Source organism: Pseudorhizobium endolithicum, assembly GCF_902153245.2.
Taxonomy (GTDB): domain Bacteria; phylum Pseudomonadota; class Alphaproteobacteria; order Rhizobiales; family Rhizobiaceae; genus Neorhizobium; species Neorhizobium endolithicum.
Genome location: NZ_CABFWF030000008.1, coordinates 1 through 57,124 on the forward strand (window position 1 = coordinate 1; position 57,124 = coordinate 57,124).

Annotated in this window: 53 protein-coding genes, 1 tRNA gene and 1 pseudogene (1 of these 55 cut by a window edge); 38 read left to right on the forward strand and 17 right to left on the reverse strand. The window is 64.3% G+C overall.

The window, feature by feature from the left end; all coding sequences use genetic code 11:
- Positions 1-354: pseudogene (locus RTCK_RS04650) on the forward strand (IS481 family transposase); the annotation flags it as partial.
- Positions 355-397: 43 nt separating this feature from the next.
- On the opposite strand, the gene RTCK_RS04655 reads toward RTCK_RS04650, so the two are convergent.
- Positions 398-487, reverse strand: a tRNA-Ser gene (locus RTCK_RS04655).
- Positions 488-701: 214 nt separating this feature from the next.
- Here RTCK_RS04655 and RTCK_RS04660 point away from each other — a divergent pair.
- The 10 genes from RTCK_RS04660 (at position 702) to deoA (ending at position 10,033) form a co-directional block, all read left to right on the forward strand.
- The gene (locus tag RTCK_RS04660; protein ID WP_142592111.1) at positions 702-1,019 is read left to right on the forward strand and encodes a hypothetical protein; all 318 of its coding nucleotides are present in this window, start codon (positions 702-704) and stop codon (positions 1,017-1,019) included.
- Between the two features lie 55 nt (positions 1,020-1,074).
- Positions 1,075-1,728: a peptide-methionine (S)-S-oxide reductase MsrA gene (msrA, locus tag RTCK_RS04665; protein WP_142591937.1), complete on the forward strand. Its 654-nt coding sequence runs from the start codon at positions 1,075-1,077 to the stop codon at positions 1,726-1,728.
- A gap of 243 nt (positions 1,729-1,971) precedes the next feature.
- Positions 1,972-2,964 (forward strand): BMP family lipoprotein, encoded by a 993-nt coding sequence (locus RTCK_RS04670; protein WP_142522117.1) that lies wholly within the window; start codon positions 1,972-1,974, stop codon positions 2,962-2,964.
- A 31-nt stretch (positions 2,965-2,995) separates the two neighbouring features.
- Entirely contained in the window at positions 2,996-4,558 is a 1,563-nt protein-coding gene (locus RTCK_RS04675; RefSeq protein ID WP_142591938.1) for an ABC transporter ATP-binding protein, read from the forward strand.
- 7 nt (positions 4,559-4,565) lie between these two features.
- Positions 4,566-5,669 (forward strand): ABC transporter permease, encoded by a 1,104-nt coding sequence (locus tag RTCK_RS04680; protein ID WP_142591939.1) that lies wholly within the window; start codon positions 4,566-4,568, stop codon positions 5,667-5,669.
- Positions 5,670-5,681: 12 nt separating this feature from the next.
- Positions 5,682-6,653, forward strand: a complete 972-nt coding sequence (locus tag RTCK_RS04685) for an ABC transporter permease (protein ID WP_142591940.1) — start codon at positions 5,682-5,684, stop codon at positions 6,651-6,653.
- A gap of 3 nt (positions 6,654-6,656) precedes the next feature.
- Complete coding sequence (locus RTCK_RS04690) at positions 6,657-7,049, forward strand: cytidine deaminase (protein ID WP_142522123.1); 393 nt, start codon at positions 6,657-6,659, stop codon at positions 7,047-7,049.
- Positions 7,046-7,843, forward strand: a complete 798-nt coding sequence (locus RTCK_RS04695; protein WP_142591941.1) for a purine-nucleoside phosphorylase — start codon at positions 7,046-7,048, stop codon at positions 7,841-7,843. Before RTCK_RS04690 ends, RTCK_RS04695 begins: the two co-directional genes overlap by 4 nt.
- A gap of 107 nt (positions 7,844-7,950) precedes the next feature.
- Complete coding sequence (deoC, locus tag RTCK_RS04700; protein ID WP_142591942.1) at positions 7,951-8,721, forward strand: deoxyribose-phosphate aldolase; 771 nt, start codon at positions 7,951-7,953, stop codon at positions 8,719-8,721.
- Positions 8,717-10,033, forward strand: coding sequence for a thymidine phosphorylase (gene deoA / locus RTCK_RS04705; RefSeq protein ID WP_142592112.1), 1,317 nt, complete (start codon positions 8,717-8,719; stop codon positions 10,031-10,033). Before deoC ends, deoA begins: the two co-directional genes overlap by 5 nt.
- Here deoA and RTCK_RS04710 read toward each other — a convergent pair whose 3' ends face one another.
- From RTCK_RS04710 to RTCK_RS04740, 7 genes are all read right to left on the reverse strand, one after another.
- Positions 10,034-10,540, reverse strand: coding sequence for a TIGR02281 family clan AA aspartic protease (locus tag RTCK_RS04710; RefSeq protein WP_142591943.1), 507 nt, complete (start codon positions 10,538-10,540; stop codon positions 10,034-10,036). It lies immediately after the preceding gene.
- Between the two features lie 120 nt (positions 10,541-10,660).
- Positions 10,661-11,290 (reverse strand): uracil phosphoribosyltransferase, encoded by a 630-nt coding sequence (gene upp / locus RTCK_RS04715; RefSeq protein WP_142522133.1) that lies wholly within the window; start codon positions 11,288-11,290, stop codon positions 10,661-10,663.
- Between the two features lie 81 nt (positions 11,291-11,371).
- On the reverse strand, positions 11,372-12,370 hold the full coding sequence (locus RTCK_RS04720) for an adenosine deaminase (protein WP_142591944.1): 999 nt from the start codon (positions 12,368-12,370) through the stop codon (positions 11,372-11,374).
- Complete coding sequence (locus tag RTCK_RS04725) at positions 12,367-13,587, reverse strand: phosphopentomutase (protein ID WP_142591945.1); 1,221 nt, start codon at positions 13,585-13,587, stop codon at positions 12,367-12,369. Before RTCK_RS04725 ends, RTCK_RS04720 begins: the two co-directional genes overlap by 4 nt.
- Positions 13,588-13,682: 95 nt before the next feature.
- Positions 13,683-14,267, reverse strand: coding sequence for a TadE/TadG family type IV pilus assembly protein (locus RTCK_RS04730; protein ID WP_142591946.1), 585 nt, complete (start codon positions 14,265-14,267; stop codon positions 13,683-13,685).
- Positions 14,268-14,270: 3 nt separating this feature from the next.
- Positions 14,271-14,861, reverse strand: coding sequence for a TadE/TadG family type IV pilus assembly protein (locus RTCK_RS04735; protein ID WP_142591947.1), 591 nt, complete (start codon positions 14,859-14,861; stop codon positions 14,271-14,273).
- A gap of 119 nt (positions 14,862-14,980) precedes the next feature.
- Entirely contained in the window at positions 14,981-15,385 is a 405-nt protein-coding gene (locus RTCK_RS04740) for a pilus assembly protein N-terminal domain-containing protein (protein WP_142591948.1), read from the reverse strand.
- Between the two features lie 332 nt (positions 15,386-15,717).
- On the opposite strand from RTCK_RS04740, the gene RTCK_RS04745 reads away from it, so the two are divergent.
- From RTCK_RS04745 to RTCK_RS04785, 9 genes are all read left to right on the forward strand, one after another.
- Positions 15,718-15,897: a Flp family type IVb pilin gene (locus RTCK_RS04745; RefSeq protein WP_142591949.1), complete on the forward strand. Its 180-nt coding sequence runs from the start codon at positions 15,718-15,720 to the stop codon at positions 15,895-15,897.
- Positions 15,898-15,958: 61 nt separating this feature from the next.
- Positions 15,959-16,480, forward strand: coding sequence for an A24 family peptidase (locus tag RTCK_RS04750; RefSeq protein ID WP_142591950.1), 522 nt, complete (start codon positions 15,959-15,961; stop codon positions 16,478-16,480).
- Positions 16,481-16,589: 109 nt separating this feature from the next.
- A complete protein-coding gene (cpaB, locus tag RTCK_RS04755) occupies positions 16,590-17,399 on the forward strand; it encodes a Flp pilus assembly protein CpaB (RefSeq protein WP_142591951.1) in 810 nt (269 codons plus the stop codon).
- Between the two features lie 70 nt (positions 17,400-17,469).
- Entirely contained in the window at positions 17,470-18,906 is a 1,437-nt protein-coding gene (locus tag RTCK_RS04760) for a type II and III secretion system protein family protein (protein WP_235988590.1), read from the forward strand.
- A 101-nt stretch (positions 18,907-19,007) separates the two neighbouring features.
- Positions 19,008-19,649 carry a CpaD family pilus assembly protein gene (locus RTCK_RS04765; RefSeq protein ID WP_235988582.1) on the forward strand — a complete coding sequence of 214 codons (642 nt, stop codon included), beginning with the start codon at positions 19,008-19,010 and terminating at the stop codon, positions 19,647-19,649.
- A 31-nt stretch (positions 19,650-19,680) separates the two neighbouring features.
- Positions 19,681-20,970 carry an AAA family ATPase gene (locus RTCK_RS04770; protein ID WP_142591954.1) on the forward strand — a complete coding sequence of 430 codons (1,290 nt, stop codon included), beginning with the start codon at positions 19,681-19,683 and terminating at the stop codon, positions 20,968-20,970.
- Positions 20,971-20,997: 27 nt separating this feature from the next.
- The gene (locus RTCK_RS04775) at positions 20,998-22,491 is read left to right on the forward strand and encodes a CpaF family protein (RefSeq protein ID WP_142522154.1); all 1,494 of its coding nucleotides are present in this window, start codon (positions 20,998-21,000) and stop codon (positions 22,489-22,491) included.
- Positions 22,492-22,499: 8 nt separating this feature from the next.
- A complete protein-coding gene (locus RTCK_RS04780) occupies positions 22,500-23,513 on the forward strand; it encodes a type II secretion system F family protein (protein ID WP_142591955.1) in 1,014 nt (337 codons plus the stop codon).
- 9 nt (positions 23,514-23,522) lie between these two features.
- Entirely contained in the window at positions 23,523-24,503 is a 981-nt protein-coding gene (locus RTCK_RS04785) for a type II secretion system F family protein (RefSeq protein WP_142591956.1), read from the forward strand.
- 78 nt (positions 24,504-24,581) lie between these two features.
- On the opposite strand, the gene RTCK_RS04790 is transcribed toward RTCK_RS04785, so the two are convergent.
- On the reverse strand, positions 24,582-25,406 hold the full coding sequence (locus tag RTCK_RS04790; protein WP_142591957.1) for a tetratricopeptide repeat protein: 825 nt from the start codon (positions 25,404-25,406) through the stop codon (positions 24,582-24,584).
- 137 nt (positions 25,407-25,543) lie between these two features.
- On the opposite strand from RTCK_RS04790, the gene RTCK_RS04795 reads away from it, so the two are divergent.
- The 10 genes from RTCK_RS04795 (at position 25,544) to RTCK_RS04840 (ending at position 36,581) form a co-directional block, all read left to right on the forward strand.
- Positions 25,544-26,926 (forward strand): leucyl aminopeptidase family protein, encoded by a 1,383-nt coding sequence (locus RTCK_RS04795; protein ID WP_142591958.1) that lies wholly within the window; start codon positions 25,544-25,546, stop codon positions 26,924-26,926.
- Positions 26,927-26,958: 32 nt separating this feature from the next.
- The gene (locus RTCK_RS04800) at positions 26,959-27,807 is read left to right on the forward strand and encodes a C40 family peptidase (RefSeq protein WP_142591959.1); all 849 of its coding nucleotides are present in this window, start codon (positions 26,959-26,961) and stop codon (positions 27,805-27,807) included.
- 80 nt (positions 27,808-27,887) lie between these two features.
- Complete coding sequence (locus RTCK_RS04805) at positions 27,888-28,244, forward strand: hypothetical protein (protein ID WP_142591960.1); 357 nt, start codon at positions 27,888-27,890, stop codon at positions 28,242-28,244.
- A gap of 142 nt (positions 28,245-28,386) precedes the next feature.
- Positions 28,387-29,535 carry an isovaleryl-CoA dehydrogenase gene (locus RTCK_RS04810; protein ID WP_185927925.1) on the forward strand — a complete coding sequence of 383 codons (1,149 nt, stop codon included), beginning with the start codon at positions 28,387-28,389 and terminating at the stop codon, positions 29,533-29,535.
- On the forward strand, positions 29,535-31,142 hold the full coding sequence (locus RTCK_RS04815; RefSeq protein ID WP_142591962.1) for a carboxyl transferase domain-containing protein: 1,608 nt from the start codon (positions 29,535-29,537) through the stop codon (positions 31,140-31,142). The genes RTCK_RS04810 and RTCK_RS04815 overlap by 1 nt, the downstream gene beginning before the upstream one ends.
- 10 nt (positions 31,143-31,152) lie before the next feature.
- Entirely contained in the window at positions 31,153-33,135 is a 1,983-nt protein-coding gene (locus RTCK_RS04820; protein WP_142591963.1) for an acetyl/propionyl/methylcrotonyl-CoA carboxylase subunit alpha, read from the forward strand.
- Positions 33,128-33,988, forward strand: a complete 861-nt coding sequence (locus RTCK_RS04825) for a hydroxymethylglutaryl-CoA lyase (protein WP_142591964.1) — start codon at positions 33,128-33,130, stop codon at positions 33,986-33,988. Before RTCK_RS04820 ends, RTCK_RS04825 begins: the two co-directional genes overlap by 8 nt.
- A complete protein-coding gene (locus tag RTCK_RS04830) occupies positions 33,985-34,776 on the forward strand; it encodes a crotonase/enoyl-CoA hydratase family protein (RefSeq protein ID WP_142591965.1) in 792 nt (263 codons plus the stop codon). The genes RTCK_RS04825 and RTCK_RS04830 overlap by 4 nt, the downstream gene beginning before the upstream one ends.
- Positions 34,777-34,872: 96 nt before the next feature.
- Complete coding sequence (locus tag RTCK_RS04835) at positions 34,873-35,649, forward strand: SDR family NAD(P)-dependent oxidoreductase (protein WP_142591966.1); 777 nt, start codon at positions 34,873-34,875, stop codon at positions 35,647-35,649.
- A gap of 35 nt (positions 35,650-35,684) precedes the next feature.
- Positions 35,685-36,581, forward strand: a complete 897-nt coding sequence (locus tag RTCK_RS04840) for an NAD-dependent epimerase/dehydratase family protein (protein ID WP_142591967.1) — start codon at positions 35,685-35,687, stop codon at positions 36,579-36,581.
- 36 nt (positions 36,582-36,617) lie between these two features.
- On the opposite strand, the gene RTCK_RS04845 is transcribed toward RTCK_RS04840, so the two are convergent.
- The gene (locus RTCK_RS04845) at positions 36,618-37,613 is read right to left on the reverse strand and encodes a LysR family transcriptional regulator (RefSeq protein ID WP_142591968.1); all 996 of its coding nucleotides are present in this window, start codon (positions 37,611-37,613) and stop codon (positions 36,618-36,620) included.
- A 150-nt stretch (positions 37,614-37,763) separates the two neighbouring features.
- Here RTCK_RS04845 and RTCK_RS04850 point away from each other — a divergent pair, with 150 nt between their 5' ends.
- From RTCK_RS04850 to RTCK_RS04860, 3 genes are all read left to right on the forward strand, one after another.
- On the forward strand, positions 37,764-38,561 hold the full coding sequence (locus tag RTCK_RS04850) for an alpha/beta hydrolase fold domain-containing protein (RefSeq protein WP_408004508.1): 798 nt from the start codon (positions 37,764-37,766) through the stop codon (positions 38,559-38,561).
- 55 nt (positions 38,562-38,616) lie between these two features.
- Positions 38,617-39,807, forward strand: coding sequence for an efflux RND transporter periplasmic adaptor subunit (locus RTCK_RS04855; RefSeq protein ID WP_142591969.1), 1,191 nt, complete (start codon positions 38,617-38,619; stop codon positions 39,805-39,807).
- Positions 39,808-39,922: 115 nt separating this feature from the next.
- Positions 39,923-43,105, forward strand: coding sequence for an efflux RND transporter permease subunit (locus RTCK_RS04860; RefSeq protein WP_142591970.1), 3,183 nt, complete (start codon positions 39,923-39,925; stop codon positions 43,103-43,105).
- Between the two features lie 67 nt (positions 43,106-43,172).
- On the opposite strand, the gene pncB is transcribed toward RTCK_RS04860, so the two are convergent.
- The 7 genes from pncB to RTCK_RS04895 form a co-directional block, all read right to left on the reverse strand.
- The gene (gene pncB, locus RTCK_RS04865) at positions 43,173-44,477 is read right to left on the reverse strand and encodes a nicotinate phosphoribosyltransferase (protein WP_142522185.1); all 1,305 of its coding nucleotides are present in this window, start codon (positions 44,475-44,477) and stop codon (positions 43,173-43,175) included.
- Positions 44,478-44,641: 164 nt separating this feature from the next.
- Entirely contained in the window at positions 44,642-44,968 is a 327-nt protein-coding gene (locus RTCK_RS04870) for a hypothetical protein (RefSeq protein ID WP_142591971.1), read from the reverse strand.
- 73 nt (positions 44,969-45,041) lie between these two features.
- A complete protein-coding gene (locus RTCK_RS04875) occupies positions 45,042-45,992 on the reverse strand; it encodes a 2-hydroxyacid dehydrogenase (protein WP_142591972.1) in 951 nt (316 codons plus the stop codon).
- Between the two features lie 15 nt (positions 45,993-46,007).
- Positions 46,008-47,636: an ABC transporter ATP-binding protein gene (locus tag RTCK_RS04880; RefSeq protein WP_142522188.1), complete on the reverse strand. Its 1,629-nt coding sequence runs from the start codon at positions 47,634-47,636 to the stop codon at positions 46,008-46,010.
- A 4-nt stretch (positions 47,637-47,640) separates the two neighbouring features.
- Complete coding sequence (locus tag RTCK_RS04885) at positions 47,641-48,792, reverse strand: ABC transporter permease (RefSeq protein WP_142522189.1); 1,152 nt, start codon at positions 48,790-48,792, stop codon at positions 47,641-47,643.
- Positions 48,793-49,884: a microcin C ABC transporter permease YejB gene (locus tag RTCK_RS04890; protein ID WP_142522190.1), complete on the reverse strand. Its 1,092-nt coding sequence runs from the start codon at positions 49,882-49,884 to the stop codon at positions 48,793-48,795.
- 136 nt (positions 49,885-50,020) lie between these two features.
- On the reverse strand, positions 50,021-51,850 hold the full coding sequence (locus RTCK_RS04895) for an extracellular solute-binding protein (RefSeq protein WP_142591973.1): 1,830 nt from the start codon (positions 51,848-51,850) through the stop codon (positions 50,021-50,023).
- A 180-nt stretch (positions 51,851-52,030) separates the two neighbouring features.
- On the opposite strand from RTCK_RS04895, the gene mepA reads away from it, so the two are divergent.
- The 5 genes from mepA to dapB all read left to right on the forward strand — a co-directional run.
- Positions 52,031-53,074 carry a penicillin-insensitive murein endopeptidase gene (gene mepA / locus RTCK_RS04900; RefSeq protein WP_142591974.1) on the forward strand — a complete coding sequence of 348 codons (1,044 nt, stop codon included), beginning with the start codon at positions 52,031-52,033 and terminating at the stop codon, positions 53,072-53,074.
- Between the two features lie 71 nt (positions 53,075-53,145).
- Positions 53,146-53,517 carry a methylglyoxal synthase gene (locus RTCK_RS04905; RefSeq protein ID WP_268963121.1) on the forward strand — a complete coding sequence of 124 codons (372 nt, stop codon included), beginning with the start codon at positions 53,146-53,148 and terminating at the stop codon, positions 53,515-53,517.
- Between the two features lie 14 nt (positions 53,518-53,531).
- Positions 53,532-54,554: a glucokinase gene (locus RTCK_RS04910; RefSeq protein ID WP_142591975.1), complete on the forward strand. Its 1,023-nt coding sequence runs from the start codon at positions 53,532-53,534 to the stop codon at positions 54,552-54,554.
- A gap of 113 nt (positions 54,555-54,667) precedes the next feature.
- Entirely contained in the window at positions 54,668-56,482 is a 1,815-nt protein-coding gene (locus tag RTCK_RS04915) for an ABC transporter ATP-binding protein (protein ID WP_142591976.1), read from the forward strand.
- Positions 56,475-57,124, forward strand: the 5' portion of a protein-coding gene (gene dapB, locus RTCK_RS04920; RefSeq protein WP_142522195.1) for a 4-hydroxy-tetrahydrodipicolinate reductase. It continues 196 nt past the right edge of the window; only the first 650 of its 846 coding nucleotides appear in the window; the start codon lies at positions 56,475-56,477; the stop codon falls past the right edge of the window. The genes RTCK_RS04915 and dapB overlap by 8 nt, the downstream gene beginning before the upstream one ends.

Below are 57,124 nucleotides of genomic sequence, written 5' to 3' on the forward strand. Positions count from 1 at the left end.
GACGCTTTCGTCAGCGAATTCAATGAAGAACGGCCGCATGAGGCGCTGTCTATGAAGGTACCGGCAGAGCTCTACACCACGTCGCCCAGACCCTATCAGGGCCTGCCGGACATCGACTATCCCTTCCACCATCGCGACGCCATCGTCACCAACTGCGGGCGGCTTTGCATCCATCGCAAGAAGATCAATATCTCGACGGTGCTGGCAGGACAGAGGCTCGGGCTCAAGGAAGTCGACGACGGTATTTGGCTCGTCAGCTTCATGCACTATGATCTCGGATATATCGACCTGGAGCAGAGAACATTGCAAACCATCGACAACCCGTTCGGCACGAGGTTGTCACCCATGTCTTAGGTACAGTCTGTTACCTATGTCTCCGGGTCGGACATCTAGAGGATGGCGGACAGAGAGGGATTCGAACCCTCGATACGGTTTCCCGTATACACGCGTTCCAGGCGTGCGCCTTCAACCACTCGGCCACCTGTCCTTGAAAGGGCTGCCTGCGCTTGAGGCAAAGCAGCGGTCGGGCGCGATATATACCGAGGATTCCGTTTGGATCAACCGGAATTTACAGGAAAATATCCCGAACCCGCAGGCCGTGGCCGCCTTGCGCCTGTTGCGCGAAGACGGCCGGAGCGCTAACGCTTGCGGCACGGCCTTTCACGCCGCCGCTTTCGTCAGCTCTCGAGGAATAGCCTTTGATCCGGAGCTTCTTCCGCCTTTCGAGCCTGCTGGCTCTGATTGCCGCGATCATGGCCGGCACGCTGGATTCCATCCAGTCGGTTTCTTCCTCTACGGTGGCGATCACCTCGCTCGGCAATCATTGGCAGAGTCTCGACGTGGTGAGCCTGGCTATGGCGGAGGCGGCCGTCGCTCACTATATTCATCCCGATGCGTGGCGATGGGTGATGGTACCCGTCCTGGCCCAGCCGGCCTTTGCCGTATTCCTGGCGCTGGCCCTTCTCTTCTGGATGATCGGCTACCGGCGCCCGAGATTTGCGGGGCGCTTCTCGGCCTAGGAAGGAAGCGGCCGCCCGATTCCCGGAACAGGCGCCGAGGCGCCAGGAGGCGAAAATGTTCGTGATCGACATGTTCAACAAGAAAACCGCGATGCCGACGGCGGAGAGCGCGTTGCCGGGCAGGAGCGAACCCATACCGACCGCGCAGACGCACTTCGTCAACGGGCGGTCGCTGCATGCGCCCTATCCGGAGGGGCTGGAGGTCGCCTATCTCGGAATGGGATGCTTCTGGGGTGCCGAGCGGCTGTTCTGGACCCTTCCGGGAGTCCATGTGACCGCCGTGGGCTATGCCGGCGGTTTCACGCCCAACCCGACCTATCATGAAACGACGACCGGCCTTACGGGCCACGCCGAGATCGTCAAGGTCGTGTTCGACCCGCAGGCCGTCTCCTATCGCCAGCTTCTGAAGACGTTCTTCGAAGAACACGACCCGACCCAGGGCATGCGCCAGGGCAACGACATCGGCACCACCTATCGCTCGGCCATCTACACCACGACGCCCCAGCAGGAGGCCGAGGCGAAGGAGGTTCTTTCCGCATTCCAGGCCTCTCTCGGCAAGGCCGGGCTGAAGACGCGCATCACGACCGAAATCGCGCCGATCGACGTCTTCTACTATGCCGAGGACTACCACCAGCAGTACCTCGCCAAGAACCCCGGGGGTTACTGCGGGCTGAAGGGCACCGGCGTCTCCTGCCCGGTCGGCAACTGACGATACCGGCCGCTTTACCTCCCGTTCTGCCGCGGATTTGACCGATCCGCGGCATTTTTTTGTGCAGGCTGCTTCGTCGGAGCCGGTTTTTTACCAACGGAAAAAAATCGGGTGAATTTTTCCCGGACCCATGCAAAGGTGCTTGCAGCCAGTCTACCGCGGGGAGGACTGGTGGCCGCAGACGCGCCTAAGGCCAGCATGCGGGAGGACCCAGCTTTCAACATTACAAAACAGGGCTGAACGATGAAGAAAACCCTTTTGACCCTCATGGCCGCGGCGGCAATGTCGGCGACCGCGCTGGCGGCCGAAATCAAGCCCGCACTGGTCTACGGCACCGGCGGCAAGTTCGACAAATCCTTCAACGAGGCGGCCTTCGGTGGCGCCGAACAGTTCAAGAAGGAGACGGGGGTCGAATACCGGGATTTCGAGCCCACCAGCGATACGCAGGGCGAGCAGGCCATCCGCAACTTCGCAAGCCGCGGCTTCAACCCGGTCGTCGCCGTCTCCTTCGCCTGGACCTCCGCGATGGAGAAGGTCGCCGCCGAGTTCCCGGATACCAAGTTCGTGATCGTCGATTCCGTCGTAGACCTGCCGAACGTCCGCTCGGTCGTCTATAAGGAGGAAGAGGGCTCCTACCTCGTCGGTCTTCTGGCGGGCATGGCGTCCCAGACCGGCAAGGTCGGCTTCGTCGGCGGCATGGATATCCCGCTGATCCGCAAGTTCGGCTGCGGCTATGTCCAGGGCGTCAAGGCGGCCAAGGCCGACGCGACGGTGTTCCAGAACATGGTCGGCACCACCGGTGCTGCCTGGAACGATCCGGTGCGCGCCGGCGAGCTTACCAAGAACCAGATCGACCAGGGCGCGGACGTCGTCTACGCGGCAGCCGGCGCCAGCGGCCTCGGCGTGCTGCAGACGGCGGCCGACAACGGCAAGCTTGGCATCGGCGTCGATTCCAACCAGAACCACCTGCATCCGGGCAAGGTGCTGACCTCCATGGTCAAGCGGGTCGACCTTGCGGTCTACAACGCCTTCAAGGACACGCAGGAGGACAAGTTCTCGGCGGGCGTCCTGTCGCTCGGCGTCAAGGAAGACGGCGTCACCTATGCCGTCGACGAGAACAACAAGGCCCTGATCACGCCGGAGATGTCCGAAGCCGTCGAGAAGGCCAAGGCCGATATCATCGCCGGCACCGTCAAGGTGCACGATTACATGTCGGACAATTCCTGCCCGAACTGACGAGCAGCAGGGCGCGTGGGCCCCGAGGCCCATGCGCCCTCTTCATATCCGGAATCTGAAAGGCGGACCCTTGAGCCTGGACCCATCAGCAGTACCGGCGATCGAACTCGTGGGCATAGACAAGAAGTTCGGGCCGGTTCACGCGAACAGGAACATCAATCTCACCGTTGCCCAGGGCACGATCCACGGAATCATCGGGGAGAACGGTGCCGGCAAGTCGACCCTGATGTCGATCCTCTACGGCTTCTACCAGGCCGACCAAGGCGAGATCCGGATCTCCGGCAAGCCGATCGTCATCCGTGACAGCCAAGCCGCGATCGCCGCCGGCATCGGCATGGTCCACCAACATTTCATGCTGGTCGAAAACTTCACCGTCCTCGAAAACGTCATGCTGGGTGTGGAGGGTGGTCCCTTCCTCGGGCGCTCGGCAGAGAAGGCGAGGGCCGAGCTGGAGCGGCTGGAGAAGGAATACGGGCTGGAGGTCGATCCCGACGCGATCATAGAAGAGCTCCCCGTCGGCGCGCAGCAGCGGGTCGAGATCCTGAAGGCGCTCTATCGCGGCGCCGATATCCTGATCCTCGACGAGCCCACCGGCGCGCTCACCCCCGCGGAGGCCGATCACCTGTTCAACGTGCTGCGCGTGCTGCGCGAACAGGGCAAGACAATCATCCTGATAACCCACAAGCTGCGCGAGATCATGGCGATCACGGATACCGTGTCGGTCATGCGGCGCGGCGAAATGGTAGCGACACGCAAGACGGCCGAGACGACGGTCGAGGAACTGGCCGAACTGATGGTGGGCCGGCACGTGCTGCTGCATGTCGAGAAGGATGAGGCAAAGCCGGGACCTGTCCTGCTTTCGGTGCGCAACCTGACGGTGAAGGACGCGCGCGGGGTGACGATGGTGGACAATGTCTCGTTCGACGTCCGCGCGGGCGAGATCGTCGGCATAGCCGGCGTCGCGGGCAACGGCCAGTCGGAACTGCTGGAAGCCGTAGCAGGCATCCGCAAGCCGGCCTCCGGCGAGATATTCATCGACGGCCAGCCCGCGCTGGGACTCGATGCCGCCCACCGCCGCGAGCTCGGCCTCGCGCACATTCCGGAAGACCGGCATCACATGGGCCTCGTGCTGAAGTTCGAGGAATACGAGAACTCCATCCTCGGCTACCACCGCGATCCCAGGTATGGGCGTGGCCCTTTCCTGGACCTCGACGCGATCCGCAAGGACGCCGAGGAAAAGATCGCCAAGTACGACATCCGCCCTCCGAACACCCGATTGAAGACGGCCAATTTTTCCGGCGGCAACCAGCAGAAGATCGTCGTGGCACGCGAGATCGAGCGCGACCCGAAGCTGCTGATCGTCGGCCAGCCGACCCGCGGGGTCGATGTCGGCGCGATCGAGTTCATCCACCGCCGCATCATCGAGACCCGCGACGCGGGCAAGGCCGTGCTGCTGGTCTCCGTGGAACTGGACGAGATCCGTTCGCTCTCCGACCGCATTCTCGTGATGTTCGCCGGCCGGATCGTGGGCGAGAAGACGGGCGATGCGGGTGAACAGACGCTCGGCCTGATGATGGCCGGCATCGCGGCGTGAGACCTCTATGACGACAGCATCCATGCCCCTACCCAACTGGATCAGCTATGGCCTCATCCCGCTGATCAACCTTCTGCTGGCCTTCTTCTTTTCCGGCCTTGTGATCTGGTGGATCGGCGAAAGCCCCTGGGCGGCCCTGAACTTCCTGATCCAGGGGTCGCTCGGCCGTGGTGACGCCATCGGCTTCACCCTCTTCTACACGACCAGCTTCATCTTCACCGGCCTTTCCGTCGCCGTCGCCTTCCATGCGGGCCTGTTCAACATCGGCTCGGAAGGCCAAGCCTATGTCGGAGGTCTCGGGGCGGCGCTCGCAGCGCTCGCGCTCGATCACTACGTGCCCTGGTACGTGACCATGCCCTTCGCCATCGCCGGCGCGGCGATCTTCGGCGCCGCCTGGGCCTTCATCCCGGCCTGGCTGCAGGCCAAGCGCGGCAGCCATATCGTCATCACCACCATCATGTTCAACTTCATCGGCGCCGCCCTGATGGTCTACCTGCTGGTCAACGTGCTGATCGTGCCGGGCAAGATGGCGCCTGAAACGCGGACCTTCCTGGAAGGCGGGCAGTTGCCGAAGCTCGACTGGCTGATGGCGCTGTTCGGCCTGAAGCTCGGGCCGGCGCCGTTCAACGTCTCCTTCCTGATCGCGCTGGCGATGTGCTACCTGGTCTGGCTGCTGATCTGGCGCACCAAGCTCGGCTACGAGATGCGCACGCTCGGCATCAGCCCCTCGGCGGCCATCTATGCCGGCGTGCCCTATGTGCGTACGGTCATCGTCGCTATGCTGATTTCCGGCGCGCTCGCCGGCATGATGGCGCTGAACGCCGTGAACGGCGCTGCCGCCCGCCTGCAGGTGGAGTTCGTCGCCGGCGCAGGCTTCGTCGGCATAGCGGTGTCGCTGATGGGGCGCAGCCATCCCGTCGGCATCATTCTGGCGGCATTGCTGTTCGGCATCCTCTATCAGGGAGGCGCCGACCTCTCGTTCGAGATGCCGACCATCACGCGCGACATGATCGTCGTCATCCAGGGTCTGGTGATCCTGTTCGCCGGTGCTCTCGAATACATGCTGCGCCCGGCGATCGTGCGCATCTACCAGCAATTCGCGAAAGCCTGAGGAGGCAACGGGATGGAGTTCTTCGATATCTTCGTCAGCATCCTCGGGTCGGCCGTCCGGCTGTCTATCCCGCTGCTCTTCACGGCGCTTGCAGGCCTGTTCTCCGAACGTGCCGGCGTCTTCGACATCGGCCTGGAAGGCAAGATGCTCGCAGCGGCCTTCGCCTCGGCCTGTGCCGCCTATGTCACCGGCTCGGCATGGCTAGGCCTCCTGGCGGGGATCGGCGTCTCGATCGTCTTCTCGCTGGTGCACGGCTTCGCCTCGATCACCAACCGCGGCAACCAGATCGTCTCGGGCGTGGCGCTGAACTTCGTCGCCATGGGGCTGACGGTCGTTCTCGGCCAGGCCTGGTTCGGCCAGGGCGGCCGCACGCCGCAGGTGCCCGGAGAGGGGCGCTTCGCCCCCATCATCCTGCCGGGCGCCGATGCCATGCGGGACGTGCCGGTGATCGGGCCTCTCTACGCCAACGTCATCTCCGGCAACAACATCCTGACCTATATCGGCTTCCTGATGGTTCCGGTGGCATGGTGGGTGCTGTTCCGCACCCGCTTCGGTCTCAGGCTGCGCGCGGTCGGAGAAAACCCGGGCGCCGTCGATACGGCCGGCATCTCCGTTTCCTGGATGCGCTACCGGGCGGTCATCGTCGCCGGCTTCCTGTGCGGTTTTTCCGGCACCTATCTCGCCATTGCCCAGTCGGCCGCCTTCATCAACAACATGTCCGCCGGCAAAGGGTATATCGCGCTCGCGGCGCTGATCTTCGCCAAGTGGAAGCCCGTGCCGGTGATGTTCGCCTGCCTGCTGTTCGGCTTCCTCGACGCGGTGGCGAACTTCATGCAGGGCAAGTCCGTGCCGGGCATAGGAGAAGTGCCGGTGCAGATATTCCAGGCGCTGCCCTACATCCTCACCTGCGTGCTGCTGGCTGGCTTCATCGGTGTGGCGCACGCGCCGAAGGCTGGCGGCGTTCCCTATGTGAAGGAGCGATAAGTCATGTCGCAGGATCTGTTCGAAGCCGCCCGGGACGCCATGGCCAAGGCCTATGCCCCCTATTCCAAGTTTCCGGTCGGGGCGGCCATCCGTGCCGATGACGGGAAGGTCTATGCCGGCGCCAACATCGAAAACCTCTCCTTCCCGCAAGGGTGGTGCGCCGAGCCGACCGCGATCGGCGCCATGATCATGGGCGGCGGCCGGCGGATCGAGGAGATCGCCGTCATCGCGGAGAAGCTGCCGCTCTGCACGCCCTGCGGCGGCTGCCGGCAGAAGATCTCGGAGTTCGCGTCCGCGCAAACCCGTATCTATCTCTGCGACGACCAAGGCGTCCAGAAGACCGTGACCATGGCGGAACTGCTGCCCTACGCGTTCGAAACGGACGTGATCGGATGAGGGACGTCGCCGATCTGATCATCGACCGGTTGAACGGGCTGATGCCGCGATGTGCGGTGGTCCTGGGTTCGGGCCTCGGGTCTCTCGTTGAAAACGTCACGGAACCCGTTCGGATATCCTATCGCGACCTTCCCGGCTTCCCGGTCAGCGGCGTCACGGGCCATGCAGGGGAACTGGTCGCGGGCCATCTGGGCCGCGAGCCGGTCATCATGCTCTCCGGGCGCGCCCATTACTACGAGAAGGGCGATGCGAAGGCGATGCGCTTCCCCCTGGAGGTCCTGAAAGGCCTCGGGGTCCAGTCGCTGATCCTCACCAACTCCGCCGGCTCAGTCCGGCCGGACATGCCGCCCGGATCGGTCATGCAGATCACCGATCACATCAACTATTCCGGCATGAACCCGCTGATCGGCGAGGAAGGCGATACTCGCTTCGTCGGCATGACCAGTGCCTATGATGCGGAACTGGCCACGGCCATGCGCAATGCGGCGATCCGCTGTGGCATTCCGCTGTTCACCGGCGTCTATATGTGGTTCTCGGGGCCTAGCTTCGAGACACCGGCCGAGATCCGCATGGCGCGGATGCTGGGGGCGGACGCGGTCGGCATGTCCACCGTGCCGGAGGTCATCATGGCGCGTTATTTCGGCCTGCGGGTGACCGCGGCATCCGTCATCACCAATTTCGGGGCAGGCATGACGGGCAGCGAACTGAGCCACGAGGAAACGAAGGACATGGCACCGATCGGCGGGCGGCGGCTTGCCGCCATCCTGCAGGACATGCTGTCGGAAAAGACCTGACGATCCTTTTCCCGCCGCGGCGGCTGGGCGCGACGGTTGCGAACATCTGCGGGTTGCATCCGGCCATTCGAGGAACGATGATAGACGCCAACGAGGAGGTATCATCCATGGAGATCAACACTCCGCGGGAGGCCGCAAGCTTCGCCCTGTCGCTGCTCGACCTCACCAACCTGCGCGATGATTGCGATGCGGCGGCGATCGAGACCTTGTGCCGGCGCGCGCAGACGCCCTATGGTTCCGCGGCGGCCATCTGTATCTGGCCGCGCTTCGTGGCACAGGCCCGCAGCTTTCTCGCCCCAGGGCATCCGGTCCGCATCGCCACCGTAGTCAACTTCCCCTCGGGCGATCTTTCCGTGCCGGCCGTGGTGGAGGAAACCGAAGGCGCAATCCGTGATGGCGCCGATGAGATCGATCTCGTCATACCCTACAGGCGCTTCCTTGCGGGCGACGAGCCTGCCGTGACGGAGATGGTTGCGGCCGTGCGGGCGGCGTGCCCGGGGGCCTGCCTGAAGGTGATCCTGGAAACCGGAGAACTGAAGGACAGCGCCCATATCCGCCGCGCCGCCGAATTGGCGATCGGGGCCGGGGCCGATTTCATCAAGACCTCGACGGGCAAGGTCGCCGTGAACGCCTCCCTGGAAGCCGCCGACGTCATGCTTCGCGCCATTCGCGATTCCAGGAAGCGGATAGGTTTCAAGCCGGCCGGGGGGATATCGACGGTCGCCGATGCAGACCTCTACCTGAGGCTCGCGGAGACGATCATGGGACCGAACTGGATCATGCCCTCCACCTTCCGCTTCGGTGCCTCCGGCCTCCTCGACGATATCCTGGGCGTCCTGGGCGGCGCGCCGCAACGAACCGCGGCCACAGGGTATTGACGTGATCCCCCAGGAGATCATCCGCCGCAAGCGTGACGGCGGCGAAATTTCGGCCGACGAGATCGCTGCCTTCATTGCCGGCCTCACTCGGGAGGAAATCACCGAGGGCCAGGCGGCCGCCTTCGCCATGGCCGTCTTCTTCCGCGGCATGACCCGCAACGAGACGGTTGCGCTGACGCTCGCCATGCGGGATTCCGGCGACGTCATGCGCTGGCCGGGCATCGATCGGCCGGTGGCCGACAAGCATTCGACGGGCGGCGTGGGAGACAATGTCTCCCTGATGCTCGCCCCAATCGTGGCCGCCTGCGGACTGGCAGTGCCGATGATCTCCGGCCGGGGGCTCGGCCATACGGGCGGCACGCTCGACAAGCTGCAGTCCATCCCCGGCTACAACGTCATGCCCGATCCCGACCTGCTTCGCCGGGTCGTTTCGGAGGTCGGTTGCGCGATCATCGGCCAGACAGGTGATCTTGCGCCCGCGGACCGCCGCCTCTACGCCATCCGCGACGTGACAGCGACAGTGGAATCCGTGCCGCTGATCACGGCCTCGATCCTCTCCAAGAAACTGGCCGCCGGACTGCAGACGCTGGTCCTGGACGTCAAGGTCGGCAACGGCGCCTTCATGGCTGGCTGCGAGGAAGCCCAAACCCTCGCCCGCTCGCTGGTAGAGGTGGCGAACGGCGCCGGCACGCGCACGACGGCCCTGCTGACGGACATGAACCAGCCGCTCGCGGATGCCGCGGGCAATGCCCTGGAGGTGCGCAATGCCGTTGACTTCCTGTCCGGCAGGAAGGGCGGCACCCGACTTCACGATGTGGTCGTCGCACTGGCGGTCGAGATGCTGTTGCAGGCCGGCCTCGCAGCGAACCAGGACGATGCGCGCGTCGCAGCGCTGGAGGCACTGGATAGCGGCAAGGCCCTGGAGGTCTTCGCCCGCATGGTTCACGCGCTGGGCGGCCCGACGGATTTCGTCGAGAAGTGCGACGCATATCTGCCGAAGGCAGCAGTTGTGGTTCCGGTCCCGGCAGCCGAAGGCGGCTGGCTGGCTGCTTCCGCCACGCGCGAACTCGGTCTCGCCGTGGTGGAATTAGGTGGTGGGCGAAAGCGCCCGCAGGACACCATCGACCATGCTGTCGGCCTCGCCGGCATCCAGCCGCTCGGCACGCGGGTGACAAAGGGGGAGCCGCTCGCCTTCGTCCATGCCGTGGATCAGGCGCAGGGCGAGAAGATTGCAGCGTCGGTCGCCCGCTGCTTCGTCATCGCCGCCGAACCGCCGGAAGACATGCCGGTCATCGTCGAGCGGATAAGCTGACTACTGCGTCAGCTTCATCACGCCGTCATCCACCCTGAAGGACGACAGCTTGCTGAGAAAACTCATGCCCACAAGCGTCGAGGCGAGCGCCGCGTCGCGCAGCACGAAGGCGTCCACCTGGCGTACCCTCACGCCCTGAAGCTCGATCCGATCCAGCACGACATGGGCGGCTTCGGTCCGGCCATTAGCGGTGCTGACCTGATGCTTGAACTCCAGTCGATTACCGGAATAGCCGAGCCGGCGCGCCGTGCTCTCGTTGAGCGCGACCAGCGAGGCGCCGGTATCGACCATGCCTTCGACCGGCTTGCCATTGATCCGGAAGACCGCGCTGTAGTGGCCGCCGCCGTTGACGGCAAGGGCGGCAGTCCTCGGCGAGGTCGTGGCTGCCGAGACCTGCTGTACCGGTTCATCGGAAGGAGCCGGTATTTCGGTCAGTCCCAGGAGCGCCGGCACCTGCGATGCCAGCACCGCCACGAGCGCGAACAGGAAAAGGCTGCGTCCGAACATGCCGGCTCCGCTTGATCGAGAAAACCTGCCCGCATCCTAGCGGTGACTCATGAAGAAGGCCCTGCGCCGGCGAGCACAGGGCCTGAAACTTCCGATGTCGTAAAGATGAGGTAAAGGCTTCTACTTCGTGCCGTACATGCGGTCGCCGGCATCGCCGAGGCCGGGCACGATATAGCCCTGCTCGTTCAGGTGGCTGTCGATCGATGCCGTATAGACGCGGACGTCCGGATGGTGCTCGCGGAAACTCTTGATGCCTTCGGGAGCGGCCAGCAGGCAGAGGAAACGGATGTTGTGAGCTCCGCGCTCCTTGAGCTTGTCGATCGCCGCAATCGCGGAATTGCCTGTCGCGAGCATCGGGTCCACGACGATGATAAGGCGTTCGGCTATGTCGTCGGGGGCCTTGAAGAAGTATTCCACCGCCTGCAGCGTATCGTGGTCGCGATAGACTCCGATATGCGAGACACGCGCCGAAGGCACCAGTTCGAGCATGCCTTCCAGCAATCCGTTGCCAGCCCGCAGGATGGAGGCAAAGACCAGTTTCTTGCCTTCCAGCACCGGGCTTTCCATCGGCTGCAGCGGCGTCTCTATGGTCTCCATCGTCATCTCGAGGTCGCGTGTCACCTCGTAGCAAAGCAAGGTGGAAATCTCGCGCAGCAGGCGCCGGAAGCCAGCCGTGGAGGTCTCCTTCTTGCGCATGATCGTCAGCTTATGCTGCACCAACGGATGATCGATGACCGTGACGCCGTCCATCAGAAACCTGCCTTCCCCTATTCTGTGTGCTTCTTCACTTGTTGGTTGGAATGGCGGGAAAAGGCAACCCTTCCGCCCGCCTTATCCCAAGCTCGCGGGCCGGAAGCCTTCGTCCAGCCTCGCCAGAAGTCGCCCGCGCGGTTCCTCGTCCACGAAGGCGGCCTCCAGCGCGGTCCGCGTCATACCGTCGATTTCCTGCTCGGAAAGGCCCATCGTCTCCAATGCGATTTGATATTCGCGGGCGAGAGACGTGTGGAAGAAGGGCGGATCGTCGGAATTCAGGCAGACCCTGACGCCGGCCTGCTTCAGCCGCCGCAGGGGGTGGCTGCCGAAATCGGGGTAGACGCCGAGGGCGATGTTGGAACCGGGGCAAACTTCGAGGACGGTGCCGAGATCGCGCAGCCGGGCGACGAGCTCCGGATCCTCTACCGCGCGGACACCGTGGCCGATACGCGCAGGCCGCACGAGATCGAGCGCATCGGCGACACTGAAAGGGCCGCAGACCTCGCCTGCGTGGATCGTCAGGCCCAGGCCCGCCTCGCGGGCGATATCGAAGGCAGGGGCATAATCCGACACGCGCCCCATGCGCTCCTCACCCGCCATGTTGAAGCCGGTCACCAGCGGGTTCTTGCCGCGGGCAGCATATTTTGCGGCTGCGATGACGCTTTCCGGGCCGAAGTGCCGTTCCCCGGTGACGATGATCCGCGCTTCGATGCCGGTCTTTTCGCGCGCCCGCCGAATGCCTTCGGAAATGCCGGCAATGTAGGCATCCGCGCCGAGCCCGATCCGGTCGCCGTGGTCCGGTGAAACGATGATCTCACTATAGATGGTGTTCTCGCCGGCAAGCTCGGTGAGGTAGCTTTCGGTCAGCAGCGCATAATCCTCATCGGTGCGGAAGAGCGATGCGACGCGATCGTAGCAGACGAGGAATTCCGAGAAATCGGACCAGACATAGGCTCCCTCGCGCAGGATGTCCGAGGTATCCACCCCGTACTTCTCCGCCTGCCGGGCCGCCAGCGCCGGCGGGGCCGCCCCTTCGATATGGCAGTGGATCTCGGCCTTCAGAAGATGCCGCGTCAAAGGAAACTCCATCCGTGCGATCCGGCGGGAATGCCCAGATGGGCCGCCAGCGACTCGCCTATGTCGGAATAGGTGGGCCTGATCCCGATGTCGCGGGAGCGGATGCCGGGACCGAAGGCCATAACCGGTATGCGCTCGCGCGTATGGTCGGTCCCGCGCCAGGTCGGATCGCAGCCGTGGTCGGCCGTCAGGATCACGAGGTCTCCCGGCCGCAGCCGTCGATGGATTTCCGGCAGGCCAAGGTCGAAGGCCTCCAGCGCCGCGGCATAACCCGGCACATCCCGCCGGTGCCCGTACAACTGGTCGAAATCGACGAAATTGGTGAAGACGAGGTCACCGTCACCGGCTGCGTCCATCGCCTCCAGCGTCGCCGCCATCAGCGCCGCATTGCCGTTCGCCTTCACCACCCGCGAAACGCCCTGGTGGGCGAAGATGTCGCCGATCTTGCCGATGGCGTGCACCGTGCGGCCTGCCTCGACCAGCCGATCCAGCAGCGTCGGCTCGGGCGGGGGGACGGAAAAGTCGCGGCGATTGCCCGTCCGCTCGAAGGTTTCAGAGGTCTCGCCGATGAAGGGACGCGCGATCACCCGACCAATGTTGAGCGGATCCACCAGGCGCCGGACGGTCTGGCTGAGTTCGATCAGCCGCTCGAGCCCGAAATGGATCTCGTGGGCGGCAATCTGCAGCACGGAATCGCTGGATGTGTAGCAGATGGGCTGGCCGGTACGGATGTGCTCCTCGCCCAGGCGGGCGATGATCTCGGTGCCGGAGGCATGGCAGTTGCCGAGGATGCCAGGCACATCGCCGTCCCGGCATATCGCCTCCACCAGATCCGGCGGAAAGGCGTCGCCCTTGGACGGGAAGTAGCCCCAGTCGAACATGACCGGCGTGCCGGCGATCTCCCAATGGCCGGAAGGCGTGTCCTTGCCGCGGGAGACTTCCTCGGCCGCCCCGTGCAGCCCGAAGATCCGTTCCGGCCGCGGCATGGCGGCAGGATAATCGCCGCTAGCGAGATGGGCGATTTCCAGAAGCCCGAGGGAGGCCATGTTGGGAAGCTTCAGCGGGCCGGAGCGCAAACCCGCCCGATCGGCCGCGCCCGCCGCGCAGAATTCTGCGATATGGCCGAGCGTGTTGGAGCCGAGGTCGCCATAGGCCTCAGCGTCACGGGCACCGCCGACGCCGAAGGAGTCCAGAACAAAGAGGAAGGCGCGCGCCATCTGTCACCCGGAAAGAGAAATCGCCCGGTCAAGGGCGAACGCAATCCGGTTACATATAGTTTAGCACCTGCTTTGGCAAAGGGCGTGATGACCGCTCAGCAGTCGCCGCACTTGATCGCCGAACCCGTCCGGGCCCGATAATAATAGTCGCGGCGAATGGTGATGTCCCGCACCTGGCTGGGAAGCAATCCGGGCATGAACATCAGCAACTGATGCGGCACCGAAAGCTCCGCATGCACCACGAAGGAGCCCGGAACCTTCATCTGGGCGGGGATATCGACCGTGTTGCCTGCGGTGTAGGGCTTGTTGCCCGCGTCGTCCCAGGACCAGGCCACCTTGGAATTGGCCGCATCGACCGCAATTCCCGTTATCTTGAGGTCGAAATCGGCCCCGCCATAGGGAACGAAGATGCTTTCCGCCACGTCGACCATGGTGCCGAGAAAGCTCTTGGTGACGCTCTCCTGCTGGGTCACCAGGTCGGCGATGGTGCCCGAGGCCCGCGCCACCCGTTTTGAGACGCTGAGGCCGATGGTCAGCTCGAAGACGGTGATGTAGATCATCAGGAGCAGCGGCGCGATCAGCGCGAATTCCACGGCACCGACACCCGCACGGTCGTGCCAGAGACCGCGAAGGCCCCGCCGTGATCCCCCCACCGCCGAATTCGGGCGCCGCCATCCCATCGCCTAGTAATCCTCGTTCTGGAATGAGGCCGTGGCGACGATCAGGAACTCGTTGGGGACGGACCCGTCCACCGGCCTGAGCCCGGAGATGTAGGGGCGCACCAGGTCCGTGACGACGCTCCACTTGTAATAGGCCCGCAGCATGTTCTTGCTGCGGGGACCGCCCGGAGTGAAGTTATTGGAGGCTTCCAGGGCAACCCCGTCGCGCGGGATGGTGTTCGGGATGTCCGCGAATGTCGCGAAGCTGCGGACGTCGAGGATCAGCTTGCCGTCGTCCTCCGCGCCGCATTGGATGAGGATCGACACCTCGTCGCAGAACATGCCGCGGAAATCGGCTTCCGTCGTGTTCGCTGTCGTGACCTGCCCAGTGCGGACCTTTCGCGCCAGCGTATCCACGGCATTGGCGACCAGTTGCTCGCCCGTGAAGGCGACGAAGGTCTCGATGATGGCGAAGACGATCAGGAAGTAGGGAATGGCAAGCAGGGCGAATTCGATCGCCGCCGCACCGTCGCGCGACCGCAGAAGCCGCGTCGCGGCGCCCTTGGCAGGCTTGCCGGTGGCGTCATCGGTGTCATTGTTTCCGGTTTTCCACATACTCGTCGACCTGCTAGCGCGCGGGCCGATGGTATTGGCGGAGTATTGACAATCCGTTGCCTCCTCCGAGGCATTTGGAGTCAAATGTCTTCGGAAGACTGCCGCAGGTTCGGGCTCGACTACGGGGCGGTCGTGTTGGAAAATTCGGCGTGCTGCTCGCAATTCGGGGTGCAGGAGAGGATCGAGCGTTCCGTCTGCCGGAAGACCCGTACTGTGTTTCCTTCGTCGATCGACACGAGCACCCGCTCGTCGGCGATGGCGTTGCCCTCGCTGTCCAGCAGCACGAGATTGGTGGTACCGAAGCTGCGTCCGGTGAGGACGATCGTCGTCGGATCCGCCACCGTCGCGTCGGCGACATTGGCATTGCCGACGATGACCTTGCTGACCGGCCGGTCGAGCCGCAGGACCCTGGCGTGGTTCATGAACACGCGAAGGAGATCTTCCTCCTGAGCGGATGCCGGCCATGGGCTGCCGGCGACGGCGCACAGGACGAGGCAGAAACGGAGGAGGACGCTTGCGGGCATTTCCGGGCCTTTGGATAGGTGTTGCCTCCGCGATAATGCGGCAGACTGGTGAATGAACACTTAAGACTTCACGGAACTGGAACGGGGCAGCAGCCCCCTTTCGCCGCCGTGCGACCGAGAATTCCCCCGAACATTACGGGGTTCATCCCTTTGTTTTTCGAAAGATAATTTAGCACTTTCGCATGCCTAACGGACGAGCCTGAAAACGTTAACGACCCGCTAAGGATGTTCTTTAAGTGGATTGCAATCGTCTCCCGCTACGGTGCCTGCATCCGAACAACGGAAACAGTTGTCGGGATTGCTGATTCACCAACGTGTCGTAGGAGAGTTCCATGTCGAAGTTTTTCGCTCGTTTTAGAAAAGATGAATCCGGTGCGACCGCCATCGAATACGGTCTGATCGCCGCCCTCATTTCCGTCGCCCTGATCGCCGGCGCGTCCACGCTCGGCAACTCGCTCGACAATACCTTCTCGAAAGTCGCGAACAAGATGGATACCCACGCAAACAAATAACCCCCGAAGTGAGGGTGCTTTGCGCCCTCACTTCGACGCGACGAGTATCGTAGAGGGTCCCATGTCCGCAATCGGCGCAGCAATCTTGATGATTCCCGCCATCTGCCTCTTCATGGCGGCGGTCATGGACCTCTTTACGATGACGATCCCCAATCGTCTGTCGCTTTTTCTTTTCGCCTCCTTTGCCGTCCTGGCGCCCGTTTCCGGTCTGCCTTGGGCGGAGATCAGCATGAGCCTGGCGGCAGGTGCGGTGGTTCTGGGGGCATGCTTCGGCTTCTTCGCGCTAAACATCATGGGTGGCGGGGACGTGAAGCTCCTGGCCGCATCCGCCGTCTGGTTCGGCTTCAGCGCCGCCCTCGGCGCCTTCATCGTACAGACGGCGCTCTGGGGCGGTCTCGTCACTCTGCTGGTCATGCTGATCCGCTCGCAGGCCGACCGCTTCGCGCTGATCGGCACCATCGTCCCCGCCCCTATCCTCGCGACGAAGAAGGTGCCCTATGGCGTCGCGATCGGCATCGCCGGCATCATGACCTTCTGGAATTCGCCTATCGCCCTGAGCGCGATGACCCTTCTCCAGAAGTGATCGGCGCCTCGCCTACCTCTCGTTAACCACACCCATAACGAGATCATTAACCATACTTACACCATTGGCAGCCATTCTGCGGACAGATTGAGTCCCGCGAGGAATGGTCATGAAACCCGCTCGTATCCTGATTTTGACGGTTGCCGTCGTTGCCGCCGGCCTGGCCGGCGTCCTGGCGATGCGGCTTTCCGGCACGAGCGCGCCGCAGATCGCGGAAACCATCATCGAGAAGCAGCCGACCATCAACGTGCTGGCTTCCGCCGGCAACCTCCCCGTTGGCAGCCGCCTCAACGAGGAAAACCTGCATTGGCTGGCCTGGCCGCAGGACGGCATGGTCGAAGGCCTCATCACGCAAGCAGCCCGCCCGGACGCCGTTACCGAGCTGAACGGCATGGTCGTACGCCTGCCCATGTTCGACGGCGAGCCGGTGCGTGCGGAAAAGATCGCGGACGCCTCCAACCGGATCATGTCGTCCCTTCTGCCTGCGGGTAAACGGGCGGTCGCAACGGAAATCTCGGTCGCGACCGGCGCGGGCGGCTTCGTTCTGCCGAATGACCGGGTCGACGTCATCATGGTCCGCCGCGGCGAGGAAGGACGCTTCCTGACAGAAGAAGTGCTGACCAATATCCGGGTTCTGGCCGTCGACCAGCAGATCCAGGAAAGTGCCGACGGACAGAAGACGGTTCTGGGCACGACAGCCACTCTCGAACTGACGCCCGAGCAGGCGAAGGTTATCGCGGTCGCCCAGCAGATGGCGGACCGCCTGACGCTGGCGCTTCGTTCGGTCGCCGATGCGCAGGAGCCGGACACGATCGCCGCCGACTACCTGCTGAGCGGCAGCGGACGCGCCGAGGTGCAGGTGATCAAGTCGGGCTCCATCGTCGGCAGCCAGAAGAGCAATGACACGCATACGCAATGAACGGAGCGCGGACGTGACGATAAGGGAACGCATTTTGCGAGGTTCCGCGGCGGCAGGCCTGGCACTCGCCATGGCCGTGTCGGGCATTCCCGCGCCCACGGGCAACGGCCTGTTGTCGGCCCCTCAGGCGCTTGCACAGGACGGCAGCATCGTCCGCATCAGCGAGGTCGGCGCCGGCGCGCGAAAGCGTCTGAAGCTTGGACTCAACAAGGCGCTGGTCGTCGATCTTCCGGCCGATGCCCATGACATCCTCGTCGCCGATCCCTCCATGGCCGATGCGGTGACCCGCACCTCGCGGCGGATCTACCTCTTCGGGAAGACGGTGGGCCAGACCAACATCTTCATCTTCGGCCGTGGCGGCGAGGAGATCGTGGCGATCGACCTGGAGATCGAGCGCGACATTTCCGGCCTTGAAGCCAATCTGCGCCGCTTCCTGCCGGATTCCAGCATCAAGGTCGAGATCATCTCCGACAACATCGTCCTGAGCGGCACGGTGCGGACGCCGCAGGACGCAACCCAGGCGACCAAGCTTGCCACCATCTTCCTGAAGGGCGGCGAAGCCACCACCCGCAACCAGGTGGCCACCAGCGAAAGCAGCGGCGACGGTGCCGTAGCGATCTATGCCGAGGGACGCCAGCAGTCGCAGGTCGTGAACCTGCTGACCATCGAGGGCGAGGACCAGGTCACCCTGAAGGTGACGGTGGCAGAGATCCGCCGCGAAGTCCTCAAGCAACTGGGCTTCGACAACAGCTTCGTCCGACAGCCCGCCGGCACCAGCCAGGGCCTCGACGTCTTCGCCATCGGTGCGGGAAGCGCCGGCCTGTCGGGCACGATCGCCGGAACCGCCGGCCGCATGGGCATCGAGACCGCGCTGAGCGCGCTGGAACAGGCGAAGGCCATCCGCACGCTCGCCGAACCGACTCTGACCGCGATCTCGGGACAGTCCGCAACCTTCAATTCCGGCGGCGAACGTCTCTACGCCACCACGAATTCCGACGGCGATACCGTTCTGAATCCCTATTCCTACGGCATATCGCTCGGGTTCACCCCCACCGTGCTGTCTTCCGGGCGCATCAGCCTGCGCATCCAGACCCGTGTCTCGGAGCCGGTGGCGACAAATACCGGCGGCGTCGAATTCCGCAAGCGCGACGCGGAAACCGTGCTGGAACTTCCTTCCGGCGGCTCCATCGCTCTTGCCGGGCTGATCCGGGACGATGTGCAGCAGGGCATGAGCGGCACGCCCGGCGTGTCCAAGCTTCCCCTGTTCGGCGCCTTGTTCCGGGAGAAGACCCTGGAGCGCACGGAAACCGAACTCGTCATCATCGCGACGCCCTATCTCGTGCGGCCTGTGGCTCGCAATGACCTGTCGCGTCCCGATGACAACTTCAACCCGGCAAGCGACGTCGCGAGCGTCTTCCTCGGCCATGTGAACCGCATCTACGGCCGAAAGGATGAACCGCCTCCCTCGCTTCCTTACGAAGGCAATGTGGGGTTCATCTACAAATGAGCGACGCGGGCTTTCCCTCACCCATCCGCCCCAGGCCGCACGAAAGGCGCCGGACGATGAATATACTCTCCCCCCATTCCGCTTTGTTGTCGGGAAGGCCGGTGGCCGCACTTTTCGGCGTCGCGCTGCTGGTGACCGGCTGCGCAAACCCGGACGGCGTCACCACCGGGTCGCTGCCTGACGACTACCGCACACGCCATCCCATCACGATCGGCGAGGCGGAGAAGGTGATCGACATTCCGATTGCCGCCGGTGATCATGGGCTGACCACGGGCCAGCGCGAAGTGATCGCAGGCTTCGCGCAGGAATATCTGCGCGCGTCCGAGGGCATCATCCGGATCCAGACCCCGCAGGGCGCCCTCAATTCCGGCGCCGCAGCCTATGCCGCGGGCGATATCCGTCGGCTTCTCGTGCGCATGGGCGTGCCGAAGAACAGGATCCTCCAGACAGGATTTGCCGCCGATGGTTACGGCGCCTCCGCTCCCGTCCGGCTGAGCTTCGTGGCGATCACCGCCCAGACGGCGCCTTGCGGCGAGTGGCCGGCCGACATGACGCTGAATACCGTCGAGAACAAGAACTACTACAATTTCGGCTGCGCCAGCCAGCGCAACCTGGCGGCCCAGATCGCAAATCCCAACGATCTGCTCGGCCCGCGCCGCATGACGCCGCCGGACGCCGAACAGCGTGGGCAGGCAATGCAGCGCTACCGCGAATCCTATACCGAGCTAAAGGACATGGAATGATCTCCTTCGCCTCGATCCCGCAGGTGGCCACATGAGCCCGGTCCAGTATTCCATCGCTGTCGAGTCGGATAGCCGCGACGCGCCCCATGACGCGGCCGCTCAAGCCGACCTTGCGACCCTCCGGCCGCTCCCGCGCATCTCCATCCATGCCTTCTGCGAAAGCGACGCCATGCAGAGGACGATGGAGCGGATGGCTCGTGACCGGCGGATGGCCAAGGTCAACATGCGGGTCAACAACGGCAGTATCGAAGCTGCCGCCAACATGTTCGCCTCGGCCCCCACGCCGAACCTCATCATCATCGAGACCGATGCCGAGCCGGGCCACCTGCTGGCGGAACTTGCTCCGCTGGCGGAGGTCTGCGACCCCTCCACCCGCGTCATCATCGTCGGACGCTACAACGACATCGCGCTCTACCGAGACCTGATCCGCAACGGCATTTCGGAATATCTCGTCGGCCCCGTTCAGATGCCCGACATGCTTGCCTCGGTCGCAACGATCTTCGTCGATCCGGATGCAGAGCCGCTCGGCAAGGCAATCGCCTTCATCGGCGCAAAGGGCGGCGCAGGCTCGTCGACCGTTGCGCATAACTGCGCCTTCGGCATTTCCAGCCTGTTCTCCACCGAGACCATCCTGGCCGACCTGGACCTGCCCTTCGGCACCGCGAACATCGACTTCGACCAGGATCCGGCACAGGGGATCGCGGAAGCGGTGTTCGCGCCCGAACGCCTCGACGAGGTGTTTCTGGACCGACTTCTGACCAAATGCTCGGAGCATCTCTCGCTGCTCGCCGCACCGTCCATTCTCGATCGGGCCTACGACTACGGCGGAACCGCGTTCCAGCCCGTCGTCGAAATCCTGCAGCGAAGCGCGCCGGTCGCGGTACTCGACCTGCCCCACGCATGGTCGGAATGGACACGCTCCGTCCTGGCGGAGGCCGACGAAGTGGTCATCACGGCGGTGCCGGATCTCGCCAATCTCCGCAATACCAAGAACATGCTCGACGCACTGCGCAAGCTGCGGCCGAACGATCGCCTGCCGCATCTGGTGTTGAACCAGGTCGGCATGCCGAAGCGGCCGGAGATCGCGCCTTCCGACTTCATGGAAGCGCTGGAGATCGAGCCGGCCGCCATTCTTCCGTTCGACGTGCAGCTCTTCGGCAATGCCGCCAACAGTGGCCGGATGATTGCCGAGGTCGACGCCAAGTCGCCGGCGGCAGAAACCTTCTCGCAGATCTGCCACATCGTCACGGGCCGTTCGGAGCTGAAGAAGGCAAGGAAGGGCGGACTCACAAAGATGCTGGGAATGCTCCGGCGCAAGTAACGGGCCAAGCCAGGACGGGATGGATTGATGTTCGGAAAACGTGGACAGGACGGCTTCGGAAAAGCAGGGGGCATGGTCGCCCCGCCTGCGGCCCCACCCGCGGCGTCCGCTCCGGCGGCAGCGCCTGCCCGCGGGCCGGAGGTCTTTGCCGAACCCGTGGCGGACCCGCTGCTGTCGCGGCAACAGGTGGCCCCGCCTCCCCTGGCCCCAGCCACGGCCCGCAAGAAGCCGGCGCGGACAGAGCTCTACTACGACACCAAGAGCCAGGTCTTCTCCGCGCTGATCGACACGATCGATCTGTCTCAACTGGCGAAGCTCGACGGCGAAAGCGCGCGGGAGGAAATCCGCGACATCGTCAACGACATCATCACCATCAAGAACTTCGCCATGTCGATCTCGGAGCAGGAGGAACTGCTCGAGGACATCTGCAACGACGTGCTCGGCTATGGTCCGCTCGAACCGCTTCTCGCGCGTGACGACATTGCCGACATCATGGTCAACGGCTCGGGGCAGACCTTCATCGAAGTCGGCGGCAAGACGATCGAATCCGATATCCGTTTCCGCGACAACGCGCAGCTTCTGTCGATCTGCCAGCGCATCGTCAGCCAGGTCGGCCGGCGCGTCGACGAATCGTCCCCCATCTGCGACGCCCGCCTGCCCGACGGCTCCCGCGTGAACGTCATCGCGCCGCCGCTGGCGATCGATGGCCCGGCACTGACCATCCGCAAGTTCAAGAAGGACAAGCTCACCCTCGATCAACTGGTCAGATACGGGTCGATCACGGCGGAGGGTGCCGTGCTGCTGCAGATCATTGGCCGGGTCCGCTGCAACGTGGTGATCTCCGGCGGTACGGGTTCGGGCAAGACCACCCTGCTCAACTGCCTGACCCGCCATATCGACGCGGACGAACGGGTCATCACCTGCGAGGACACCGCGGAACTGCAACTGCAGCAGCCTCACGTCGTGCGGCTGGAAACCCGTCCTCCGAACATCGAGGGCGAGGGCGAGATCACCATGCGCGACCTGGTGAAGAACTGCCTGCGCATGCGCCCCGAGCGGATCATCGTCGGCGAAGTGCGCGGCCCGGAGGTTTTCGACCTCCTGCAGGCGATGAACACGGGCCATGACGGGTCGATGGGCACCATTCACGCCAATTCACCTCGCGAATGCCTGAGCCGCATGGAATCGATGATCGCCATGGGCGGCTTCGGCCTGCCGGCCAAGACGGTGCGGGAAATCATTTCCGGCTCGGTGGATGTGATCGTCCAGGCCGCGCGCTTGCGCGACGGCTCCCGCCGGATCACGCACGTCACCGAAGTCATCGGCATGGAAGGCGACGTCATCGTCACCCAGGACCTGATGCGCTACGAGATCGAGGGTGAGGACGCCGGCGGCAGGCTGATCGGCCGGCATGTCTCCACCGGCATTTCCAAGCCGCATTTCTGGGATCGCGCCCGTTATTTCAACGAGGAGCGGCGCCTGGCGGCGGCACTGGACGCCATGGAACAGGTGGCGGGCTAGAGGGCTTCATGTTCGGTCTCGATCCCAACGTCCTGCTGATCACTACCCTCGCGGCAATTTCTGCCGGGGGTCTGTGCTACGCACTGCTGTTCTCGCGGATCGAAACCGAGAAAAAGGCAGACGCTCGAATCAATCGCGTGAAATCAGCCGAGACGGACCTCGGCAAGGTCAAGGCCGCCCGCGACCGGGTTCAGGAGATGTCGAAGCGCCGCAAGTCCGTGCAGGATTCGCTGAAGGAACTCGAGAAAAAGCAGGAAGAGAAATCCCGCAGGATCGGTGATGGCAGCATCAAGTCCCGCCTCGCGCAGACCGGCCTTCCCCTGCGTCCGCCGCATTTCTACATCATGAGCGGCGTTCTCGGCCTTGTCGTTCTGTTCATGGTGCTTCTCTCCGGTGCGCCTCTCCTCGCAGCCTTCGGTGCGGCCTTCGCCGCCGCCATCGGTATGCCGCGCTGGATCGTGGGGTTTCTCGTCAAGCGCCGGCAGAAGCAGTTTCTGAACGAGTTTCCGAATGCGCTCGACGTGATGGTACGGTCCATCAAGTCGGGACTCCCCCTCAATGATGCCCTGCGTCTGATCGCTTCGGACGGACAGGAGCCGGTCCGGACGGAATTCCGCCGCGTGATAGAATCACAGCAGGTGGGGCTGAGCATCCCGGAAGCCTGCGTGCGGATGATGCAGACCATGCCTCTGCCGGAGGTCAACTTCTTCTCGATCGTGATCACCATCCAAAGCCAGGCCGGCGGCAACCTGTCGGAAGCGCTCGGGAACCTTGCGCGGGTTCTGCGGGAGCGCAAGAAGATGAAGGCGAAGGTTCAGGCTCTCTCGATGGAGGCGAAGGCTTCCGCGGTCATCATCGGAGCCCTGCCCTTCATCGTGGCCCTGCTCGTCTACCTGACTTCCCCCGACTACATGACCATCCTGTTCACCGACTCGCGCGGCCACATCATCATGCTGTTCTCCGGGATATGGATGTCGATCGGCATCCTGGTGATGCGCAACATGATCAACTTCGACATATAGGGGGATCGGGTGACCAAGGATTTCGCCGCGACGCTCACCGATCCGGTCCTGCTCTTTGCGGCCCTGGTCGCGATCGCCGTCTTCGCCACGCTTTACTCCCTTGCAAGCCCGTTCCTCGAAAAGGGTGACCTCAACAAGCGCATGAAGGCGGTGTCCACCGAGCGGGAACAGATGCGGGCGCGGGAAAGGGCCCGCATGAATGCGGAAGCCTCCCGGGCGACACTGCGGACGCACAACAATCAATCGGCTTCCCAACTGGTCGAACGCTTCAACCTGCGCAAGGCGCTCGTCGACGAAAATACGGTCAACCGCCTGCGTGCCGCCGGACTGCGCTCGCAGAACGCGCTCAATATCTTCCTGGCGGCGCGCTTCCTCTTGCCCTTCGTCTTCCTGAGCCTGGCGCTCGTCTGGATCTTCGTGCTCGGCAACCTTCCGGACCGGCCTTTCGCGATCCGCATGCTCGTTGCAATCGTCTGCGCCTATATCGGCTTCTATCTCCCGAACATCTACGTCAGCAACCGGGTGACGAAGCGCCAGTTGTCCATCAAACGGGCGTGGCCGGATGCGCTCGACCTGATGCTGATCTGCGTGGAGTCCGGTATTTCCATCGAGGCGGCGATGCGGCGGGTTGCCGAGGAAATGGCCAATCAGTCGCCGGAACTGGCCGAGGAGATGGTGCTGACCACAGCGGAGCTTTCCTTCCTTCAGGACCGGCGCGTCGCGCTGGAGAACCTCGGCCTGCGCACGCAGCTCGATACCGTAAAGAACGTGACCCAGGCATTGATCCAGGCGGAACGCTACGGGACACCGATCGCACAGGCCCTGCGCGTTCTGGCGCAGGAAGGTCGTGATGAGCGGATGAACGAGGCGGAGAAGAAGGCGGCAGCCCTGCCGCCGAAGCTCACCGTGCCGATGATCCTGTTTTTCCTGCCCGTCCTGGTGGCGGTCATCCTCGGTCCCGCCGGCATCCAGGTCGCCGACCGATTCTAAGGCTCAGGCACAGGAAAAAGGCCCGGCGGAGCTCCAGCGGGCCTTTTTTGCGCAATCCCTCCGAAAGATCTGGCGCGATCAGTTCGTCGCCGTCGGCTTTGCGTCCTTGTCGGCGAGCTTTGCCCAGTTGTTCTGCTGGGACAGCATGGACCGCAGATAGGTGACGTTAGCATTTGCCTGCTGCTGCGAAAGCTCGCGTCTGGCGATCTCCTCGGCCTCCTTGAAGCGGCCCTGCAGGCCCACGACCAGCGCCAGGTTCTGCCGAACCCGGCTGTCGGCCGCCGGCTGCTGCGCGGCGGAGCGCATGTAGGTCTCGGCCGTATGCAGGTCGCCAGACAGCACGTAGGACATGCCGAGATTGGAGATCACGGTCGGCTCGTTCGGCTGGCTGTCCAGAGCCATTCTGTACTTTTGCCGGGCTTCGTCGGAGCGCCCGAGTTGGTCCAGCACGGCCCCTTCGGCGGAATAGAGGCGCCAGTCGGGCCGGTCCGGCGTCTGGGCCCGCCGGATGGTCGCCAGCGCCTGCTCCAACTGCCCGGCCGCTGCCTGCGCCTTGCCATAGGCGGCCAGGACATCACGGTCGGTGGGATGGGCGATCACGACCTGCTGCATCACCGCGAGCGCCTGCGTATGCTTGCCGGTCATGCCGAGGACCTGGGCGTAACGCAGCCCCGTCTCGCGATCCTTCGGATTGCGTTCATAGGCGGCGCCGATGGAGTTCTCCACCCGGTCCAGTTCCGCGGCACCCATGGTTTCGAGCGACGCGTGGGAAGACGGGATGGATCCGGTCGTGGTGACGTCCTTCTTCGTTGCGCATCCCGCGATCGCGATGGAAACAAGGAGGGCAGCCGTGGTCTGCGTAAGTCGGGTCCTGCGGCGTCTTCCGGCTGCTGTGATCGTCATGGCGTTCGCTTCTCGTCGGTCCTGCGCCGGCGCATCCTCAGAAATGCTGGCGGAGGCGGTGGCATATTCCTCGCTCCAGCAATAGACTGTTAACCCTAATAGACGGTTAAAAGCCTGATTCCGCAGCAGAAGGTCCCATGACGCCTTTCCAGTACATCGAGCGAAGCTCTCCCTATTCCGAACCATCCGGCGCATCCCGCCCCGTCCGCCTCGTCACGCCTGCAGATCTCGATGGAGGCACCCTCGAAGCTGCGGCGATGTCGTGGGCCAGGGGCGCAGGTTTCACGGCCGAGCCCGGCAGGCTGCTGCCCGTTCCCGGAACGGACGGCGACATCGCCTCCGCCCTGTTCGGCTGGAGCGGCGACGCCGACGGCTTCAGCGCGGGAAAGCTGGCAAGGCTTCTTCCACCGGGCGACTGGCATTTGGAGGGGCATAGGGCGGGTCGCCTGGGGCATCTCGGCTTCGGCCTCGGAAGCTACGGCTTTACCCGCTACAAGGCCGAGAAGCAGAGGCAGGCCCGCCTGGCCGTTTCCGAGGTGGAGCGGACTGAGCTCGAAAGACAGCTCGCCGGCATCTTCCTGGCCCGCGACCTGATCAATACCCCGACCAACGATATGGGACCGGATCATCTGGAAGCCGCCTTTCGTGCGCTGGGCGAGCACTATGGCGCAACCGTCTCCTCGATCGTCGGCGACGATCTCCTGGCGCAGAACTTCCCTCTCATCCACGCGGTCGGGCGCGCGAGCGCGCAGGTGCCCCGGCTTCTGGAAATGCGCTGGGGCCGCGCGGGGGCGCCGAAGGTGACGCTGGTCGGCAAGGGCGTCTGCTTCGACACCGGGGGCCTCGACATCAAGGGAGCGGCCAACATGCTCCTGATGAAGAAGGACATGGGCGGCGCGGCCAACGTGATGGGGCTGGCGCTGATGGTCATGGACGCCGGGCTCGACATCGAGCTTCGGGTTCTCGTGCCCTGCGTGGAGAACGCTATCGCCGGCAATGCCTTTCGCCCCGGCGACATCTACCGCAGCCGGAAGGGCCTGACGGTCCAGATCGACAACACGGACGCCGAAGGCCGGCTCATCCTCGCGGACGCGCTCGCCTATGCGGACCAAACACCTTGCGACCTGCTCGTCGACATGGCGACACTGACAGGTGCGGCGCGTGTCGCCCTCGGCCCGGATGTCGCTCCCTTCTTCACCGACGATGACGAACTGGCGGGCCGCCTGGCCGATATCTCGGCGGAGGAGAACGACCCGATGTGGCGCCTGCCGCTCTGGGCCGGCTACGAGAAGGACCTGAAGTCGCGCGTTGCGGATCTCACCAATGCCCCTTCGGGCGGCATGGCGGGCTCGATAACCGCAGCCCTCTTCCTGAAACGCTTCGTTGGCAGGAAGACATGCTGGGTGCACTTCGACATCTACGGCTGGACGCTTTCCGAGAAGCCGCACTCTTCGGTCGGCGGCGAAGCCTTCGGAATCCGCACCCTTTACCGCCACATCCGCGACCTTGCGAAGCAGTGACTAAGGAGCGCCGTAGCGGCGGACGAACAAGGATGACCACCAATCTCGACAGACGCCTGCATGCCTTCCGCCCCGACCTCGCGGACGTGCGATTGCAGGGACAGGTCAATGCCGACCGCTTCGTGGCAGGCGAGCCCGCGCGCGTGGCGGTGCCGGTGGCCGCGCTCCGTCACCTGCCGGACCTGCTTCATGGAACCGATACGGAACTGCTGCTCGGCGAAACGGTCCGGGTCTTCGACCGGAAGGATGGTTGGGCTTGGGTCCAGGCGGATCATGATGGCTATGTCGGCTATCTGCCGGAAGCGCAACTCGCAGAGCCTGAAGCCGCCACCCATGTCGTGTGCGTCCAGCGCACGTTCCGCTATCCGGAGGCCGAATTGCGGAGGCCTCCCGTATCGGCACTTTCGATGGGGAGCCGCATCCGCGTCACCGGCGAGGCCGAAACGCGCGGGACACGTTACCTGACCCTGGACGACGGGACGGCACTCATTGCCTCCCATTGTCTTCCCCTGGGCCAGCGGCTGACGGAGGATTACGTGAAAGTGGCGGCGCGCTTTCTGGAAACCCCCTATCTCTGGGGCGGGCGGTCAGGCTTCGGCATCGACTGCTCGGCCCTCGTGCAACTGTCCATGATGATGGCAGGACGGGCCGTTCCGCGCGATTCCGACATGCAGGCGGCCGTCGGTTCCACGATCGACCGCGCCGAGCTTCGCCGCGGCGACCTGGTCTTCTGGAAGGGCCATGTCGGCATCATGGAGGATGAGCGGACGCTTCTCCACGCCAACGGTCACACCATGACGGTGGCGCGGGAGAATTTCGAAGCTGCGGTTGAACGGATCGGGTGGCTGTACAGCCAGCCGACCGGGTTCAGGCGTCCCTGAGCGATCACGAAAACGTAGACCCGGCGGTTATGGTAACGGCGAGTCGGAGTTCTTATCTTCGATCCGATTCGGGGATGAAGATGCTGAAACACGCCTGGATATTGCCGCTTCTGATGCTGATAGCCATCGGCCTTGCGGCGCTGGTGCCGGCGAGAGCGGCGGCGGAGGACGAATTTCGCCGCCGGCCTCCGACCGCTTTCCACGACCTGCCGGGAGTGGTGCCCGAGCAGGAGCGTGTCGGTCGCAACAGCTACACCTGCACCACGAGCATCGAGAATGTGTATGTCGGCCGTGGCCGATACGATATCCTCTACGGAGATACCGCGCCCCGCCGCGTCTATCACTGCAAGACCGAAAGCGGCCTCTCCTATTCCGGCACGCAGCTTCCCAGCACCGACTGGATCCCGGGGATCAACCCTCTCCATCTGCCGAAATAGGTAATCTTTTTTCTTCGCTAGCATGCCGCGAGACCGTATCTTGCGATCTCCTCCATGGCGATTGACGCCACATCGCGGGTGCTCCACAACCTTTCTTCGAAGATAGGCACGCCTGGGGAGGAGACCGGTGTTCCAAGCATCGATGACGTTCGCACTCGGCGAGGAGGTCGAGGCGGTTCGCGAGACCGTGCAGCGCTTCGCGCGGGAGCAACTTGCCCCCCGCGCCGACACGATCGATCGCAGCAACGAATTCCCGCGGGACCTCTGGCCTGAGTTCGGCGCGCTGGGACTGCTGGGCATCACCGCCGATCCCGATTTCGGCGGTTCGGGACTGGGCTATCTGCCCCATGTCGTCGCCGTTGAAGAAATCGCCCGCGCATCCGCCTCGACCGCCCTGAGCTACGGCGCCCATTCCAATCTCTGCGTCAACCAGATCAACCGGAACGCCTCGCAGGAGCAGAAGGCGCGCTACCTGCCGAAGCTCTGCTCGGGCGAGCATGTCGGAGCGCTCGCCATGTCGGAACCTGGAGCCGGGTCCGACGTGGTCTCCATGGCGCTACGGGCGGAGAGGCGCGGCGACCGCTACGTCCTGAACGGCAGCAAGATGTGGATCACCAACGGCCCGGACGCCAATGTGCTGGTGGTCTATGCAAAGACGGATCCGGTGGCCGGTCCGAAGGGCATCACCGCATTCCTGATCGAGAAGGAATTCAAGGGTTTCTCCACGGCGCAGAAGCTCGACAAGCTCGGCATGCGGGGCTCCAACACCTGCGAGCTCGTCTTCTCGGATTGCGAGGTGCCGGTAGAGAACGTCATGGGGGCGGAGGGCGGCGGGGTCACGGTCCTGATGTCGGGGCTGGACTACGAGCGCGTGGTTCTGGCCGGCATCGGCATCGGCATCATGCATGCCTGCCTGGATGTGGTGATGCCCTATGTCCACGAGCGCCGGCAGTTCGGCCAACCGATCGGCGAGTTCCAACTGATCCAGGCGAAGATCGCGGACATGTACACGGCCATGAATTCCGCTCGTGCCTACGTCTATGCCGTCGCCGCCGCCTGCGATCGCGGCGAGGTCACGAGACAGGATGCCGCCGCCTGCTGCCTTTACGCCTCCGAGCAGGCGACCCAGCAGGCGCTGCAGGCAATCCAGGTTCTCGGCGGCAACGGCTATATCAACGACAATCCTACGGGACGCCTGCTGCGTGACGCGAAGCTGATGGAGATCGGCGCGGGGACCTCGGAAATCCGCCGCATGCTGATCGGCCGCGAGCTCTTCCGGGAGACGGCGTGATGGCCGTCATCCGCTCGCAGTTCAACCCGAAAAGCGATGCGGCGCAGGCCAACCGCGCTGCCATGCAGGCCAAGCTTGTCGAGGTCGAAGCCGCCGTGGCCCTGGCCGAGGCCGGCGGCGGGGAAGACGCACGCGCGCGGCACGTGAAGCGCGGCAAGCTCCTGCCCCGCGAGCGCGTTGCCCGGCTGCTCGACCATGGTTCGCCCTTCCTCGAGATCGGCACGACCGCCGCACACGGCCTTTACGGCGGTGCGAGCCCGTCGGCCGGCATTGTCACGGGCATAGGCCGGGTCGAGGGGCGCGAGGTGATGATCGTCGCCAATGATGCGACGGTGAAGGGCGGCACCTACTATCCGATGACGGTCAAGAAGCACCTTCGCGCCCAGGAGATCGCCGAGGAGAACGGCCTTCCCTGTGTCTATCTGGTGGATTCCGGCGGCGCCAATCTGCCGAACCAGGACGAGGTCTTTCCCGACCGGGATCATTTCGGCCGCATCTTCTACAACCAGGCGCGCATGTCGGCCAAAGGGATTGCCCAGATCGCCGCGGTCATGGGCTCCTGCACGGCGGGCGGCGCCTATGTGCCGGCAATGTCGGACGAGGCGATCATCGTGAAGGATCAGGGCACGATCTTCCTGGCCGGTCCTCCGCTGGTGAAGGCTGCGACGGGGGAGGAGGTGAGCGCCGAGGATCTCGGCGGCGGCGATGTCCACACCCGCCTTTCCGGCGTGGCCGACCATCTCGCCCGCGACGATGCCCATGCCCTGGCGCTGGTTCGTCGGGCCGTTGCGGGCCTCAACACCCGCAAGCCGGGGACCGTCGTGCGCTCCGTACCGGAGGACCCGCTCTATGACCCCGAAGAGATCGCCGCGATCGTGCCGGCATCCCTTTCCACGCCCTATGATGTCCGCGAAGTTCTGGCGCGTATCGTCGACGGTTCGCGCTTCGATGAGTTCAAGGCACGCTACGGTACCACCCTCGTCTGCGGCTTCGCGCACATTCACGGAATCCCGGTCGGGATCATCGCGAACAATGGCGTGCTCTTCTCTGAAAGCGCCCTGAAGGGCGCCCACTTCGTCGAACTGTGCTCGCAGCGAAAGATCCCGCTCGTCTTCTTGCAGAACATCACCGGCTTCATGGTGGGCCGCCGGTACGAGACGGAAGGCATCGCCAAGCACGGCGCCAAGCTGGTGACGGCAGTGGCCACCACCTCCGTGCCGAAGGTCACGGTCATGATCGGCGGCTCCTTCGGGGCGGGCAATTACGGCATGGCCGGCCGGGCCTATTCGCCGCGCTTCCTGTGGAGCTGGCCGAACAGCCGCATTTCCGTCATGGGCGGCGCGCAGGCCGCAGGCGTCTTGGCGACGGTGCGGCGCGAGGCCATGGGACGGGCGGGCCGGAGCTGGAGTTCCGAGGAAGAAGCGTCGTTCAAGCAACCGGTGCTCGACCGGTTCGACGAGCAGAGCCACCCGCTCTACGCGTCCGCGCGCCTCTGGGACGACGGGATCGTGGATCCGGCGAAGACGCGCCAGGTCCTGGCGCTCAGCCTCTCCGCCGCGTTGAATGCGCCGATCGAGGAAACGCGCTTCGGCGTGTTCCGCATGTGAGGGCGGGCCGATGATCCGTAAGCTGCTCATTGCCAACAGGGGCGAGATCGCCTGCCGCATCATCCGCACCTGCCGCCGTCTGGCCATCGCGACGGTCGCCGTCTATTCGGATGCCGACCGGGACGCCCTGCATGTCGAACAGGCTGACGAAGCCGTCCATATCGGGCCGGCGCCAGCCACGGAGAGCTATCTTCGGGGCGACGCCATCATCGACGCCGCGCTTCGAACGGATGCCGATGCCATTCATCCCGGTTACGGCTTTCTCTCGGAAAACGCTGCATTCGCCGAAGCCGTGACGGCCGCCGGGCTGCGCTTCGTCGGCCCGTCCGCGGCAGCTATCCGCGCCATGGGGCTGAAGGATGCGGCCAAGGCGCTGATGGAAAACTCGGGTGTTCCGGTCGTTCCCGGTTATCATGGCGAGAGCCAGGATCCCGACCTGCTTCTGGCCGAAGCCGAACGGATCGGCTTTCCGGTTCTCATCAAGGCCCGTGCCGGCGGTGGCGGCAAGGGGATGCGGCGCGTCGATGACGGCATGGCTTTGAGGGATGCGCTGGCTTCTGCGCAGCGTGAGGCGCTTGCGGCGTTCGGGGATGGGGCCTGTCTCATCGAGAAATACGTCACCCACCCTCGGCACATCGAGATTCAGGTGTTCGGCGACGACCACGGCCATGCGGTGCATCTCTTCGAGCGTGACTGCTCGCTGCAGCGCCGCCACCAGAAGGTGATCGAGGAGGCACCCGCGCCGGGCATGTCCGAGGAAATGCGCTACGCCATGGGCGAGGCAGCCGTGCGTGCCGCGAGGGCCATCGGTTATTCCGGCGCCGGCACGATCGAGTTCATCGCCGATGCCTCGGAAGGGCTGAAGGCGGACCGGTTCTGGTTCATGGAAATGAACACCCGCCTCCAGGTCGAGCATCCGGTAACGGAGGCCATCACCGGCATCGATCTGGTGGAATGGCAGCTGCGGGTCGCTTCCGGCGAGCCCCTTCCGCTCCGCCAGGAGGATCTGGCCATCAATGGCTGGGCCATGGAAGCGCGCCTCTACGCCGAGGATGCCGGGCGGGGGTTCCTGCCCTCGACCGGCACCCTGACCCACCTGCACCTACCGGAGGATCTGGCCCGGATCGACAGCGGGGTGCGCACAGGCGATAGCATTTCTCCCTTCTACGACCCGATGATTGCCAAGATCATCGTCCACGCGCCGGACCGCGCCACGGCTCTCACGCGCCTGGCGGGCGCGCTGGGCAACGTGCGGTCGACGGGAGTGGCTACCAATGCCGCCTTCCTGCGCCACCTTGCCGAACAGCCCGACTTCGCCGCGGGGCGCCACGACACCGGGCTGATCGAACGGGATCTTGGGACGCTGACGGACTCGCGTCCCGCTCCCGACGAGATCGCCGCCTGCGCCGCTCTCGTTCTTTCGGGCATGCTGGAACCTGGGGCTTCGCTGGATCCATGGGACAGCCTCTCCGGTTTCCGGCTCTGGGGGCAGGCCCGGCACTTCGTGACGCTCCACCACCGGGACCAGCATTGGCAGGTCTCGTTCGCCTCCAGCGGCGACGGTACCTGGTCAGCCTGCGTGGATGGTAAAATCCTCTCGCTTACCGTCCGCCGTACGGGAGAGACATGGCGCCTGACGGTCGAGGGCGTGACCACCATGCTCCACATTGTCCGCGATCGCGACCAGGCAACAATCTTCCGAGGCGGCGACAGCTGGAGCTTCGATCGTACCGGTCCCCTGGACGGCGAGCACGAGACGACAGGTGGCGGCGATCAGGTCGTCGCGCCCATGCCGGGCCTGTTGAAGGTCGTTTGCGTCTCGCCGGGTCAGGCCGTCACGGCAGGCAAGACGGTGGCCGTCATGGAAGCGATGAAGATGGAACTGGCGCTCGCCGCGCCCCGTGACGGCAAGATTGCCGAACTCCTGTCCGCCGAGGGCGAGCAGGTGCAGGAAGGCGCCGTGATTCTGCTTCTGGAGCCGGAAGATGAGTGACTTCGTCCAGATCCACGAAGTCGGTCCGCGGGACGGCCTGCAGAACGAGGAAAGGATCATCCCCACCCCAGACAAGGTTCGCCTGGTGGACATGCTCTCCCGCTGCGGTTTCCGGAAGATCGAAGTGACGAGCTTCGTTCGCGCCGACCGGATACCGCAGATGGCCGATGCCGCCGCGGTCATGGCCGGAATATGCCGCCGGGCCGGCACCCGTTACACGGCGCTTACGCCAAACATGACCGGCTATCAGGCCGCACATGCGGCGAAGGCGGATGAAGTGGCGGTGTTCGCCTCCGCCTCGGAAGGCTTTAGCCGGCGGAATATTAACTGCTCCATCGGCGAAAGCCTCGAGCGTTTCGCACCGCTGATCGTCCAGGCTGCGAGCGACGGGGTGCCCGTACGCGGCTATATTTCCTGTGTCGTCGACTGCCCCTATGACGGACCGACCGAACCGGAAGCCGTGGCCGAGCTTTCGGCGCGCCTTCTGGGTCTCGGATGCTCCGAAATATCGCTCGGGGATACGATCGGCCGCGGCACGCCCGATCGCGTTGCGGCGATGCTGGACGCCGTCCTGGAACGGGTGCCCGCCTCCTTCCTCGCCGGCCATTTCCACGACACAGATGGGCGAGCGCTTGAGAACATTGCCGTTGCGTTGGACCGGGGCCTGCGCGTGTTCGATTCCGCTGCGGCCGGACTTGGAGGTTGTCCTTTCGCGCCCGGGGCCGCCGGCAATGTGGCGACGGGGAAGGTCGTGGAACGGCTCGCTGCGATGGGATTCGAGACAGGCGTGGATGCGGACAGGCTGGCGGAGGCTGAGGCCCTCGCCCGCAGCCTTGGAGGGATGCGTCGGTGAGAACTTACGAAACACTGACATTGTCGGTCGATGAGCGCGGCGTCGCGACGCTGACCCTCCACCGGCCTGAGAAACACAATGCGATGAACGCTGCGATGATCACCGAACTCGCCCAGGCGGCAGCCTCCCTCGCCGCAAACGATGCCGTTCGCGCGGTGATACTGGCTGCAGCAGGGCCGACCTTCTGCGCCGGCGGCGATCTCGGCTGGATGCGCGACCAAACCGCGCGGGACCGGCAGGGAAAGCTGGAGGGCGCGAGGGGCTTGGCCCTGATGCTGAAGGCGTTGGACGATCTGCCGAAGCTTCTCATCGGCCGGATCCAGGGCAACGCCTTCGGAGGCGGGATTGGCCTCATGTCGGTCTGCGACATCGCCGTCGCCACCGAGGATGCGCAGTTTGCCCTCACCGAACCCCGCCTCGGGCTGATCCCCGCAACCATCGGACCCTATGTGGTACGACGTATCGGCGAGGGACATGCCCGCCGCCTGCTTTTGAATAGCCGCCGGTTCAGTGCGGCAACCGCACGCGACATCGGCCTGGCCTCCGTCATCGTCGCCCCTGCCGATCTGGATGCGGCGGTGGGAGACGAGATCGCCGCCGTTCTGGATTGCGCGCCCGGCGCCGTCGCGGCTACGAAGGATCTGGTGCGCGCCCTGGCGCGGGGAAAGGCGGACGACGACATCCGCTTCAGCGTCGAAGCCCTGGCCGACCGGTGGGAAAGCGCCGAAGGGCGGCAGGGGATCGAAGCCTTCCTGGAGCGCCGACCGTTCCCGTGGCTGAAGAAATGACTTGAGTATACTTCCGACTTATCCGATGACTTGAGAATGGCAGCAAGCAGGGCCCGAAGGGCTTCCGGCTGACGTTGCCGATGGAATGGAGGAAGCATGTCCACACAACTCGTCATCCCGGATCTGTCCGGCAAGGCCGTCCTGATCACCGGCGCATCCACCGGCATCGGTGCCGCGCTCGCCCGCGCCTTCGCCGCTCAAGGTGCCTCCGTAGGCCTTCATTACAACGCGAGCGCAGACGCGGCGAAGGCACTGGCGGCGGAGATCGAGGCTGCCGGCGGAAATGTCCGCCTGGTGCGCGGCGATGCGTCCAGATCCGGTGAGATGGCGCGGGTGGTGGAGGAAACCGCGGCTGCCTTCGGCCGCCTGGACGGTCTCATCAACAATGCCGGCGGAATGGTGGCGCGGGTGCCCTATGCGGAGATGACGGACGAGCACTATGACGCCGTCATGGACCTCAACGCGCGCTCCGTGCTGGCGGCGTCCACCGCGGCGATCCCGCATCTGAAGCAGCGAGGCGGCTTCATCATCAACACGACCTCGATTGCCGCCCGCAACGGCGCCTCCAACGGCGCGGGAATTTACGGCTCCTCCAAGGCCTTCGTCTCCAATGTCACCCGCGGCATGGCCAAGGAACTCATCCCGTTCGGCATCCGGGTTAACGGCGTGGCGCCGGGCACCATCACCACGCCCTTCCACGAGCGTTACTCGACACCACAGCACCTGCAGGCGGCGCTGACCACCATTCCGCAGGGCCGCCTTGGCACGGCTGAAGATTGCGTCGGCGCCTATCTCTTCCTGGCATCCGAGATGCTGTCAGGCTACATCATCGGGCAGATCATCGAGGTCAATGGCGGGCAGTTGATGCCGTGAGTAGGCAGGCGCGCGGCATCGGAGGAGGAAGCAGGATGGGCAAGAGAATCATCTTCACCGGCGGTAGCGGCAAAGCCGGACGCCACGTCGTGCCCTATCTTCTCGAGCGGGGACATCAGGTGCTGAACATCGACCTCGTCCCCCTCGACCACCCCGGGGTGAACACGCTCGCGGCGGATCTCACGGACAGCGGGCAGGCCTTCAACGCGCTCTCCATGCACTTCGGCTTCGATGGGCTGGAGACCGGACGCGGACCGGCGCCTGTGGACGCGGTCGTGCATTTCGCCGCCGTGCCGCGAATCCTAATCCGGCCGGACAACGTCACCTTCGCCGCCAATACCGTCTCGACCTACAACGTCATTGAGGCGGCGGTGAAGCTCGGCATCCGCAAGATCGTGATCGCCTCCAGCGAGACGACCTACGGTGTCTGCTTCGCCGAGGGCGACAAGGACTACCACTCCTTCCCGCTCACCGAAGACTACGACGTCGATCCGATGGATAGCTACGGGCTGTCCAAGGTGGTCAACGAGAAGACCGCACGGGCCTTCGCCATGCGCTCCGGTGCCGATATCTATGCTCTGCGCATCGGCAACGTCATCGAGCCTCACGAATACGACAGGTTCCCGGCATTCATCGCCGATCCCCCGTCGCGCAAGCGCAATGCCTGGAGCTATATCGACGCGCGCGACCTCGGCCAGATCGTTCACCGGTGCGTGGAGACCGACGGGCTGGGTTTCCAGGTCTTCAACGCCGTCAACGACACCATCACCGCCTGGGAACCGACACGGCCGTTCCTCGAGCGTTGGGCGCCCCGCACGCCGATTACCGCCGAGATCGGTGAGTTCGATGCGCCGATCTCCAACCGCAAGATCCGCGACGTCCTCGGCTTCCGCGAAGAGCACGACTGGCGCAGATACGTGCCCAAGCCGTGATGCTTGCGGCTGCTCGGCCGGTGCGCGACGAAGCCGCTACTCGGCGGCAATGGCGACGGGTGCAGGCTCGGTCCCGGCCCCAGCCTTCTTTTTCCTGGCAGCCATCGCCGGCCGGACCGGTGCCGCATCGCCGGCGCTGGTCTCCTTCAGGAGCTTGACGAGCCAATCGACGAAGACGCGGACCTTGTTTCCAAGATGACGGGTGCGGGGATAGACGATGTAGAGCGGAAGGGGCTCCCGCTCCCAGTCCGTCATCACCTCGATGAGATCTCCCTTTGCCACCGCCTCGCGAACCATGAATTGCGGCGCCTGCACCACGCCCATGCCGGACAGCGCCGCGGCGACATAGCTGCGGCTGTCGTTGACAGAGACGGCATAGCGCGGCGTGATCTCGATGGCCTCTCCCTCCCGCCGGAACTCCATCGGCAGGACCTTGCCCGCCTGCGCATTGAGATAGCCGACGGAGAAGAAGCGCGTTTCGAGGTCGCTCGGATGCTCCGGCATGCCGAACATCTCGATGAAGCCGGGCGATGCGTAGGTTTTCATGCCGATCTCCCCCACCTTTCGGGCGATCAGCGACTGATCCGTTGGCGTGCCCGCCCTCAGCGCGCAGTCGACGTTCTCGGCTATGTAATCCACAAGCCGGTCGCCGACCCCGATATCGAGCGTGATCTGGGGATATCTGCAATAGAAGTCGCAAAGCGAAGGAATGACGATCAGGTCGGCGAAGGCGCCGGCCATCTCGACGCGCAGGCGGCCGGACGGCTGTGCCTGGGAGGAGGAGATGCTGCCGTCCAGTTCATCGAGGTCAGCGAGGAATTGCGCGGCGCGTTCGTAATAGAGAGCGCCTTCGGTGGTGACGGCAACCTGCCGCGTGGTGCGGTTCAGGAGCTTCGCCTTGAGGTGTCCCTCCAGGTTCTGCACCATGTTGGTGACGGTCGTCTTCGACATGTCGAGCGAGCGGGCGGCCCGGGTGAAGTTTCCGGTCTCGACGACCCGGACGAAGGCGCGCATAGCTGAAAGCTGATCCATGGCATGATCTCGTTGCGAAGCGATATTGTCCAGATATAGTGGATAGTGAAGTACGAACGGGAAACTTGTGCAGTTTCCGATGAACAATAATATCAGGTGGCGTCAAGGAAACAAGAAGCTGCCTTGGGTAAAAAGCAGGCAGAGGTTTCGATGGAGATGCGATGGGAACAGGTAGAGGTGGGTTTGCCGGCCGCCGGAACCATGCCGGTGCGGTTCTACCGGCCGCCGGGCAAGGAGAAAGCTCCCCCGCTCGTCCTCTACCTGCGCGGCGGTGCGTTTCAGCAGGATGAGCCTGCCGAACGCGAGACGCCGATCGCCCATGCGCTTGCCGAAAGCGGCGCAGTCGTGGTCGAGGCGGATTACGCCAGCATCTCGCAGAACATGTTTCCGGGCGCTGTGGAATGCGGCCTGGCGACGCTGCGCTGTCTGGCGGCGAAACGCCGGCAGATCGGTAGCGCAAGGTCTCCGATCCTGGTGGCAGGGGAGGAGGCGGGCGGGAACGTCGCGGCCGGCGTGGCGCTCAAGGCGCGGGACCAGATGCCGGGTGTGCTCGCCGGACAGGTTCTCCTGTCTCCGCTGATCGATCCGACGATGAGTTCGGTGTCGATCCGCAAGGCGGATGCGATCGGGATGCGTGAGCGCTGGTCCGACGGCTGGATGCATTATCTCCGCGGCTTCTGCGGATTCACGCATCCCTATGCGGCGCCGTGCATGTGCTCCCGGTTGTCCGCGGTCGCCCCCGCACTGGTGGTGACGGCCGAGGACGATCCACTCCGGGACGAGACGCTCGGATATGCCGACCGTCTCGCCGAGGCGGGTGTGAAGGTTCGCCGGCATGTCTTCCCTCAGGGGAGCGGCTGGGCGGGAATTTATAACGAGGAAGATGGTGCCTGGTTGTCGGAGTTGTGCAGGCAGTTTCGTCTTTTCGTGCAGGAGTTGCGTCGGTAACGGCTTGATTTGAGAGAAGGTGGCGGCCCGCTTCAGGGGACGCAAGGAGATTGACATGACGAAGAAGATAAGCTGGGCCCTCATGGGCGCCGGAGCGGTACTGGCCGTCTCGTTGTCCGGAGCCGCGGTCCATTTCGATTTTAATAGTTTCGATTTTGCACGGGATGCCGAGGCAACCCAGGCCGCGGCCGCTCCCACGCCGGCGATTCCGGTGACGGTGGCTGCCGTGGAGCCGCGGAGCATCATCACCTGGCAGGAATTTTCCGGCCGGCTGGAGGCGGTGGACCGTGTCCAGGTTCGCTCCCGTGTGGCGGGAACCATACAGGCGGCGCATTTTCGCGAGGGCAGCCTCGTGGCGGCCGGCGACAAGCTGATCACCATCGATCCCGCTCCCTATGCCGCCGCGGTGGCGCAGGCGGAAGGACAGGTGGCGTCCGCCCAGGCCCGCCTGGAGCTCGCGACGACCGAACTGGACCGGGGCAACGCCCTTCTTGCAAAGAACACCATTTCGCAAAGCGAACTCGCGCAGCGCCAAGGAGCCGCGCGGGAGGCGGCGGCGAGCCTCAAATCTGCCGAGGCGGCGCTTGAGCTTGCCAGGCTCAACCTCGGCTATACGGAGATCAAGGCGCCCATCGCCGGCCGGGTCGGCAAGCTGGAGCTGACGGAAGGCAATCTTGTCGGCGCCGGTGACGCCGCGCAGGTGCTCACCACGCTGGTATCGGTCGATCCCATCTATGCCAGCTTCGATGCGGGCGAAGATCTGGTCGCACGCATCCTGGCCGAGCTTCCGGTGCAGGACGGCCTTCGTGCCCTGGAACGGGTTCCCGTCGAGATCGCCACCCTAGCCGAAGGAAGCCCGGTGAGAGGCAGGCTGCAGCTGATCGACAATGAGGTGAGCACGACGAGCGGCACCATTCGCCTGCGTGCCATCTTCGACAACCCGGACGGTCGCCTGATCCCCGGCCAGTTCGTGCGCGTCCGTGTCGGCGAACCGAAGGAGAAGGAACATCTCCTCGTCAGTGAGACGGCTGTCGGCTCGGATCAGGACAAGAAGTTCGTGTTCGTCGTCGACCAGGCCAATACGGTCGCCTACCGCCAGGTGCGGCTCGGCGCCGCCGTGGAGGGCGAACGTATCGTGGAAAGCGGCCTGACGCCGGGCGACCGCGTAGTGGTCAACGGCCTGCAACGCATCCGCCCCGGCGCTGTCGTCGAACCGCAGACGGAAGCGGAAGTCGCCAACAAGTAAGCCGGCGGCTCCGCCGCCGCCTAGACCTGCCAAGCCCTTTGATGCTCGCGGCCGTCCCGGCTGCGGGCCGGGCTTCCCCGTGCCTCGTTTTCAGCCCTGGAGAGAGGGTACCGATATGAATATATCCAGATTTTTCGTGGATCGTCCGGTCTTCGCCGCCGTTCTGTCCATCCTGATCGTGGTGGCCGGCCTCATCGGCCTGCGTGCCCTGCCGATCTCGGAATATCCCGAGGTGGTGCCACCGTCGATCGTGGTGCGCGCCACCTATCCCGGCGCCAACCCGACCGTGATCGCCGAGACGGTGGCGACGCCGCTGGAGGAGCAGATCAACGGCGTGGAGGACATGCTCTACATGTCCAGCCAGGCGACCTCTGACGGCGTTCTCACCGTCACCGTCACCTTCAAGCTCGGCACGGATCCCGACAAGGCGCAGCAACTCGTCCAGAACCGGGTGGCCCAGGCTGAACCGCGCCTGCCGGCGGAGGTCCGGGCTCTCGGAATCACCACGGTAAAGAGCTCGCCGGACTTCATCATGGTCGTCAACCTGGTCTCGGAAAACGACGGCTACGACATCACCTACCTGCGCAACTATGCCACCCTCAACATCAAGGACCGGCTCGCCCGGATCGAGGGCGTCGGGCAGGTCCAGGTCTTCGGCGCCGGCGACTATTCGATGCGGGTCTGGATCGACCCGCAGAAGGCGGCGGAGCATGGACTGGCCGCAAGCGACATCAGCAATGCCATCCGCGCGCAGAACGTCCAGGCGGCGGCCGGCATCATCGGCGCGTCGCCGAGCCTTCCTGACACCGGCCTGCAACTCAACGTCAACGCGCAGGGTCGTCTCGCAACGCCGGAGGAGTTCGGCGCCATCATCGTCAAGAGCGGTGAAAACGGTGAGATCACCCGCCTGCGCGACGTGGCGCGCATCGAGTTGGGAGCCGCCGACTACACCCTGCGCTCGCTGCTCGACGGCCAGCCCGCAGTCGCCGTCGCCGTCCTGCAGGCACCGGGCTCGAACGCCATCGAGATCGCAGACAACGTGACGGCGACCATGGACCAGCTCCAACTGGCGATGCCGGAAGGCGTGAAATACGAGATCGTCTACGACACAACCAAGTTCGTGCGCGCCTCGATCGAAAAGGTTGTCGAGACGCTGCTGGAGGCAGTGGCGCTGGTCGTGCTCGTCGTCATCCTGTTCCTGCAGACTTGGCGCGCCTCGATCATCCCGCTGATCGCCGTCCCGGTCTCGATCATCGGCACCTTCGCCGTCATGTATGTCTTCGGCTTCTCGATCAACGCGTTGACGCTCTTCGGACTGGTGCTCGCGATCGGTATTGTCGTCGACGATGCGATCGTGGTTGTCGAGAACGTCGAGCGAAATATCGAAAACGGGCTCTCGCCACGCGATGCAACCTATCGCGCCATGCGGGAAGTGTCGGGGCCGATCATCGCCATCGCACTCGTGCTCGTCGCGGTCTTCGTGCCCCTTGCCTTCATCACCGGCCTGTCGGGACAATTCTACCGGCAGTTCGCGCTGACGATCGCTATCTCCACCGTCATCTCGGCGATCAACTCGCTTACCCTGTCGCCAGCGCTTGCGGCACTCCTCCTGAAGGATCATCACGCGCCCAAGGACTGGCTGACGCGCGTGATGGACCGGTTGTTCGGATGGTTCTTCCGCGGCTTCAACCGGGCCTTCGGGGCCGCATCGAACGGCTATGGCCGCACCGTGGGAGGACTTCTGTCCCGCAAGAGCCTGGTGATGGCCGTCTACCTGGCGCTCGTCGGCGCCACCTACAGCGTGTTCACTGCCGTTCCAGGCGGCTTCGTGCCGGCGCAGGACAAGCAATACCTGATCGGTTTTGCCCAGCTTCCGGACGGCGCCACCCTCGACCGAACGGAAGAGGTCATCCGGAAGATGAGCGACATCGCCCTGGAGCAGCCGGGTGTCGAGCATGCCATCGCCTTTCCGGGGCTTTCGATCAACGGCTTCACCATCGGATCGAACGCCGGGATCGTCTTTGCGGTCCTCGACGATTTCGAGGAGCGCGAGACACCCGAGCTTTCCGGCGGCGCCATCGCCATGGCGCTGAACCAGAAATATGCCGGTATTCAGGAAGCCTTCATCGCCATGTTCCCGCCGCCGCCGGTCAACGGCCTCGGCCAGACGGGCGGTTTCAAACTGCAGATCGAGGACCGCGCCGGCTACGGCTACCAGACCCTGGACGAAGCGACCAAGGCGGTTCTCGCCAAGGCCTACCAGACGCCGGAACTGGCCGGCATCTTCTCCAGCTTCCAGATCAACGTCCCGCAGCTCTATGCCGACGTGGACAGGGCGAAGGCGGAACAGTTGGGCGTGGCGGTAACGGATGTCTTCGAGACGCTGCAGATCTACCTCGGCTCCCTCTACGTCAACGACTTCAACGCCTTCGGCCGCACCTACAGCGTCCGGGTGCAGGCGGACGCGAAGTTCCGCGCCGAGGCGGAGGATATCGGCGAGTTGAAGGTGCGCTCTCGATCGGGCGAGATGATCCCACTCTCGGCCCTCCTCAAGGTTGAGGAGACGACGGGGCCGGAACGCACCACCCGGTATAACGGCTTCCTGGCCGCAGACATCAATGGCGGCCCGGCACCAGGCTTCTCTTCCGGCCAGGCGCAGGCGGCGATCGAGAAGATCGTCCGGGAGACGGTGCCGCAGGGGATCGACTTCGAATGGACAGACCTGACCTACCAGGAGATCCTCGCCGGCAATTCCTCGATCGTCGTCTTCCCGCTGGCGCTTCTCCTCGTCTACCTCGTGCTGGCCGCGCAGTACGAGAGCCTGACGCTGCCATTGTCGATCATCATGATCGTACCCATGGGCGTTCTGGCCGCCCTGACGGGCGTCTGGCTGACGGGCGGCGACAACAACATCTTCACCCAGATCGGGCTTGTGGTGCTGGTGGGGCTGTCGGCGAAGAACGCGATCCTGATCGTCGAGTTCGCCCGCGAGCTGGAGATCGAGGGGCGCTCGCCCTATGAAGCGGCGGTCGAGGCGAGCCGCTTGCGCCTGCGTCCCATCCTGATGACCTCCATGGCCTTCATCATGGGCGTCGTGCCGCTGGTGATCTCGACCGGAGCAGGAGCGGAAATGCGTTCGGCGATGGGCGTGGCCGTCTTCTCCGGCATGATCGGCGTGACCTTCTTCGGCATCTTCATGACGCCGGTCTTCTATCTGCTCGTCCGCATCCTGACCGGCCGCCGTCCCCTGCGGCGCTCGGGCATGGCGGAGGTGCCCGCTTTCTCTCCGGCGGAATAATGCCTCCACCGCCGCGCGGGCCTGCCATTCCGGTCCGCGCGGCATCCCTGGCCGCATGGGGCAGAGCCTAGACCAGGACTTCCTTGTCCACCCGGTCCTGTCTGCCGAAGAATTTCAGGTAACGCTCGACTTCCTTCGGGTCGCCGGTGGCCTTGCGCGGATTGTCGGAGAGCTTCACCGCCGGCCGGCCGTTCGCCTCGCTGACCTTGCATACCAGCGAGATCGGCTTGAGGCTTTCGACATGCTGCGGAGCGCAGCCCGCGAAGTCGTTGGTCAGATTGGTGCCCCAGCCGAAGCTCATGCGAACGCGGCCCTCGAAGTGGCGATAGGTGTCGATGATCGCATCGACATCGAGCCCGTCCGAAAAGATCAGCAGCTTGCCCTTCGGGTCTCGCCCCATCTTCTGCCACCAGTCGATGATCTTCTCTCCGCCTTCGATCGGCGGGGCGCTGTCCGGCCGGAAACCGGTCCAGTCGGCTACCCATTCGGGCGCGTCACGCAGGAACGCGGTCGTACCGAAGGCGTCCGGCAGCACGATCAGCAGGTTTCCGCCGTAGAGCCGGTTCCAATCCTTCAGGACCTTGAATGGAGCCGCCCGAAGCTCTTCGTCGCTGTTTGCCAGCGCCGCCACCACCATGGGCAGTTCGTGCGCATTCGTCCCCACGGCCTCGAGGTCGGAATCCATCGCCAGGAGGACATTGCTCGTCCCGGTGAAGGCCGGGCCGATGCCTTCCTTCAGCGCCTCCACGCACCAGCGCTGCCACAGGAAGCTGTGTCGGCGCCGGGTTCCGAAATCGGAAATGCGCAGCCCCGGAAGATCGCGGAGACGCTCCACCTTTTCCCACATCTTCGCCTTGGCCCGCGCATACAGCACGTCAAGCGTGAAAAGCCCCATCCGCCGCATGGCGGCCCGCGAGCGGAGCTCGTTGATGATCGCAAGTGCCGGGATTTCCCAGAGCGTCGTATCCATCCAGCGGCCGTGGAAGTTCAGCTCGTACTGCCCGTCCTTCTTCGACAGCTCGTATTCCGGAAGCCGGTAGGAGGCGAGCCAACTCAGGAATTCGGGCTCGAAAATCTGCTTGCGGCCGTAGAACGTGTTACCGGCGAGCCAGATCATCTCCTTCTTCGACAGCTTGACGCTGCGGGCATGATCGAGTTGCTCTCGCAGCGCCCCCTCGTCGATCTCCTCGGCAAGGCGAACAGTCTTCGTCCGATTGATAAGGGAGAAGGTCGCATCGACATCCGGATAGAGCTTCCAAATCATCTGCAGCATCAGGAGCTTGTAGAAGTCCGTGTCGATCAGGCTGCGGATGATAGGGTCCAGCTTCCAAGTATGGTTGTAGACCCTCGTCGCGATATCCGTCTTGGTCATGCCTGCCCTGCCCTGGTCCGCAACGGAACCGGATCGCCCCATCGACTGGAGGAAACCGAAGTTTCCTCCAGGTCGCAAGACTTAGGGAAAAATGGCGGGTAAGTCCACACGGCATATCGGCCGCTGACGTCGCGGCCGAAGCTGAGTCTTGCGGTTTTGCAACCTCAGTCGGCAGGGGCATTGCCCGCCGCGGGCGCCGGCGCCGGCGCGTCCGCCGGGTTGGCGGAAGGCTGCGCCTGCTGGGTCGCGGGAGCCGTGTCTCCGGCAGGCGGGGTCGCCGTCTGTTCGGCCGGCGGCTCGGTCGACTGACCCCAGATCTCGGCTACGCCCCAAGCGATCATCACCAGCACGATGCCGGCGATCAACACCTTAAGCACCGGAAACCCGGCGCGGCCCTGCCGGGCCTCTGTAGCGCTCAGGGGCGTTCCGGGACGCTCTGCTCCACCACGGCCGTTGCCGCTGGGGTCATTCGGATTAAAACGGCTATTCATCACGTCGCTCCTTCGCGCCATCCTGCCTTCCATCGCAAAATGGAACGGACGGAGCGCCCTGAAGTTCCGTCACTCAGTAGCCGGTGGTTCGATCCACCAGGTTCTCCAACGAGTCGCCCGCCTCATAGCGTCCGATCTGCCGCTCGACATGGCGGAACAAGGCGCGCACGTCCGTGGCCGAAGCGGCATGCGGCGTGACGATGACGTTGTCCATGCCCCAGAGCGGATCGCCGGCCGGCAACGGCTCCTGCTCGAACACATCGAGCGAGGCTCCGCCCAATATCCCCGTCCGAAGCGCCTCCCGCAGATCGGCCTCCACCTGGCTTCCGCCGCGGCCGGCATTGATGAAGACGGGTTTTCCCAGGGCGCCACCCTGGCGGAGCCTGGCGAAAAGCGCGTTGTTGAATATCCCTCGCGTGCCGTCCGTCAGCGGCAACAGACCAACGAGCACGTCCGTGCGGGAGAGAAATTTGTCCAGCCCCTCCGCGTCATAGGTCTCCACGCCCGCCAGCATTTTCTTTCGGCGCGACCAGCCGAGGACGTTGAACCCCATCATCCTGAGCTTGGTGGCGGAATCCTGTCCGAGAACACCGAGGCCCATGATCCCGACCGTGACCTCCCGCGCCTCCGGCTGGGGGAGTTCCCGCCAGACGCGGTCCCGCTGCTGCCTCAGATAGGCAGGCACCTGGCGCAGGTGGCTGAGGCATTGCAGGACCACCCATTCGCTCATGCGCGTCGTCAGGCTCGGATCGACGAACCGGACAATCGGAATATCCGGGAGGTCCGGAAGCGACAGGACATGATCGACGCCGGCACCACCGGAGAACAGCACCTCCAGTTTCGGAGCCCTCCTGAAAAGATCCGGCCCAGGCTTCCAGACGACCGCGTAGCGGGCATCCGAAAGGTCGCATTCGCGGTCGGAGGCATGCAGGACCATCCTGTCCCGGAAGGCTTCGCCCACGGCGCGGTCCACCTCCCGGCGTTCGAACTTCAAGTCTACGACAACGGCGTTCGCGGCGGCCATTCGAGGATCCTGCTCCTATTGGCTGATTGCAGCCGTTTCCACGGCTTCGATATTGAAGGCGGCGGCCATGAGGGCCTTCGTATAGGCTTCCAGCGGGGCGTCGAATATCCGCGCCGCCGGCCCTTCCTCGACCACCTTTCCGCCGCGCATGACGATAACGTGGTTGGCGAGCGCCTTCACCACCTTCAGGTCATGGCTGATGAAGAGGTAGGCGAGATCGTGCTTTTTCTGCAGGTCGCGCAGGAGATCGACCACCTGCGCCTGCACGGTCATGTCCAGGGCGGAGGTCGGCTCGTCGAGCATCACGAAACGGGGCTTCAGCACCATGGCGCGCGCAATCGCGATGCGCTGCCGCTGCCCGCCGGAGAATTCGTGCGGATAGCGCCAGCGGGTGTCCGGATCGAGACCGACCTCGGTCAAGGCCCAGCAGACCCGTTGATCGCGCTCCTCCGGGGACAGGCTTCGCTCATGGACCTTCAGGCCTTCGGCGACGATTTCTCCGACGGACATCCGGGGGCTGAGCGAGCCGAAGGGATCCTGGAAGACCACCTGCAGCCGGTCCCGCAGCGGCCGCATCTGCTTGAAGGTGAACCGGTCGATGTCGTGGCCGACGAAGGCGATCCGTCCCTCGGAGGAGATCAGCCGCGCCAGCGCCAGCCCGAGCGTCGTCTTGCCCGACCCCGATTCACCGACGACGCCGAGCGTTTCGCCGGCCCGGAGGGAAAGGCTGACGCCATCCACCGCCTTGACGTGATCCACCACCTTGCGCAGGAGCCCCGCCTTGATCGGGAACCATACGCGGATATCCCGCCCTTCCATCACCACGGGCCGGGACGGATCTGCGGCCGGGGGCTCGCCCCTAGGCTCCGATGCCAGCAGATGTCGAGTGTATTCGTGCTGCGGATTGACGAAAACCTCCTCGACGGGGCCTGTCTCTACGATCTTCCCCTTCGTCATGACGCAGACGCGGTCTGCGAATTTGCGGACGATGCCGAGGTCGTGGGTGATGAACAGCATGGACATGCCGTGCTCGCCCTTGAGACGCCGCAGAAGCTCTAGGATCTGCGCCTGCACGGTGACGTCGAGAGCCGTGGTCGGCTCGTCGGCGATCAGCAGCCTCGGGCGGTTGGCGAGCGCCATGGCAATCATCACACGCTGCCGCTGTCCGCCGGAAAGCTGGTGCGGATAGGCCTGCAGACGCTTTTCCGGCTCCCGGATCCCCACCTGGTTGAGAAGTTCGAGGATCCGCCGCCGGGCGGCGTCGCCGGTCATAGCCTGGTGCAGGTCGAGGATTTCGCCGATCTGCTTTTCGATCGTGTGGAGCGGGTTGAGCGACGTCATCGGCTCCTGGAAGATCATGGTGATATCGTTGCCGCGCACGCGCCGCAACGCAGGCTCCGAAGCCTTCAGCAGATCCTGTCCCGCAAACAGTATCTCTCCGGACGGATGGCTCGCCGCGGGGTACGGCAGAAGCTTCAGGATCGAATTGGCCGTAACGGACTTGCCGGAGCCCGATTCGCCGACCAACGCCATGACCTCGCCCGGCATGATATCGAAGGAAACGCGGTCCACGGCAAGCGACCTCGCCTCTCCCTGATGGAAGGCCACGGACAGATCGTGAACGGAAAGAAGCGGTTCTGTCATGATCTCACCGGAAGGTCTTGCGCGGATCGAAGGCGTCGCGGACCGCCTCGCCGATGAAGATCAGCAGCGACAGCATGATCGACATCGTGAAAAAGGCGGTAAGACCGAGCCAGGGAGCCTGCAGGTTGTTCTTGCCCTGCGCGATCATTTCACCCAGCGACGGCGATCCCGGCGGCATGCCGAAGCCCAGGAAGTCCAGGGATGTCAGCGTGGCGATCGACCCGGACAGGATGAAGGGCAGGAAGGTCAGCGTCGCCACCATGGCGTTCGGCAGGAGGTGGCGGAACATGATCGTCCAGTTGCCGACCCCGAGGGCACGGGCCGCGTTCACGTATTCGAAATTGCGTGCCCGGAGGAACTCTGCCCGTACGACACCCACGAAACCCACCCATGAGAAGAGCAGCATGATGCCGAGAAGGACGAAGAAGCCGGGCGGCATGATGGCGGCGATGATCAGCAGGATGTAGAGCACCGGCATCGACGACCAGATCTCGATGAAGCGCTGGAACAGCAGATCCGTCCAGCCGCCGAAATAGCCCTGGATCGCTCCGGCGGTGACGCCGATGACGGCCGAGGCGATGGTCAGTGCAAGGCCGAAGAGGACCGAGATGCGGAACCCGTAGATCATGCGCGCCGCCACGTCCCGCGCCTGATCGTCGGTCCCGAGCCAGTTCAGGTTGCCGAGCGTACAGCCTGGATCCTCCGCGCCGAGGGGGTAGCCGGTGCAGCGCTCTTCCTTCTCCATCAGCCAGAAGGGCGGCGTCGGTGCCGAGTGCGGAATGTTGGAATTGACGGTCTGGTAGGAATACCGGATCGGCGGCCACACGAGCCACCCGTTCGCCTCTATCTCGTCGGAAATGAAGGAGGAGCGGTAGTCGGTGACGGCAAGGAAGCCGCCGAACTTCTCCTCGGGATAATCCACAAGGACGGGAAAGAGGATCTCGCCCTTGTAGGAGGCGATGATGGGCCGGTCATTGGCGATCAGCTCGGCGAAAAGGCTGAGAACGAACAGGACCATGAAGATCCAGAAGGACCAGTAGCCGCGCCTGTTGGCCCGGAAGTTCTGAAGCCGGCGGCGATTGGTGGGCGAGAGCCAGCCCCGCTTCGGGGAAGACGTAGTTTCCGCGGACGGGGAGGTCAGGGATGACGTCGTCATTCAGACATCCCTCCGTTCGAAATCGATGCGCGGATCGATCCAGGTGTAGATCAGGTCGGAGATGAGGCTGACGACCAGGCCCATCAGCGAGAAGATATAGAGGGTGCCGAAGACGATGGGGTAGTCGCGGTTCACGACCGCCAGGTAGCCCAGACGCCCCAGTCCGTCGAGCGAGAAGATGTTCTCGATCAGCAGCGAGCCCGTGAAGAAAGCCGAGATGAAGGCTCCGGGGAAGCCGGCGATGACGATCAGCATCGCGTTACGGAAGACGTGGCCGTACAGAACCTGCCGTTCCGCCAACCCCTTGGCGCGGGCGGTGACCACGTACTGCTTGCGGATCTCGTCCAGGAAGGAATTCTTCGTCAGCAGCGTCGTGGTCGCGAATGCCGACAGCGAGAGCGCGATCAGCGGCAGGGTCAGATGCCAGAAATAATCGATGATCTTCTCCCACCAGGAAAGCTGGTCGAAGTTGTCGGAGACGAGGCCCCGCAAGGGGAACCAGTCGAAGAAGGAGCCGCCCGCAAACAGCACGATGAGCAGGATGCCGAACAGGAAGCTCGGAACCGCATAGCCGACGATGATGACGCCCGAGGTCCAGACGTCGAACGCCGTCCCGTCCCTGACCGCCTTGCGAATGCCCAGCGGGATCGAGATGAGGTAGGAGACGAGGAGGATCCAGAAGCCGAGCGAGATCGAAACCGGCAGCTTGTCGATGATCAGGTCGATGACGGAGGCGTTGCGGAAGAAGCTCTCGCCGAAGTCGAAGCGGAGGTAGTCCCACATCATGTCCAGGAAGCGCGTCAGCGGCGGCTTGTCGAAACCGAATTGCTGCTCGAGCTTCGCGATGAACTCCGGGTCGAGACCTTGCGCGCCGCGATAGCGGGAGTTGTCTTCGAAGCCTCCTTGCGAGCCCAGCAGATCGCCTCCGCCCGACAGGCGGTCGGACGCGCTGTCGCCCTGCCCCGTGAGCTGGGCGATTACCTGCTCGACCGGGCCGCCCGGCGCGAACTGGACGACCAGGAAGGAAATGCCCATGATTCCGATCATCGTCGGGATCATCAGCAACAGGCGTCTGAGGATATAGGCGCCCATCAGGCCCTGGCTCCGTCCAGCGCCCGATCACGGGCGGTCAGCACTGGCTGCGTCAATCCTCTTCCTTCCAGGCACCCAAGGTGCGTCCACTTGATTCGCATTGCTCCTACTGATGCCACAGGTGGCGCAGGGGAGGCTAGTTCGCAGCTTTCGTGGACCACCAGAGCGAGGGGAAGCCGCTGGAATATTCCGGCAGGTTGTCCCCATGGGCGATGGTGTTCCAGTAGGCGAAACGCAGGGTCTTGGAGCTGTAGCTCGGCACCACGATGTGATGCGCGAGCAGGACCCGGTCGAGGGCTTTCACCGCCGCGACCTGCTCCTCGCGGTCGGCCGCGAAGATGACCTTCCGGATGAGCGCATCGACCCCGGGATCGGCGATCCCGCTGTAGTTTTGCGATCCCTCCCGCTTTGCGGCCTCGGATCCCCAGTATTCCGCCTGCTCATTGCCGGGATTGATGCTTTGCCCCCAGGCGTTGTACATGACGTCGAAGTCGCGCGAGCGCCAGCGGTTGGTAAACTGCGACTGTTCCACGCTCCGTACCGTAGCCTCCACCCCGATCATCTTGAGGTTCCGGGCGAAAGCGAGCGCGACGGGCTCGATGGTCGGACCTCCCAGCATGATTTCGAAAGACAGCGGCTCCCCGGTCGCGGCGTTGACCATGCGGTTGCCCTTCAGCTCGTAGCCAGCCTCCTTCAACATTCCCACGGCCGTCCTGAGGTTCTCGCGCAGCTTCTGCGGATCGCCGTTGACGGGATTTTTGTATGGCTGGGTGAACACACGCGCAGGCACGAGTTCCCTTACCTCGTTGAGGATCTCCAGTTCCCTTCCCTCCGGAAGACCCGACGAGGCGAGCTCGGTGCGGAAGAAGAAGCTGTCCACCCGGTCATAGGAATCGTAGAAGATCGTCCGGCGCAGTTCCTCGAAGTCGAAGGCATAGTTCAGTGCCTCGCGCACCCGAGGATCGGAGAATTTTTCGCGGCGGGTGTTGAACACGAAGCCGACCATGACGCCGAGCTTGCGCATGTCGTTCTCGAGTTCTTCGCGCTTTATCCGCCCGTCCCTGACCGCGGGAAAATCATAGGCCGTGGCCCAGCGGCGGGCCATGTTTTCGAACCAGTAGTCCTCATTGCCGGACCGGAAGGACTCGAACATCACGTCGCGGTCTGCGTAGTAGCGATACTCGATGCGGCCGAAATTGTTCTGGCCGATATTGACGTTGAGATCCTTACCCCAGTAGTCGTCGCGCAGCTCGTAGGTGATCGCCGAGCCTGGTGTCACGGACACGATCCTGTAGGGACCGGAGCCGAGCGGCGGCTCAAGCGTCGTCTGGGCGATATCGCGGGACCGGCCATCCGACGCCTGGCCTTCCCACCAGTGCTTGGGCACGATGGTCAGCTGGCCGACGATCTGCGGCAGTTCCCGATTGTTCGGTTCATCGAAGGTGAAGGTGATTTCCCGCTCGCCGGTCTTCTCCGCCTTCACCACATGCCGGTAGTAGAACTCCATCTGCGGAACGCTCTTCTTGGCATTCTCGAAGCTGAAGATGACATCCTCAGGCGTCACCGGCTCGCCGTCGGCCCAGCGGGCCTCCTGACGCAGGCGGAAGGTAACGGACGAGTAGTCTTTAGGGTATCGCAGCGATTCCGCCAGAAGGCCGTACATGGAGGACAGTTCATCTTCCGAGGCCGCCATCAGCGGCTCGAACACATGTGTCAGCCCGGTCGCCGCCTCTCCCCGGGCGAGCAGCGGGTTCAGCGTATCGAAGCTTCCTTCGACGGCGAGCCGCAACTGGCCGCCCTTGGGTGCCTGCGGGTTGACATAGTCGAAGCGGGGGAAGCCTTCCGGATACTTCAGTTCGCCGACGGTCGCGATGCCATGCCGCCATTCTTGTTGCGCCTCCTGCGCAAGAGCCGGTGCGGCAAGCGACAGCGACAACAGGAAAACGGCCAGACGGCGAGCCAACATGCGAAACCCCTTTGTTGTTCTTGCGCCGAAGCATAGGGCAAAGTCCGGCAAAAAACAGGCTACCCGCCTCACAAGCGTTTTATCACCGGCCGACGACCGGGGCGCCAGATCTCCATTTCACCAAAATTGCGATCCACGCTAGATTCCACCGAAAGTGATTTGCGGGGACGATCTGCCGCCATGCGGATATCATGCATCTTGAAGCAACTGCTCGCGGCCGGCCTTTGCCTGACTTTCCTGGCAGGTCCGGGAGCGGCCGAGACCCGACCGGCGAAAGAGCTGTTCGGCGGAGCGAAACTGCCGAGCAGGGCAGAACCTGCCCCTTTCGGATCCTATGCCAAGGGATGCATGGCGGGCGCCGTGGCCATACCGACCGACGGTCCCACGTGGCAGGCGATGCGTCTGTCCCGCAACCGACGCTGGGGGCATCCGCGGATGATCGCGCTGCTGGAGCGATTTTCAAAGGATGCGGCGAGCCTCGGCTGGGGCACGGGAATCCTGATCGGCGACGTCTCGCAGCCGCGCGGGGGGCCGATGCTGTTCGGACATGCCTCGCATCAGATCGGGCTGGACGCGGACATCTGGTTCACGCCGAGGCCGGCACAGCCCCTGACACCCCAGGAACGCGAGGACCTGCCCTTCACCTCCATGCTAGACAAGAGCAGATTCCTGACCGTCGACGCGCGGCGGTGGACGCAGACCCATACCCGGGTGGTGATGCAGGCCGCCAGCTACCCGGAAGTGGAGCGGGTCTTCGTCAATCCGGCGATCAAGAAGAAGCTCTGCGAGACCTGGCGCGGCGACCGGTCGCTCCTCGGGAAGGTTCGCCCGATCTACGGCCATGACGAGCATTTCCATATCCGCATCCACTGCCCGCCCGACGCTTCCGGCTGCAAGCCGCAGGCGCCGGTGGCAAAGGGCGACGGCTGCGACAAGTCGCTGGCCTGGTGGTTCACCGACGAGCCTTGGGCGAAGCCGAAGAAGGACCCGAACGCAAAGCCCGTCAAGCCGCGCCAGGTCATGCTGTCGGATCTTCCGAAGGCCTGCGCCGCCGTGCTCGCGGCACCCGCGCGGACGTTGGAAGAGGCCACCTTCGGCGCGGGCCTGACCGCCTACTCGCCCCCTGCCCCCTCAGCTCCGGCGCAGAACATCGAGGCGATCATCGAAAGCGCGACCGTGCTTCCGGACCTTGGGCCGGTCCCGCTGCCGCGGCCATTTCCGTGAGCGGTCTTTTCAAGGGGCGCAAGTCCCTGTAGAAGCCATGCAAATCGATTTAAGCAACGGCGAGGACGGTCTTGACGCTTCCCTGCATCGCGCTGATCGCGCATGATCAGAAGAAGGACGACATGGCCGACTTCGCCCGGCAGCACCAGAAGGCGTTGTCGCGGTTCAGGATCGTCGCGACCGGCACGACCGGGGGCAAGGTGCAGGAGGCATGCCCGGACCTTCAGGTCACGCGCCTCAGGAGCGGGCCGCTGGGCGGGGATCAGCAGATCGGCGCCATGATAGCGACCGGCGATGTCGACATGCTGCTTTTCTTCATCGATCCGCTGACATCCATGCCGCACGACGTCGACGTGAAGGCCTTGACCCGGCTGGCCACGGTCTACGACATTCCCATGGCGCTCAATCGCGCGACCGCCGAAAAACTGATCGACTTCCAATAGCGGATCGGGAACCAATGCATCACGCGACCGAAAACGAACGGCTGCCCTTCCCCATCCTGCTCGGCGACATCGGCGGCACCAATGCGCGCTTTTCGATCCTCGTGGACGAAGAGGCGGAGCCGGTCCGCTTCCCGAACATCATGACGGCCGACTTCCCGACCATCGACGAGGCGATCCGCAAGGATGTCCTGGAAAAGACCGCCATTCGTCTGCGATCGGCAATCCTTGCCGTCGCCGGACCGATCGAGGGCGACGAGATCGATTTGACGAATTGCGACTGGATCGTCCGTCCGAACGCGCTGATCTCCGACCTGGGCTTCGAGGACGTGCTCGTCCTGAACGATTTCGAGGCGCAGGCCCTGGCGGTTGCCTGCCTCACGGCAGACTACCGCGAGACGATCGGACCGTCCGGGGAGCCACCCGTCGCGTCCCGCGTGGTTCTCGGTCCGGGTACCGGCCTCGGCGTCGCGGGTCTCGTTCATGCGCGGGGTACCTGGTTTCCGGTGCCCGGTGAAGGCGGCCATGTGGACATCGGCCCGCGCAGCAGGCGCGACTTCCGGATCTTTCCGCATCTGGAGCCTATCGAAGGACGGATATCGGCCGAGCAGCTTCTTTGCGGACGGGGCATGGTCAACATCTACCGGGCCGTCTGTGCGGCTGACGGCGTGCTCCCTTCGCTGAACCTTCCTTCGGAGGTCACCGCCGCCTGGCAGGCGGGGGCTAATGCCCAGGCCATGGAGACTGTCTCGCTGTTTGCCACCTATCTCGGACGGCTCGCGGGAGACATGGCGCTCGTGTTCATGGCGAAGGGGGGCGTCTACCTGGCCGGCGGCATCTCGCAGAGGATCATTCCCGCCCTCAAGGCTCCGGAGTTCCGGGCCGCCTTCGAGGACAAGGCTCCGCATTCGCAGCTGATGCGGCACATCCCGACATTCGTGGTGACCCATCCGCTTGCAGCCCTTGCCGGCCTCGGAAGCTATGCCAGCACACCGGAAGCCTACGGCATCTCCACCCAGGGGCGCCGCTGGCAGCGCTGATTCCGCGGGAGGGCGAGGTGTCCATGCACTAGCCAAGCCCGGCTTCGGTCGCTATAGACCCGCCAAACGTGGCGACCCACCCCGAGCGCCGTCTGGAAACGGGATCATACTTATTGGGCTCAGCTAAGGACAAGAAGCGGCATCTGGACTCAGAAACGGTCACCAGCGTTCTGAAGCGGGTGATCGCCGAAAACGGTCGCGACCACCTGAAGGGCTATGCGTTCGCGATCTTCTGTCTCGTGGTTGTGGCGGCAACCACCGCCTTCACCGCCTGGATCATGGAATCGGTGGTCAACGAGGCCTTTGCGAACCAGCGCGCCGACATCGTATGGCTGATCTGCGGGGCGATCTTCGTGGCTTTCGTGCTGCGCGGGCTTGCGACCTACGGGCAGTCGGTGACACTGTCGAAGATCGGCAACAATATCGTGGCCCGCTACCAGCGCCGCCTCTACATCCACCTGATGTCGCTTTCGGTCGGCTTCTTCAGTGAAGCCCGCTCCGCCCATCTTGCCGCCCAGGTCAGCCAGAACGTCAACGGCATCCGCGATGTCCTGAACCTGACGGTGACCTCGACCGCCCGCGATTTCCTGACGCTCATCGCGCTGATCGGCGTCATGGTGAGCAAGGACCCTATCCTCTCGCTGATCGTCTTCGTCGTAGCCCCTCCGCTCGTCCTCGCGCTGCGCTACGTGTCGCGGCGGCTGCGTAGCGCTACCCGCGAATCGGTGATGCTGAACAGCCATGTCCAAGGAGCGATGCAGGAGACCATCCAGGGAATTGCCATCGTCAAGGCGTTCACCATGGAGAAGGAACTTGGGCAGAAGGTCGAAAGGCTGATCAGCCAGGCGGAGAACCGCGCCAACCGGATTGCACGCCTCACCGAACGGACCGCGCCGCTGACCGAGACCTTCGCGGGCTTCGCGATCTCCAGCGTCCTCGCCTATGCCGCCTTCCGGTCGATCTATGATGGGGTACCGCCCGGTGCGTTCTTCGCCTTCGTGACGGCGCTGCTGATGGCCTACGATCCGGCTCGCCGGCTCGCCAAGCTGCAGGTTCATATGGAGCGGGCGGTCGTCAATGCACGGATGATCTATGCGCTTCTCGACACCCCGCCGACACAGCGCGACAAGCCCGACGCGGTGGATCTGCTGGTAACCGCGGCACGCATCGAGTTCCGCAATGTGTCTTTCGCCTATGCCGGCGGCAGCCCGATTCTCCGGAACGTCGATCTTGTTGCCGAGGGAGGCAGGACGACGGCCCTGGTGGGTCCGTCCGGCGCCGGGAAATCCACGATCATCTCGCTCATACCACGCTTCTACGATCCCTCGGAGGGGGCGATCCTCGTTGACGGCCAGGATGTCCGGGATGTCACGAAGGCGTCGCTTCGCCGGCACCTGGCCTACGTCTCGCAGCAGCCCTATCTCTTCGAAGGCACCATCCGCGACAATATCCGCTACGGCCGGCCCGACGCGACGGATGCCGAGGTGGAGGAAGCGGCGAAGCTTGCCTATGCGCACGAGTTCATCCTGGCGCAGCCCTTCGGCTACGACACGCCCGTGGGCGAGAACGGAGCGACGCTTTCGGGGGGGCAGCGACAGCGCCTGTCGATCGCCCGTGCCCTGGTTCGCAACGCACCGATCCTGCTTCTCGACGAAGCGACATCGGCCCTCGACAACGAGTCGGAAGCAGCCGTACAGAAGGCGCTCGAAACGGCGATGAGCGGCCGGACCGTGATCGTCATCGCCCACCGGCTGTCCACCGTCGTCAATGCCGACAAGATCGTCGTCATGCATGAAGGCCGCGTCGTCGAGGAAGGGACCCACGACGACCTTGCGCAGCGCCGGGAGGGCCTCTACGCTCGCCTCAACAATCTGCAGTCTCCCGACGCCAGCTTATCCAGGGACGGAAACGTAGTACCGCATGAGTGACAGACCGATGAAACTCGTCGTCGTTGGCGCGGCCGGCCGCATGGGCCAGACACTGATCCGGGTCATCCGCGAAACCGAAGGCACAGTGCTTCATGCAGCCATCGAGCGGGTGGGTTCGCCCTTTCTCGGCAAGGATGCGGGCGAGGTCGCCGGTGCGGGTACGGCGGGCGTGCCGATAACGGCCGATCCGCTACAGGCGTTTCTGGATGCCGAAGGCGTGCTGGACTTCACCAGTCCGGCCTCCAGCGTCGATTTCGCCGGCCTTGCGGCGCAGGCGCGGATCGTCCACGTGATCGGCACGACCGGCTGCTCGGCCGAGGACGATGCGAAAATCCAGGCGGCGGCGCGGCATGCGCGCATCATCAAGTCCGGCAATATGAGCCTCGGCGTCAACCTGCTGGGGGTCTTGGCGGAGCAGGCCGCGCGCGCACTTCCGGCGGCACAGTGGGATATCGAGGTTCTCGAAATGCACCACAAGCACAAGGTCGATGCTCCTTCCGGGACCGCCCTGCTTCTCGGCGAGGCCGCCGCGGCTGGACGCGGGATCCAACTGCTTGCCAATGCCGTCAAGGTGCGCGACGGCCATACCGGCGCACGGGAAGCCGGCACGATCGGCTTTGCGACGCTTCGAGGCGGCTCCGT

Coding starts and splice junctions, on each gene's coding strand:
- RTCK_RS04860 (WP_142591970.1), top strand. CDS start 39,923: ATGAATATATCCAGATTTTTCGTGGATCGTCCGGTCTTCGCCGCCGTT.
- RTCK_RS04730 (WP_142591946.1), bottom strand. CDS start 14,267: ATGGGATGGCGGCGCCCGAATTCGGCGGTGGGGGGATCACGGCGGGGC.
- RTCK_RS04670 (WP_142522117.1), top strand. CDS start 1,972: ATGAAGAAAACCCTTTTGACCCTCATGGCCGCGGCGGCAATGTCGGCG.
- RTCK_RS04835 (WP_142591966.1), top strand. CDS start 34,873: ATGTCCACACAACTCGTCATCCCGGATCTGTCCGGCAAGGCCGTCCTG.
- RTCK_RS04880 (WP_142522188.1), bottom strand. CDS start 47,636: ATGACAGAACCGCTTCTTTCCGTTCACGATCTGTCCGTGGCCTTCCAT.
- RTCK_RS04825 (WP_142591964.1), top strand. CDS start 33,128: ATGAGTGACTTCGTCCAGATCCACGAAGTCGGTCCGCGGGACGGCCTG.
- RTCK_RS04810 (WP_185927925.1), top strand. CDS start 28,387: ATGACGTTCGCACTCGGCGAGGAGGTCGAGGCGGTTCGCGAGACCGTG.
- cpaB (WP_142591951.1), top strand. CDS start 16,590: ATGAAACCCGCTCGTATCCTGATTTTGACGGTTGCCGTCGTTGCCGCC.
- RTCK_RS04725 (WP_142591945.1), bottom strand. CDS start 13,587: ATGGCGCGCGCCTTCCTCTTTGTTCTGGACTCCTTCGGCGTCGGCGGT.
- RTCK_RS04690 (WP_142522123.1), top strand. CDS start 6,657: ATGTCGCAGGATCTGTTCGAAGCCGCCCGGGACGCCATGGCCAAGGCC.
- RTCK_RS04795 (WP_142591958.1), top strand. CDS start 25,544: ATGACGCCTTTCCAGTACATCGAGCGAAGCTCTCCCTATTCCGAACCA.
- msrA (WP_142591937.1), top strand. CDS start 1,075: ATGTTCGTGATCGACATGTTCAACAAGAAAACCGCGATGCCGACGGCG.
- RTCK_RS04805 (WP_142591960.1), top strand. CDS start 27,888: ATGCTGAAACACGCCTGGATATTGCCGCTTCTGATGCTGATAGCCATC.
- RTCK_RS04710 (WP_142591943.1), bottom strand. CDS start 10,540: ATGTTCGGACGCAGCCTTTTCCTGTTCGCGCTCGTGGCGGTGCTGGCA.
- RTCK_RS04760 (WP_235988590.1), top strand. CDS start 17,470: ATGGCCGTGTCGGGCATTCCCGCGCCCACGGGCAACGGCCTGTTGTCG.
- RTCK_RS04695 (WP_142591941.1), top strand. CDS start 7,046: ATGAGGGACGTCGCCGATCTGATCATCGACCGGTTGAACGGGCTGATG.
- RTCK_RS04685 (WP_142591940.1), top strand. CDS start 5,682: ATGGAGTTCTTCGATATCTTCGTCAGCATCCTCGGGTCGGCCGTCCGG.
- RTCK_RS04780 (WP_142591955.1), top strand. CDS start 22,500: ATGTTCGGTCTCGATCCCAACGTCCTGCTGATCACTACCCTCGCGGCA.
- RTCK_RS04775 (WP_142522154.1), top strand. CDS start 20,998: ATGTTCGGAAAACGTGGACAGGACGGCTTCGGAAAAGCAGGGGGCATG.
- RTCK_RS04895 (WP_142591973.1), bottom strand. CDS start 51,850: ATGTTGGCTCGCCGTCTGGCCGTTTTCCTGTTGTCGCTGTCGCTTGCC.
- RTCK_RS04750 (WP_142591950.1), top strand. CDS start 15,959: ATGTCCGCAATCGGCGCAGCAATCTTGATGATTCCCGCCATCTGCCTC.
- RTCK_RS04875 (WP_142591972.1), bottom strand. CDS start 45,992: ATGGCCGCCGCGAACGCCGTTGTCGTAGACTTGAAGTTCGAACGCCGG.
- RTCK_RS04675 (WP_142591938.1), top strand. CDS start 2,996: ATGCGCCCTCTTCATATCCGGAATCTGAAAGGCGGACCCTTGAGCCTG.
- RTCK_RS04680 (WP_142591939.1), top strand. CDS start 4,566: ATGACGACAGCATCCATGCCCCTACCCAACTGGATCAGCTATGGCCTC.
- RTCK_RS04740 (WP_142591948.1), bottom strand. CDS start 15,385: ATGCCCGCAAGCGTCCTCCTCCGTTTCTGCCTCGTCCTGTGCGCCGTC.
- RTCK_RS04890 (WP_142522190.1), bottom strand. CDS start 49,884: ATGGGCGCCTATATCCTCAGACGCCTGTTGCTGATGATCCCGACGATG.
- RTCK_RS04800 (WP_142591959.1), top strand. CDS start 26,959: ATGACCACCAATCTCGACAGACGCCTGCATGCCTTCCGCCCCGACCTC.
- RTCK_RS04735 (WP_142591947.1), bottom strand. CDS start 14,861: ATGTGGAAAACCGGAAACAATGACACCGATGACGCCACCGGCAAGCCT.
- RTCK_RS04820 (WP_142591963.1), top strand. CDS start 31,153: ATGATCCGTAAGCTGCTCATTGCCAACAGGGGCGAGATCGCCTGCCGC.
- RTCK_RS04885 (WP_142522189.1), bottom strand. CDS start 48,792: ATGACGACGTCATCCCTGACCTCCCCGTCCGCGGAAACTACGTCTTCC.
- RTCK_RS04790 (WP_142591957.1), bottom strand. CDS start 25,406: ATGACGATCACAGCAGCCGGAAGACGCCGCAGGACCCGACTTACGCAG.
- deoC (WP_142591942.1), top strand. CDS start 7,951: ATGGAGATCAACACTCCGCGGGAGGCCGCAAGCTTCGCCCTGTCGCTG.
- RTCK_RS04770 (WP_142591954.1), top strand. CDS start 19,681: ATGAGCCCGGTCCAGTATTCCATCGCTGTCGAGTCGGATAGCCGCGAC.
- RTCK_RS04870 (WP_142591971.1), bottom strand. CDS start 44,968: ATGAATAGCCGTTTTAATCCGAATGACCCCAGCGGCAACGGCCGTGGT.
- RTCK_RS04840 (WP_142591967.1), top strand. CDS start 35,685: ATGGGCAAGAGAATCATCTTCACCGGCGGTAGCGGCAAAGCCGGACGC.
- mepA (WP_142591974.1), top strand. CDS start 52,031: ATGCGGATATCATGCATCTTGAAGCAACTGCTCGCGGCCGGCCTTTGC.
- RTCK_RS04855 (WP_142591969.1), top strand. CDS start 38,617: ATGACGAAGAAGATAAGCTGGGCCCTCATGGGCGCCGGAGCGGTACTG.
- pncB (WP_142522185.1), bottom strand. CDS start 44,477: ATGACCAAGACGGATATCGCGACGAGGGTCTACAACCATACTTGGAAG.
- RTCK_RS04845 (WP_142591968.1), bottom strand. CDS start 37,613: ATGGATCAGCTTTCAGCTATGCGCGCCTTCGTCCGGGTCGTCGAGACC.
- RTCK_RS04850 (WP_408004508.1), top strand. CDS start 37,764: ATGGAGATGCGATGGGAACAGGTAGAGGTGGGTTTGCCGGCCGCCGGA.
- RTCK_RS04815 (WP_142591962.1), top strand. CDS start 29,535: ATGGCCGTCATCCGCTCGCAGTTCAACCCGAAAAGCGATGCGGCGCAG.
- upp (WP_142522133.1), bottom strand. CDS start 11,290: ATGGACGGCGTCACGGTCATCGATCATCCGTTGGTGCAGCATAAGCTG.
- RTCK_RS04910 (WP_142591975.1), top strand. CDS start 53,532: ATGCATCACGCGACCGAAAACGAACGGCTGCCCTTCCCCATCCTGCTC.
- RTCK_RS04745 (WP_142591949.1), top strand. CDS start 15,718: ATGTCGAAGTTTTTCGCTCGTTTTAGAAAAGATGAATCCGGTGCGACC.